The sequence below is a fragment of the Rhizobium sp. CBN3 genome (assembly GCF_030518245.1).
Classification (GTDB): domain Bacteria; phylum Pseudomonadota; class Alphaproteobacteria; order Rhizobiales; family Rhizobiaceae; genus Rhizobium; species Rhizobium aethiopicum_A.
Window position 1 is genome coordinate 168,185 of sequence record NZ_JAULSE010000009.1, and the last position, 54,927, is coordinate 223,111.

Sequence of the window (54,927 nt, forward strand, 5' to 3'; positions counted from 1 at the left end):
AACCGCTACCGCTCCTATCGGGCTTACGACAACACCTTCCAGCCTTATAACGGCCCGCGCCAGCAGTGCTATTCACCTTATTGATGGCGGCGCTCGCTTGCCCTTCACCCTAACCTTCTCCCGGAAACGGGAGAGGGGACCGGCCAAACGTGGGGAGCGGAGCGATAGCGGTGGCATGAAGGAGCCCGTGAACCCATTTCATAGTCGGCTGCGAACTCAGTGAACGACGGTAATCACCGGAATGCCGGCTTCCTTGGCAGCACTGATCAGCGCTTCTCGCGCGTCCTCAGCCGGAAGGTCCCCGTGGATGGCATCTCGGCAAGCCTTCACCGCGGTCAGATATTCTTCGCCGTCGTCGAGTGGCCAGCAAGCCGTTAGCAGCTGCGCCGCATCCCAAAGGCTCGCGACAAGTTTGTATTTTTCCGGCCCGTCCACAACGAGCATCAGAGGGCTGAATTCTCCAGGTGTGTGCCACTTCATGACATTAGGCCTTCCCACGGTGAACATATTAGTAACCGTGCAAGAACCGTTCCGGGCGGGGTGGTGGCATGAACTCCGCGCATCGATCGCTGAGATTGCCCGCCATCGCCGAGGCCAGAAATTAGATGGCCGAAGCGTCGCAATGCTGACGGTGGCCGCGTCCCGCATGATGCGATAGGCGCAACGCCGCGCCATCCGCTGCGTCGGCGGCGAATTTGGCAAGAACGTTAACCCACACTCCGTCATCCCAGGGCTTGACCAGGTCAAGCCCTGGGATGACGGAGCGTCGGGTGAGCTCTGTGGCAAGTACCGCGACGTTTGATGGAATAGGAGCGCGCTCGCACTCCGAGAGTCACGCCGGAGCTTTCACCCTCAAAGAATATCCACCCGCCGCAGCAGCCACCAGGCGAAGGCGATCGAGGCGATGATCAGAATGACGGCGTATTCCGTGCCGTAATCGCCGACGGCGAAGGGAAGGTTGGCGGTGTTCATGCCGAAGAAACCCGTCACCAGCGTCGGCGGCAGCAGGAAGGCGGTCATGATCGACAGCAGATAGAGATGGCGGTTGGTCTCGGAGGATTGTTTCGAATCGATTTCTTCGTGCAGCAGGCGGGCCCGGTCCTGCAGGGCGTAGACATCGTGGTCGACCGTTTCCAGCCGGCTCGTCAGCCGCCGGGCCACATCGTCGAAGCCGAAGGGCATTTCATCGTCATCGGCCGCCGCCGCTCGGCGCATCAGCGCCAGCACCGTGCGCAGATGCCGGTGCAGCCGCACCACGGTTTGCCGGACCGGCGCCAGCCGCCGGCGCTCGTCGCGCGGGGCGTTGTCGTAGACGATATCCTCGATCTGGTTCAGCTCCTCGGTAAGCTCGATGACGATCGCGATCAGTGTGCGCTGGAATTCGATCACCAGCAGCTCGAAGAGATCGACCGGCCGCGAGAATTTGCCCGGATTCTTCTCGATTAGCGTGCGCGCCCGTTCGACGCTGCGCAGCGGCTGCAGCCTTGTGGTGACGATGAAGCGGTCCGACATGGCGAAATGCAGCCAGCCGAGATTGTTGGTGTCCTGGTCGAAATCACGCTGGCAATCGACGAGCGTGCCGTAGAGCATCTGCTCGTCGACGGTCAGCGCCGCGTGCGTGTCATGCGTCGTCAATGCCGATTTCGCCTCCTCCGTCAGCCCGTCGAGCGTCTCGAGCAGGGCCCGCACACGGGCGTCGACGAGGTTGAGATGCAGCCAGTAGAAACAGTTCTCGGCGGTCAGATCCGCCACCGTCGCGGTGTTGGTCAGCCGCACCGCCGTTTTTTCGTCCGGCGAGAAACGATAGGCCCAGACGAAACCGGGTATGTTGACGGGCAATGTATCCATTGGTCGCCGATCCTTTGCGAGGGCGATATGTTGTCTTCAGTTCTCCATGCCGTCCATGGGCGCCGCTGTGCAAGAAGAAAGCGCCATGCCGGGGTGGAATTATCGCATCGGGGCACATGAATCAAAATTGACGTTTACGTAAAAATCAACTAGCCCTTTCCGGGGAGGGCTTTGCATGAGGTGCAGACACCCGACGGAGGAGGAAGCATGTACAAGGCGCCCGTTGAGGAAATCGCGTTCACATTGAAGCATGTAGCCGGCATGGGCGAGGCGATGTCGAACGGTCTTTTCGGCGATCTCGGCGAGGATCTCGTCGACGCCATCCTGGCCGAGGCGGGACGTTTTGCCACAGAGGAAGTGGCACCTCTCGCCGAGATCGGCGACCGTCAGGGCGCCCGCCTCGTCGATGGCGAGGTGCGGCTGCCGGATGGCTGGCGTGATCTCTACCGCAACTGGATCGCCGGCGGCTGGAACGGCCTGACGGCGCCGGAGGCTTTCGGCGGCCAGGCGCTGCCCGACATGCTGAATGTCGCGGCGCTCGAAATGTGGAATTCCGGGTCCATGGCTTTCGCGCTGGCGCCAACGCTGACCATGGGCGCGATCGAAGCGGTCAGCACTCATGGCAGCGCGGCACTCAAGGAGAAATATCTGCAAAAGATGGTGTCGGGCGAATGGACCGGCACCATGAACCTGACGGAACCGCATGCCGGATCCGATCTCGGCGTCCTGAAAGCCCGCGCCGAACGCAGGCCCGACGGCAGCTATCGCATATCCGGTCAGAAGATCTTCATCACCTGGGGCGAACATGACGCCGCCGACAACATCATCCATCTGGTGCTGGCGCGGCTGCCGGATGCGCCGGCCGGCACGCGCGGCATTTCGCTCTTCCTGGTGCCGAAATTCCTGGTGAACGACGACGGCTCGCTTGGCCCCCGCAACGATCTCTTCTGCCACTCGCTGGAGCACAAGCTCGGCATCCATGGTTCGCCGACCTGCACGATGATCTATGGCGACGGCCGGTTCGGTGACGAAAAGGGGGCGATCGGCTGGCTGGTCGGTGAGGAGAACAAGGGGCTCGCCTGCATGTTCACGATGATGAACAATGCCCGTCTGGCGGTCGGCATGCAGGGTGTGGCCATATGCGAGGCCGCCACCCAGAAGGCGCTCGCCTATGCCGGCGAGCGCACGCAGGGCAAGGCCCCTGGCTCGACCGGCGCCGCCATGAGCCCGATCGTTGAACATCCTGATGTCGCCCGCATGCTTCTGACCATGAAGGCGCTGACCCAGGGCTCGCGCGCCATCTCCTATGCCTGCGCCCACGCGATCGACATGTCCCGCCGGGCAGGTGATGGCCGCCATTGGCAGGAGCGCGCCGCCCTTTTGACGCCGATCGCCAAGTCCTTTTCGACCGATGCCGGCGTCGAGGTCGCCTCGCTCGGCATCCAGGTGCATGGCGGCATGGGTTTCATCGAGGAGACGGGGGCGGCCCGGTATCTCCGCGATGCCCGTATCGCGCCGATCTACGAGGGCACCAACGGCATCCAGGCGATCGACCTCGTCACCCGCAAGCTGCCGCTTTCCGGCGGCGATCAGGTGAAAGGTTTTATCGTCGAATTGCAGGAGATCGCCGACGGCGTCCGCCGCTCCAATCTCGACGGTTTCGGCGAAACGGCCGCGCGGCTCGATGCAGCCATCGCCGACCTTGAACAGGCGACGAGCTGGCTGCTGAAGGCGCTGGCGGACGACAGGGCTGGTGAAGCGCTCGCCGGCGCTACACCCTATCAGCGCCTGTTCGGGCTGGTGCTCACCGGCTGTTATCTTGCCAAGGGTGGCTTGGCCGAGAGCGGCGACGGCAAAGCCGAGGGCCGCATCGCGCTCTGCCGCTTCGCCGCCGAAAACCTGCTTGCCGAGACCGCAGCCCTGCGCGACCGGGTCGTCAACGGCGCGGCAAGCCTTGCCGCCGCCCGCATTCTGCTTGTCTGAGGAAACCTCCATGACCGATCACATCATCGTCGAACAGCCTTCCGCCCATCCGGGCGTCCAGCTCATCCGCTTCAACCGGCCGGAGAAGAAGAATGCTTTTACGCGGGCGATGTACCGCACCATGACCGAAGCGCTGAATGCCGCCAATGCGAACGCGAATATCAGGGTGACGGTGTTCCTCGGCACCGAGGGCAGCTTTTCGGCCGGCAACGACATCGGCGATTTTCTGGCCGTTGCCATGGGCGGCGGCATGGGAGAGGAACTGATCGATTTTCTCTACGCGCTCGTCAGAGCCGAAAAACCGCTGGTCTCCGGGGTAGACGGCCTGGCGATCGGCATCGGCACGACGCTCAACCTGCATTGCGACCTGACGATCGCCTCCGACCGCAGCCAGTTCCGCACGCCCTTCGTCGATCTGGCGCTGGTGCCGGAAGCGGCGTCCAGCCTCATCGGTCCGCGCGTCATGGGCCACCAGCGAGCTTTTGCCATGTTCGCGGCCGGAGAGGCCTTTAGCGCCGAGGACGCAAGGGAAGCCGGTCTTGTCTGGAAGGTGACGACGCCGGAAGAGGTTGAAAGACAGGCACTGGCGGCTGCCGCAAAGCTTGCCGCCAAGCCGCCCGAGGCGCTGCGTATTGCGCGCGATCTTATCCGCGGCCCGCGCGAGGAAATCATCGCCCGCATCGACGAAGAGGCTCGCCATTTCTCCGCCCGGCTGAAAAGTGCAGAGGCGCGGGCCGCCTTCGAAGCTTTCATGCGCCGCTGAGGCGAATATGGCGGCGCTATTTCTCCAGCGTCGCCACCACCTCGACATGCGAGGTCCACAGGAACTGGTCGATTGGCGTCACGCCGGTGATGCGGTAGCCGCCCTCGACGAGGATGGCGAGATCGCGCGCCAGCGTCAGCGGATTGCAGCTGACGGCCGCGATCTTTTTGACCGCCGAACGGGCGAGCTCCTTGCACTGGAACTCCGCGCCGGCGCGTGGCGGATCGAAGACGACGGCGTCATAGGGCTTGAATTCCTGCGTCATCAGCGGACGGCGGAAGAGATCGCGCTTCTCGATCGTCACCGGCTTCAGCCCCTGGGTTTTGCGGGCGGCCTGGTCAAGGGCGGCGAGCGCATTTGCCTCGGCTTCGACGGCATGGACGCGGCCGATCCGCGCCAGCCTGAGTGAAAACGTGCCGGCGCCGGCAAAGAGATCGGCGATCCGCTTGGCCTTGCCGGCATGGGCAAGCACCAGCTCCGCCATCGCCTCTTCGGCCGGCTTGGTTGCCTGGGCAAAGCCGCCGGACGGCGGCGAAACCGAGACACCGCCGAAATCGAGGAGCGGCTTCGACGGCTCGACCAGGATTTCGCCATTCACCGTCACGCGGGCGATGCCGCGCAAGGCCAGCACGGTCTCGATCGCCTTGCGCCGCTGCGGATCGGAGAGCTTCTTGATCTCGTCGACCGCCAGATCGAGGCCGGAGAGCGTTTCGAGCACGGCGATCCGGAAGGCTTCGGCACTGGTCGCCAGCGATGCGGCGATCGCCTTGATCGCCGGCAGCCGGGCGACGATGCCCGGCGACGAGATCGGACATTCCTCGATGGCGACGATATGGTGGCTTTCGGCTTGGTTGAAACCGATCACCATGTCCTTCTCGGTCTTGCGCGCCGCAAACACCACGCGCCGGCGCTCACCCGGGTGAGCCGGGACGATCTCGCCGACGTCAGGCGTCAAGCCCTTGGACTTCAGCGCATCGATGACCAGCTGGCGCTTGAAGGCGCGATAAGGACCATCGGCCAGGTGCTGCAGCGTGCAGCCGCCGCAGGTGCCGTTGACGCCGTCCGGGCCGAAATGCCGGCAGGGCGGCTCCTGACGGTCGCGTGAAGGCGCTGCGATCGACATGATCGTGCCATGGCTTTTGACGCGGGCGATCGCCACTGTTTCCCCGGGCAGGGAAAAGGGCACGTAGACAGGCCCGCCAGCGTCGCTTGCAATGCCGTCGCCCAGGGCGCCGAGTTTCTCGATCGTGACGGTTTCGGTGCTCACGCTTTCAATCCTGCCAGAAGATATTCCCGATTGCCGTCGCCGCCTGATATCGGGGAGGGAATGAGGCCGAGGCTTTTCCAGCCCATGTCCTCGGTGAACCAGCGCTCCAGCTCGGATGCGACGGCCGGAGCAGACGAGGGATCCTTCAAAAGCCCGCCCTTGCCGATCGCCTCGCGCCCGGCCTCGAACTGCGGCTTGACCAGGAGCACGGCGAAGGCACCCGGCGCGGCGAGATCGAGCGCCGGAGCCAGCGCCAGCTTCAGCGAGATGAACGAGACATCGGAGACGATGAAGGTGGCGGGCTCGCCGATATCGTCGGCGCTGAGACTGCGGGCGTTGACGCCCTCCCGGTTCGTCACCCGCGGATCGGCCGAGATCCGCGGATGCATCTGCCCATGGCCGACATCGATTGCCGTGACATGCGCAGCACCCCGCTGCAGCAGCACCTCGGTGAAGCCGCCGGTGGAAGCGCCGATATCGAGACAGTGATGGCCGGCCGGATCGAGGCGGAAATGGTCGAGAGCGGCGGTGAGTTTCAGTGCGGCGCGCGAGACGTAAGCCTGTGCCGGATCATCGATCTCGATCTCGGCATCGTCGCCGAAGAGCGCGCCGGCCTTTGTGACGAGCTGGCCGCCGATCCTGACCGTGCCGCGCTGCACGGCGTCGCGCGCCCGCGAGCGGCTGGCAAAGAGGCCGCGGGAGACGAGAAGCTGATCGAGGCGTTGGCTGTTTTGATCGGACATCGGCTGTGAATGACCGGCAAAGCCGTCGGTTGCAAGCATTTTATTCCCAGCGGATTGCAGGGCAATTCCTGAGATGCGCAATTTAAGCAAATTTAAAGTCTGCCCGCATAGGGTCGGTACGATTGCAGCGGTTGGTCCGAACCGCTTGGCGCCATGAAGGCGCAGGCGTCTTTCGCCGATCATGTTTCCGATTCCAAGTCTCTGCGGTTGCGCCTTGCGCGCGGCCGTCTCTCGCCGCGTCGACTGTCGCCAGGAGAACTCACCAATGTCTGCTAAAAACATATCCTTGAACGGGAAGCTTGCGGCCACGTTCGCAGCCCTCATTCTGATCTTCGTGTCCGTTTCGGCTTTCGTCTATTCGAAGGCGACTGCGTCGGCGGCCGCCTCCGCCGAGCAGGAAAAATCGGAGCTGCTCGTCAATCAGATCGACGATGCGCTGCAGGCCATGCTCGAGCAGGCGGTCAACCTGCGCGGCTTCATCCTCTTCCGCAGCGACAGCACCTATGGCGATGTCTTCGCCAACCGCGAGCGCATGCTGAAGGCGATCGCCGCCGCCAAGCAGACGGCATCAGGCGAGCCGCAGCTGGTCGAGATGATCGACGGCATGCAGAAGGCCGCCGACCTCTATTTCCATGAACTTGCCGAACCGCAGACCAAGGCGCGCAAGGAAACCGACATGCCGATCGAAGAGGTCGTCAAGATCGGCGTCAACGCCACCAAGGGTCAGCTCGACGGTTTCCGCCAGGCGTCCGCCAAGATCAAGGCCACCGCCCGCGAAAAGTCGAACGCGCTTGCCGCGATCCGCGCCGATGCCAACAGCGATCTGGCGACGACACTGCTTGCTGGTGGTATTGTCGCCTCGCTTGCCGCCGCCCTTCTCGCCTGGCTGATGTCGCGCACCATCGTCCGCCCGGTCGTTGGCATGACCGCCGCCATGGATCGTCTCGCCGGCGGTCAGAACGACATCGAGGTCCCGGCTGTCGAACGCGGCGACGAAATCGGCCGCATGGCCCAGTCGGTTCTGGTCTTCAAGCAGGCGGCGATCGAGAAGCTGCGCCTTGCCGGTGAAACCGACCGCATGCGTGATGAGGCCGAGCGCCAGCGCCAGGCAAGCGATGAGCAGAAGGCGCGCGAAGAAGGCGAGCTCCGCTACGCCGTCGACGCTTTGGCCGGTGGCCTTGCCGGCCTTGCCGTCGGTGATGTCGCCGCCCGCATCCAGGCGCCCTTCGCGCCGCAATATGACAGCCTGCGCAACGACTTCAACCATGCCGTGGAAAAGCTGCAGGCGGCACTCCAGTCGGTCGGCCGCAACGCCTCGGCGATCAATGCCGGCGCCGGCGAGATCCGCTCGGCCGCCGACGATCTTGCCCATCGCACCGAGCAGCAGGCCGCCGCCGTCGAAGAAACCGCCGCAGCCCTCGAGCAGGTGACGACGACGGTGCGCGATAGCGCCAAGCGCGCCGAGGATGTCGGCAATCTCGTCGAGCGCACCCGCCTCGGCGCCGAAAAATCCGGCGATGTCGTCCGCAGGGCGGTCTCGGCCATGCAGCAGATCGAAAAGTCCTCGGGCGAAATCTCCAACATCATCGGTGTCATCGACGATATCGCCTTCCAGACCAACCTCTTGGCGCTGAATGCCGGCGTCGAGGCGGCACGCGCCGGTGAGGCCGGCAAGGGTTTTGCCGTCGTCGCCCAGGAAGTGCGCGAACTGGCGCAGCGTTCCGCCAAGGCTGCGAAGGAAATCAAGGACCTGATCACCAATTCCGGCACGCATGTCCAGACCGGCGTGTCGCTGGTCGGCGAAACCGGCAAGGCGCTGGAGGCGATCGTCGCCGAGGTGCAGGAGATCAACCGCAACGTCAACGCGATCGTCACCGCCACGCGTGAACAGTCGATCGGCCTGCAGGAGATCAACACCGCCGTCAACAACATGGATCAGGGCACGCAGCAGAATGCCGCCATGGTCGAGCAGCAGACCGCCGCAAGCCACGCGCTCGCCCAGGAAGCCAGCGCCTTGGACGAGTTGCTGCGCCAGTTCAAGCTCGGAACCGAGCTTGCCGCTCCGGCCCAGAAGACTTCAGCCGCAACGCCCGCCTCCCGCCCCGTCGCCTCACCGGCCCGCGCCCTCGCCAGCAAGGTCAGCAAGGCCTTTGGCGGCAAACAGGCAAGTGCGGCGGCTGCGGTTCAGGAGGATTGGACGGAGTTCTGAGAGCGGCGCTTTCGGAGACAGGCTAAAGGAAGAAGGCGGCGCAGTGGTGCCGCCTTTTTTCAATGATGAGATGGTCATGGTGCGGCCCGCGGCCCCCTCATCCGCCTGCCGGCACCTTCTCCCCGAGGGGAGAAGAGATTCGCGGTGACGTGTCGATTCCCTCTTCTCCCCAGCGGGGAGAAGGTGCCCGTAGGGCGGATGAGGGGGCCACACGGCACACCCCCACAATTCACCTACCCCGCAACGCCAACCGCAACCCCACGCCCGAGCGCCCGGAACACCGTCGAAACAATCCCTACGCGATCGAGCCCCGCATGGGCATTCATCGCTTCGGGCCTGGCCTGTTCCATCCAGATATCCGGCATGACAAGCGAGCGGATCTTCAGCCCGTTGTCGAGCAGGCCTTCGCTCGAAAGGTACTGCATCACCTGGCTGCCGAAGCCGCCGACCGAGCCTTCTTCGACGGTGATCAGCATCTCGTGGTGGCGGGCAAGCTGGCGGATCAGCTCGTGGTCCAGCGGCTTGGCGAAGCGCGCATCGGCGACCGTCGTCGACAGGCCGGCAGCCTCGAGATCCTCGCTGGCAAGCAGACAGTCGGCCAGCCGGGTGCCGAAGGAGAGCAGCGCCACCTTGGTGCCTTCCTTGACGATGCGGCCCTTGCCGATCTGCAGGATTTCGCCGCGTGCCGGCATGTCGACGCCGACACCTTCGCCGCGGGGATAGCGGAAGGAGATCGGGCCGGCATCATACGCGGCTGCCGTGCGCACCATGTGCTTGAGTTCGGCCTCATCGGCCGCCGCCATCACCACGAAGCCGGGCAAGGTGGCGAGGAAGGCGGTGTCGAAGGAGCCGGCATGGGTCGGCCCGTCGGCGCCGACGAAGCCGGCGCGGTCGATCGGGAAACGCACCGGCAGGCCCTGGATCGCCACATCGTGCACGACCTGGTCATAGGCGCGCTGCAGGAAGGTGGAATAGAGGGCGGCGAATGGCTTATAGCCTTCCGCAGCCAGGCCGGCGGCGAAGGTCACGGCATGCTGCTCGGCAATGCCGACGTCGAAACAGCGCGACGGAAAGGCTTCGGCGAGCTTGTCGAGGCCGGTGCCGTTCGGCATGGCGGCGGTGATGCCGACGATTTTGTCGTCGAGAGCGGCTTCCTGCACCAGCGCTTCGGCAAAGACGCTGGTATAGCTCGGCGCATTCGGTTTGACCCGTGCCTGGGCGCCGGTGATGACGTCGAACTTGTTGACGCCGTGATATTTGTCGGCCGCGGCTTCCGCCGGCGGATAGCCCTTGCCCTTCTGGGTGACGACATGGATCAGCACCGGGCCCCGGCCATTGTCGCGCACATTGCGCAGGACGGGCAGCAGGTGGTCGAAGGAATGGCCGTCGATCGGCCCGATATGATAGAAGCCCATCTCCTCGAACATCGTGCCGCCGGTGACGTAACCGCGGGCATGCTCGACGGCGCGGGTGATCGCCCGATCGATGTTCTTGCCGAGATAGGCCGTCAGTTTTTTGCCGAAGTCGCGGAAGCCCATATAGGTGCGGCCGGAGGCGAGGCGGGCGAGATAGGCGCTCATCGCCCCTGTCGGCGGCGCGATCGACATGTCGTTGTCGTTGAGGATGACGATGAGGCGGGCATCGAGGGCGCCGGCATTGTTCAGCGCCTCATAGGCCATGCCGGCCGACATCGCCCCGTCGCCGATGACGGCGATGACGCGGCGATCGGTCTTCTCGAGATCGGCGGCGATCGCCATGCCGAGGCCGGCCGAGATCGAGGTCGAGGAATGCGCCGCCCCGAAGGGATCATATTCGCTTTCGGCCCGACGGGTGAAGCCGGACAGCCCGTTTTCCTGGCGCAGCGTGCGGATCCGGTCGCGCCGGCCGGTGAGGATCTTGTGCGGATAGCACTGGTGGCCGACATCGAAGATCAGCCGGTCGTTGGGCGTATCGAAGACGCTGTGGATGGCGATCGTCAGCTCGACCACGCCGAGGCCGGCGCCGAGATGACCGCCGGTGCGCGACACCGCATCGATCATTTCGTCCCGGACCTCGCGGGCAAGCTGCGGCAGCTCGCGATCCTCGAGCTTGCGCAGGTCGGCGGGATAGACGACCTGGTCGAGCAGGGGGGTCTTCGGCAGTTGTGTCACGGGCGGGCGCTCTTTCTTGCTTTTCCTCGTTTCGCTTTATTCGATTAGATCGGGGCAAAACAAGTGCATTTCAGGAACCGAAGGTTTTCACCTTAGAGCATGGCGGAAAAAAGTGTGAGCGGTTTCGGAAGATATCACTTTCTATTTCTGTGAGTTGCATTTGCCTGATTTACCTCGCCGATCGGAGCGCGGAAAGCCGGCGAGCAGCTTGAATATGACACGGGATGGTAGCACTGTTGCCGTGCTCACTGGGGAGACGGGTCATGGGAACGATTGTTGCAGCGCATGCCTATGTGAACAACGAGGTCGCCTATGTGGCCTGGGAGATCGATGCCAAGATCGAGGGATGCCTCGGGTTCGAAGTCGTCCGCGTCTATCTCGACGAGCAGGGAAACGTAGCGAAAAAGCTTGATGGCAGCGAGGACCGTGTGACCTGCGCCGCCTGGGTCGCCTTCAAGGGGCAGCGCAACCCCCACTGGCTGCCGCAAACCACCTCGCTCTGGCCGGTGCAGAAGCTCTCCTGGCGCGATCTGACGCTGCGCAAGCGGCGCAACGAAATGAGACGACGGCCGGACGAGGTCCGCGTGCGCTATGAAATCCGCCCGCTCGGCGACCTGAAGCCGGGCATGCAGGCCGCGCCCGATCCGACGCCTCAGATGGTCGAGATCAACAAGCGGGACGAAAAAGGCAAGCCGATCGAGAAGAACGGCAGCTTTGAGAAAATCGCGGTCAAGGCCTATGAAGGGCCGCCGCGGCCGCTCGGCTATCTCGGGCCGGCCGTCGCCTCCAATCCGGTCCATGTGACGCGCAAGCGCGGCCAGTTCGAGTCCAGCTTCACCAACGGCATTCTCGCCGCGCAATGGCTGCGAAACGTTCTGCTGGAAGATGGTGTGAAGCAGCCGAACGAGCTGATCGACATGATCTCCAATCCGGAAAACGGCATCCGAAAATATCTTGCCGGCGATGTTATCCCGATGCTCAGGGACTTCATGAATGCGCCCGGCCGCTTCCTGGTCGCCCTCTATGAGCTGGAGGACCTGGAACTGCTCGACCTGTTGCTTGCCAACAAGGACAAGCTGCGCATCATCCTCGCCAATACGGGAAAGGTCGGAGATGATTGGGATGTGCGCAATGCCCACGCACGCACGGCGCTGATCGAGGCCGGTGTCGAGATTCACCACCGCATGTTCAACAATTCGAGCCAGATCGGCCACAACAAATTCGTCGTCCACATCCCGCCGGATGGTGGCGATCGCAGCGTCTTCACCGGCAGCACCAACTGGACGGCGACGGGCCTTGCCGGCCAGTCTAACAATGCGCTGATCGTCAGGAACGATGCGGTCGCCGCGGCCTATGTTTCTTATTGGGAGCGGATGCTGGAAGACAATGCGACGCTGGAAGCGCCTGTCGAATTCGACGACGGCATGCCCGACAACCAGCAGAGCAAGGCGTTCCGGCATTCGAACGAAACGCCTTCGCTCATCCCGACCGGCAATGGCGCTTCGATCGAAGCATGGTTTTCGCCGAACATGCAGAGCCGCAAGAAGGGCAAGGCGACGCCACCCGACTTGCGTGAAGTCTACCGGCTGATGCGCCGCGCCGAGCACGCCGTGCTGTTCCTCGCCTTCTATCCCGGCCAGTCGGGCAGGGATTGCATCGTCGGCGAGGCGATCGACATAGGCCTCAAGGATCAGAAGCTGATCGTGACCGGTGCCGTTTCAAGCCCGCAGGCCATGCCCAATTACGTCGCCGGCAAGAAGAACGATCCCGATGACGAGGACGACGATGTCGACGCCGTCTCGCCGCATACGTTCGACGAGGCCAATGTCTCGATCGTCCGCGCCTCGCGCATCGACGACCGCCAGCTGCTGGCGGATTTCGGCGCCGAGGAACTGACGGCCAAGAAGGTCGGCGCCATCATTCACGACAAGGTGCTGGTGATCGATCCCTTGTCGGACGACTGCGTCGTCGTCCTCGGCAGCCACAATCTCGGCTTCAAGGCCTCTTACGCCAATGACGAGAACATGCTGATCGTCAAAGGCAACCGCGCGCTTGCCGAAGCCTATGCGGTGCATATCCTCGACGTCTACGATCACTACCGCTTCCGTGCGGTCGAGGCGGAGCTGAAGCGCCAGGGCAAGAAGGGCTGGTCGGGTTTTCTCAACGTCGACGACAGCTGGCAGGACGGCTATGTCAACCGCACGAAGGGAGCGCTGACGCGCTATTTCGCGGCGGGTTGATTGTCGCAAGTTGCCGGCGGCGCATCGCCGCCGTCAGCCCTCCGGCAGAGGTACGAATTCCTCCTCGTCACCCGGCACGATATCGAAGCGGCCGCTGCGCCATTCCTCCTTGGCCTTCTCGATCCGCTCCTTCGAGGAGGAGACGAAATTCCACCAGATATAGCGTTTCGAATTCAGCGCCGCGCCGCCGAAGAGCATCAGATGACAGCCGTCGCCGCCGGCTTCCAGCGTGATCGCATCGCCCGGCCGGAAGACCAGCAGCTGATCGGCGGCGAAGCGATCGCCTGCGATGACGACCTCGCCCGACAGCACGTAGACGGCGCGCTCCTCGTGACCGGCGCCGAAGGGAAAGCGAGCGCCGGGCTGCAGGTTGAGATCGACATAAAGCGTGTCGGAGAACGTGCCGACCGGCGATGTCATGCCTTCGAACGAACCGATGACGACCCGGCCGCGCACCCCTGATGTCTCGATCAGCGGCATGTCGGTCTTTTCCGTATGGGCGAAGGAGGGATCGATCTCCTCCTTGTCGTCGGGCAGCGCCAGCCAGGTCTGCAGCCCGGACATCAGCAACGGATGGCCGCGCAGATTGTCCGGCGTACGCTCGGAATGCACGATGCCGCGGCCCGCGGTCATCAGGTTGATGTCGCCCGGACGGATGACCTTTTCCGTGCCGAGGCTGTCGCGATGGCGGATCTCGCCGTCGAACAGATAGGTGACGGTGGAAAGACCGATATGCGGATGCGGCTTGACGTCGAGCGCCTCGTTGGGCTTCAGGATCGCCGGTCCCATGCGGTCGAAGAAGATGAACGGCCCGACCAGCCGCCGCTGCCGCGTCGGCAGCGCGCGCCGCACCTGGAAGCCGCCGATATCGCTGCTGCGCGGAATGATCAGGTTCTCGATCGCATCGCAGGCGAAGGCATCGCCGGGCAGGGGATCTTTACCGGGAAAGAAGGACATGAGGGATCTCCGCTTGCAGGGACATCGACCACAGATAGTCCCTGCAGCGCCGCGCGTCCAACAGGATGTGCCGAAGAGGCTCCATGATGTCAGATCGCGGTGAAGCCGTTATCGACGAAGAGATGAGCGCCATTGACGAAGCTCGATTCATCGCTGGCGAGATAAAGGGCGGCCCGCGCCACGTCTTCCGGTTCGCCGATCCGTCCCTGCTGCGCGGCGATCGCGGCATCCGAAACATCGACGCCGAGCGCCTGCAGGTCGGCGACCTCGCGCAGCCCGTGCGGCGTGCGGATGAAACCGGGGCAGACGGCGTTGCAGCGGATGTTGCGGTCGCGGAACTCCACCGCGATGGCGCGGGCAAACATGTGCACCGCGCCCTTGGTGGTGTCGTAGAGCACTTCCATCGGGGTGGCGGCGACCGCCGAGATCGACGAGGTGCAGACGATCGATCCGCCGCCGGCGGCGATCATCTTCGGCAGCACGGCCTTGGTCATCAGGAACATCGAACGCACATTGACGGCGTGCAGCCAGTCCCATTCCTGAAGCGTCGTCTCCAGGAAAGGCTTGATGACGATGGTGCCGGCATGGTTGAAGAGCACGGTAACCGCGCCGTAGCGTTCCTCGACGCCGGCGACGGCAGCATTGACGGCGGCTTCGTCCGAGACATCGGCCGTCCAGCAGTCGGCCTCGCCGCCGGTATCACGGATCTGCTTCACGGTCTCGGCGGCGGCGTGGCCATTGCGGTCGATGATCGCCACGCGCGCGCCTTCGGCCGCAAACAGCGTCGAGGCAGCACCCCCCATGCCGGTCGCGCCGCCCGAGATGATGGCGACCTTGCCCTTCAATCTGTCCGTCATTGTTTGTCCCCTGATGGTTCCGGAAGGGGATCATAGATCGACCCAAAGCCGATCGCCAAGCGTCTTCAAATGCAGCGTTCGGCAGGCTCAGACGCCGTCGAGCGGCTCGACGCCCTGCGGCTTGCCGGCGCGGTCGAGCCTGATCTTCTCGATGCGGTTCTCGGCCGCCGAAAGCAGCGTCTCGCAATGTTTCTTCAGCGCTTCGCCGCGCTCATAGATCTCGATGGATTCATCCAGCGCCACGTCGCCGCGTTCCAGCCGGGCGACGATGCTTTCGAGTTCGGCGACCGCCTTTTCGAAGGAAAGACCGGACACTTCCGGCTTGGCGCTGTCAGTCATTCTCAACCCTTCATCATTCTCAGAATATGCATGCCCGCCGATTCGGCCAGCCCTTCGAGATCATAGCCGCCTTCGAGCAGGCTGACGACCCGGTTCTTCGCGTGCCGGTCCGCCAGTTCGAGGACGCGGCCGGTCGCCCAGTCGAAATCCTCGCCGGTCAGGTTGATCTGCGCCAGCGGATCGCGGTGATGCGCGTCGAAGCCGGCAGAGATGATGATCAGGTCCGGCCGAAAATCGTCGAGCGCCGGCAGCACCCGCGATTTGAACGCCTCGCGGAAATGGTCGCTGCCGACATTCGGCGAAAGCGGCGCATTGACGATGGTATTGTGCTTGCCCTTCTCCTCCTTGGCGCCGGTGCCGGGGTAGAGCGGCATCTGATGCGTCGAGCAGAACAGCACCGAGGGATCGTCCCAGAAGATATCCTGGGTGCCGTTGCCGTGATGCACGTCCCAATCGACGATGGCGACACGTTCGGCGCCATGCCTCTTCTGCGCATGACGAGCGGCAATCGCCGCATTGTTGAAGAAACAGAAGCCCATCGCCGTCATCTTCTCGGCATGGTGTCCGGGCGGACGCGCGGCGACGAAGACATTGTCGGCCTGGCCGGAAAAGACGTCGTCCACGGCCGCCATTGCCCCGCCGATGCCGGTCAGCGCCGCCTGCAGGCTTTTGACGCTGGCATAGGTGTCGGCTTCGAGCTGGTTGATCCGATCCTCTTCCTCAGGAATCTCCCGCATGACGGCGGCAAGATGCTCCTCCGGATGCGCCAGCAGCACCGCATCCTCGCTCGCCTCAGGCGCCTGCCGGCGCTGCAGCCGTTCGAAATTCGGATGTTCCAGCGCGACATTGATGGCGCGGATCCGGTCCGATCGCTCGGGGTGGCCGGCGGGCGTCACATGTTCCAGGAAGATCGGGTGTTCATAAAGACGGGTGCTCATGGAGACACTCTATCGGCCGCTTGCGTCATGTTCCACAGCAGATGGGGCATTGCCCGCCGATTTCAACAAGTGCTCCCGCGGCGGTTTCGCACGCTCTGGGATGCGAACCGTTCAGCCCAATGTTTGCACCGGTCGCATCGTCGCACCGGCACGCCTTCAAGAACCTGCAAGCCAGGCTCTAACGCTTTGAATCAAATCTGTTTCGGTCCAATGAATTATGCAGTAAAGTCTGTTTGGGGGAATGTTGTAAGGCAGTATTGTTGATGAGTGAGTCAAAGCGTCCTGGGGTGACGGAAATACGCGTGCCGTTTCGCGATGTCGATATGAACGGCAAGATGTTCCTGGCCTCCTATATTTCTTATGCTGAATCCGTCATTGCCAGCTTCTGGTCGGCGCGGCCCGACGTCGACGACGAACCGCTCTATAGCGCCAGCAAGATCTCCTGCATGCTTCACCGCCCGCTGCACCATGACGAGCCGGCAATCTTCACCGCCGCCATCGACAAGATCGGCGTGCGCTCCATCGGCTTTTTGGTTTCGATCGACACGGGGGAGGAGCGCGCCGCCGAGGTCGAGATCATCTGGCAGGCCCGCAACAGAGAGGACGAGCAGCCGGCCTCCCTGCCGGAGGAAACGCGCGACTGGCTCTATGGGTTTCTAGATTAGGGCCCTGCCGTCCCATCATCTCGACGCCATGCTTGCAACCAGATCGCTGAACCTCTCGCCCTGAATGCCGACATGCGTTCGCAGCAGGCGGCGGGCCTCGTCACCGTTTCCGGCAAAGATCGCGTCGACGATGGCGCAATGTTCCGAGAAGGAGGTCAACAGGCGATTGCGCACACGCAGCTGGAGACGGCGGTATGGCCGCAGGCGTCGATGCAGTTGAACGCATTGCTCCTCGAGGAAATCGCTGCGGCTCGCCGCGTAGATCGCCTTATGGAATTCCTCATTGTCGTAATAATAGGCATCGCTGTCGCCGGCGCCGGCCGATTGTTCGCAGCGGCTGTGGGTGGCGGTGATCGCTTCCCGGGAGGTGTTGTCCAGCCGGCGTGCCGCGAGCGACCCGGCAAGGCCCTCGAGCTCGGCCATGACCTCGAACATCTCGTAGATCCGGTGCGGTCCCGGATCGATCACGACCGCACCCCGGCGCGGACGGATTTCGATCAGCCCGATGGCGTCAAGCTGCATCAGCGCTTCGCGCACTGGCGTTCGCGATACGCCGAACCGATTGGCAAGCACCGTTTCGTCAAGCCGTTCGCCAGGGGCGAATTCGTAGGAAAGTATTGCATTTTCAATCTCATCCCGAAGCCACCGGCCGACATTCTCGGACATCTCTCTTGTATCCTTCATACATAAACGTCATTCTTGTATACACGAATGTTGACGTCGTGTACGAAAGATGACACTCTACATACTACCGGCGAAGCCGGGCGATGGGAAGCAGATGGTCTGAATGGCCACACATGCGGCTGGTCTTCGGAAGAGAGGAGAATGGCATGCCCGAGGCGTCTTTCTTCACCGACATGCTGCAAAGCATCACGGATCACGGTCGCCAGCTTTTGTTTTCCGGCTCACGCAACACGCAGGCCGCCGCCAAAGCCGATCTCCAGACCCTCTGTGAAATGCTGCTGTCGAGCCGGGGCGAAGCATCCGGCATGGCCCTTGCGGCCGAGATACTTGATCGCTGGGAGGCCCTCGACAGCGAGGGCGCGCAGACATTCCTCCAGATGCTTCACGAAAAATTCGGGCCTGATGCGAGCAAGCTCGACCAGGCGATTGAACGCTACCGCACCGACAAGAGTTCGGCCGCCGTTATTGCGCTCCACCAGGCAGCCGAGCCGCGGCGGCAGGAGCTTCTGCGCCGGTTGAATCACGCGCCGAACGGCACCGCCACGCTCGTTCGCATGCGCCAGCAGCTGCTTGCTTCCAAAGACCGATCAGAAGCCTATGACGCGCTTGATGCCGACTTCACGCATCTGTTCGGCTCCTGGTTCAATCGCGGCTTCCTGACGCTGCGACCCATCGACTGGTCGACGCCGGCAAACATCCTGGAGAAGATCATCAAATACGAGGCCGTGCATGAGATCGCCAGCTGGGAGGAGTTGCGCCGTCGTTTGGCGCCGGCCGACCGTCGATGCTTTGCCTTTTTCCACCCGCGACTGGCCGACGAGCCGCTCGTCTTCGTTGAGGTGGCGCTTACCCGAACCGTGCCGAAGGCGATCGCCGATGTGCTCGATGAGGGCAGGGAGCAGATCAATGCCGACGAGGCGACGACGGCTGTCTTCTATTCGATCTCCAACTGCCAGGATGGCTTGCGCGGCATCTCCTTCGGCAATTTCCTGATCAAGCAGGTCGTGGAAGACCTGCGCCGGGACCTGCCCGGCCTGAAGAATTTCGTCACACTGTCGCCGGTCCCGGGCTTTGCCCGTTGGCTTGCCAAGGTGCGCGCCGCGGCAGACGGCCTGGTTCTATCCGAAGCGGCCCTGAAAACGCTGGCCTTGCTCGACGATCCGAACTGGGCCGGCAAGGAGAACGGCGCGGCCGAAGTGGAGCTCGTATTGCTGCCGCTTGCGGCGCGCTACTTCCTGACCGAGCGGACGCCGGAGGGCCGTCCCGTCGATCCCGTTGCCCGCTTCCATCTCGGCAATGGCGCGCGGCTTGAACGATTGAATTTCCTCGGCGACCGCTCGCCCAAGGCTATCCAGCAGGCGCACGGTCTGATGGTCAATTACCTCTACAAGCTCGACGACATCGTCGCCAACCACGAGGCGCTGGCGCAGCGCGGCGAAGTGATCGCCTCGCCCGCCGTCAAAAACCTGCTCAGCCAGAGCGATGACGGCCGCCGCGGCGGCCATGGCCAGCAGGGCTCTCGAGCATTCGTACAACTGATGAATTCCACGCTTGGAGGAGGGCGAAAGTGAGCAACCATCTTTTCGACGCCATGCGGGCCGCCGCGCCCGGCGACGCAGCGTTCATCCGGATCGATAGCACCCGCATATGGACCTATGACGACGCCTTCGCTCTTTCCGGCCGCATCGCCGGCGCGATGGACACGCTCGGCATCCGCCCCGGCGACCGGGTTGCGGTGCAGGTCGAAAAAAGCGTCGAGGCGCTCATCCTCTATCTCGCCTGTCTTCGCAGCGGTGCCGTCTACCTGCCGCTCAACACCGCCTATACGCTAGCCGAGCTCGACTATTTCATCGGTGATGCGGAGCCGCGTCTGGTGGTCGTCGCCCCGGCCGCCCGGGAAGGCGTGGAGACCATCGCCAAACGCCACGGCGCGATCGTCGAAACCCTCGACGCCGACTGCAGTGGCTCTTTGCTCGATCTTGCGCGCGACGAGCCGGCCGACTTTGTCGATGCCTCGCGCGCCGCCGATGATCTGGCCGCGATCCTCTACACCTCGGGAACAACGGGCCGTTCGAAGGGAGCGATGCTCACCCATGGAAATCTGCTCTCCAACGCCCTGACCCTGCGGGACTACTGGCGCGTCACATCAGATGACCGGCTGATTCATGCCCTGCCGATCTTCCACACGCACGGGCTCTTCGTCGCCACCAACGTCACGCTGCTCGCCGGCGCCTCGATGTTCCTGCTGCCGAAGTTCGACGCCGATGAGGTCGTTTCGCTGATGCCGCAGGCAACGATGCTGATGGGCGTGCCGACCTTCTACGTGCGTCTCCTGCAAAGCCCGCGCTTCGACAAGCAGGCGGCGGCCAACATTCGCCTGTTCATCTCAGGCTCGGCGCCGCTGCTGGCGGAGACGCATACCGCGTTCCAGGCGCGGACAGGCCACGCGATTCTCGAGCGCTACGGCATGACCGAAACCAATATGAACACGTCGAACCCCTATGACGGAAAGAGGATTGCCGGGACGGTGGGCTTGCCGCTGCCTGACGTGACGGTGCGGGTGACCGATCCCGCCACCGGACAGGTGCTGCCGCCTGAAGAAACCGGCATGATCGAAATCAAGGGGCCGAACGTCTTCAAGGGCTATTGGCGCATGCCGGAGAAAACCGCGGCCGAATTCACCGCCGACGGCTTCTTCATCAGCGGCGATCTCGGCAAGATTGATCGGGACGGCTATGTCCACATCGTCGGCCGCGGCAAGGATCTGGTGATTTCGGGCGGCTACAACATCTATCCGAAAGAGGTCGAGAGCGAGATCGACCAGATCGACGGTGTCGTCGAAAGCGCTGTGATCGGCGTGCCGCATCCCGATTTCGGAGAAGGCGTAACCGCCGTCGTCGTGTGCAAGCCTGGCGCCGTCCTGGATGAAAAGAGCATCGTCAGCGCTCTTCAGAACCGCCTCGCGCGCTACAAACAACCTAAACGCATCATCTTCGCCGAAGACCTGCCGCGCAACACGATGGGCAAGGTTCAGAAGAACATCCTGCGGCAGCAATACGCCGATCTTTACACCAGGACGTAAGGCGACCGCCCTCTGGGAGGAGGGCGCGCCGGCATCCGCATCAAACTTGAACGCAACAGCTACGGCGCTGGAGGGAGGGGAATCATGGGTATTGAAATACTGGCCATAGGCCTGCTGGTCGCGATGTTCATCATTGCGACGATCCAGCCGATCAACATGGGCGCGCTTGCTTTTGCCGGCGCCTTCCTTCTCGGCTCCATGACCATCGGCATGAAGACCGGTGATATTTTTGCCGGCTTCCCGAGCGATCTGTTCCTGACGCTGGTCGCCGTCACCTACCTCTTCGCCATCGCGCAGATCAACGGCACCATCGACTGGCTGGTCGAATGCGCCGTGCGCCTGGTGCGTGGACGCATCGGCCTGATCCCATGGGTGATGTTCCTCGTCGCCGCCGTCATCACCGGTTTCGGCGCGCTTGGGCCGGCCGCAGTGGCCATTCTCGCCCCCGTGGCCTTGAGCTTTGCCATTCAGTACCGCATTCACCCGGTGATGATGGGTCTCATGGTGATCCACGGCGCCCAGGCAGGCGGCTTTTCACCGATCAGCATCTATGGCGGCATCACCAACCAGATCGTCGCGAAGGCCGGCCTGCCTTTCGCTCCGACGTCGTTGTTTCTCTCGAGCTTTTTCTTCAACCTGGCGATATCAGTGCTGGTGTTCTTCGCCTTCGGCGGCGCAAAGGTCATGAAGCACGCGCCGGCAACATCACCTGGCCCCTTGCCCGAACTGCATCCCGAGGGCGTGTCGGCCTCGATCAGGGGCCACGGCGGCACGCCGGCCAAGCCGATCCGGGAGCATGCCTACGGCACGGCGGCCGATACGGCGGCGACGCTGCGTCTGAACAATGAAAGAATCACCACCCTGATCGGCCTGACGGCGCTCGGCATCGGCGCCCTGGTTTTCAAGTTCAATGTCGGCCTCGTCGCCATGACCGTGGCCGTCGCGCTGGCGCTGCTGTCGCCGAAAACCCAGAAGGCGGCGATCGACAAGGTCAGCTGGTCGACCGTGCTTTTGATTGCCGGCATCATCACCTATGTCGGCGTCATGGAAAAAGCCGGTACGGTCGATTACGTCGCGCACGGCATATCCAGTCTCGGCATGCCGATGCTGGTGGCGCTGCTGCTTTGCTTCACCGGCGCCATCGTCTCGGCCTTTGCATCCTCGACCGCACTGCTCGGCGCCATCATCCCGCTTGCCGTTCCGTTCCTGCTGCAAGGACATGTCAGCGCCGTCGGCGTGGTCGCGGCGATCGCCATCTCGACGACGATCGTCGATACCAGCCCCTTCTCCACCAATGGTGCACTTGTCGTCGCCAATGCGCCGGATGAGAGGCGCGAGCAGGTGCTGCAGCAGTTGCTGATCTACAGCGCGCTGATTGCTCTCATCGGTCCCATCGTCGCCTGGCTGGTCTTCGTCGTGCCGGGACTGGTGTGACGACGACGGGCCGCCGAGCCCATCGCTTCCGCCGCAGGCCATCGCCTGCGGCCATTCCCCTAAGTGGCGATTGCCGGCCTCGGTTGACGTGGCCGAGGCTGTCATAAAAATTTCATATCGAGCCTATTGCGAGGATCGCGAAATTAATCCACTATTTTTATCAGGAACAAGATTTCCTGAAGCAAACGAAAAGGACACTGATTGGATTCATATCTTCTGACGACCATGCTCGTTGCAGGTCTTCTGGCCTTTGCCCTGTCCGCGGCAAAAGAAGGAACAACCGCCCAGACCACCGCAAACACCAGGCGCAGTGCGGACTCAGGCGGCGATGCTGGTGTTGAGTTCGAGGCCTCTGATGACGGAGGTTGCGAAGGCGGCGATGGAGGTGGCGGGGACGGTGGCGGAGGAGACGGTGGAGGAGGAGACTAGATCAAACGGAAATCGATAGAATGCCCGACCGCCTCAAGGCGGTTTTTTGTTGCCCGAACAACGCTCCGTGCCAGGCCGGAATCTCAGACGCGCGCGGGATTGCAGAACTGATCTGACGGGCTGATAGACGAGCGGATCCAACACGCAATTCAATTTTGGGGTCGTCGCAGGAAACTCGCGCCCTATCTCAGTCGGGTCGGCGCTGGGGCGAAGGTGTTGGAGACAATCAATATGGCAAAATCTGCGGCTGGAAGCCCGTATATTTACGGGATCGACGCACTGCGATTTGTATGCGCGCTCATGGTGACGGTATTTCATCTTGGATTTGCTTCCTGGGCTTCGCCCTTATATCTCAGGCCCTATGCAATGCCGGCGATCGAGAACATCGCTCAGCCCGGATGGGTTGGCGTCGAATTGTTCTTCGTCATATCGGGCTTCGTCATCGTCAACTCCGCCGCTTCCGCCAGCGCCATGTCCTTTCTCAAAGGGCGCATTCTGCGGCTATATCCGGCGGTATGGATCTGCGCATCGCTGACGCTGATCATCATCGCGACGCAAGACGTCAACAGGCGCGTCCTCTGGAATTATCTGCGCTCGATCACGCTCTATCCCGGCGGGCCCTGGATAGACGGCCAATATTGGACCTTGGCATGCGAGATCTGTTTCTATGCCATCGTCTTCATCATGTGCGCGACGCGGCAAAAGACGAGGATGCCTGCCCTGGCGCTCGGCCTGTCGTTGGCCAGCACAGCGTTCATTGCGCTGTTATACGCCTTTCCCGATGCAGCCATCCCGGCCATATTCACAGAGACCGCCTGGCGGCCCATTCCCTTCTATTATGGCTGCCAATTCGCTATCGGCATCTACATATGGCTGCTGTCTCAGGGTCGGATGAACCGCATTTCCTGGCTGGGCTTCCTCTGCGCCCTGGCGACGGGGACTGTTCAGATCTACATGGCAGGCGAGAACACCAGCGACCGTACGCTCGCCGCTGCGGGCCATGCCTTCTCGTCGTTTCCGGCAATCGTCATCTGGGCGGCGGGGCTGGCCTCGATCGTTGCAAGCGTCGGCTACAGCAAGCGGATCAGTCACCTGCCGGCCTCCTTCCTTCAATCGGTGAAGACCCTCGGCTCGATGACCTACCCGCTCTATCTCCTGCATTTCGCCATCGGCGTCCAGCTTCTCGACTGGTTGACTGCTCTGGGATTGGCGCCGCTCCCGGCGCTGGTTCTCGCCGTCGCGATCGTCTGCGCAATGTCGCTTGTGGTGTGCAAATTGGGAGAGCCGCCGATCCGCAAGGTCCTGCGAGGGTTCCTCGACCGGCTTGGGCAGCGCGCTGCCGGATTTCAGGCGAAGGAGTCTCGGGCTTAGGGGGAAATCGAGGAGAAGGTAGGCTGGACGAGCAATGACGTCCGATTTCCCGTCTCGGTTCTTGCCTTGAAGTTTACCCCACTCTCCGTCCTGCTCGGGCTTGACCGGAGCATCCATGTGGCCTCTTGCAGCACGGGGAATGGATTCCGGGCTCAAGGCCTGGAATGACGGAGGTTGAGGAGAGCGAGCGGCAGGGGACCCCCGCCCAAGGCCCCTGCCGCAGAGCTCACTCCACCCTTGCTCCTGCTCAGGGTTGACACGCGCATTCACGCGACTTCCTTCAACGCAGAATGGCCGCCTTCGCGCGGAAGGCGGCCATTGCGGCATGTTCAGCAAGTATCGGCCGTTACGCGGCTCAAGCGCGCGCCGGCAGCAGGGGATAGCCGACCATGACGGCGCGGCCGAGGAGGGCAGCGACGACGGCCTTGATCACGTCGCCCGGAATGAAGGCCATCGAGCCGACAAAGGCTTTCGTAAAGCCGAGGCCTGCGACGGTCGCGAGATAGGTGATGCCAAAGGCGTAGAGCACGACGATGCCGCCGATCATGGCGGCGAGGAAGAAGCTCACCGTCTGCACCAGGCCGGATTGCCCATGGTTGACCAGGCGCTCGCTGAGATAGCCGGTGACGAAGGCGGCGAAGATCCAGCCGACGAGGAAGCCAGCTGTCGGCGAGGCGAAGATTGCAAGGCCGCCGCGGCCGCCGGAAAGCACCGGCAGGCCGATCGCGACGAGCAGCAGCACGATCAGCACGGCGATCGCGCCGCGCCGGGCGCCGAGCACGACGCCGGCCATCATGACGCCGAGCGACTGGGCGGTGATCGGCACCGGAATGAAGCCGAGCGAGATCGGCGGCAGCAGGCCGAGCGCCACGATGATCGCGGCAAAGAGGGCGGTAAGGACGAGGTCGCGGGTGCTCATCATGAACTCCGTATTAAAAAATCGTTAACTTCCATGCCGCCGAATGCGGCGCGCGTCAATCGCCGCGGCGACATTATCCGCGTCCTTCAGCGTCAGAATGATCAGCGGCGCAAGCAGGCTTGTCGGCCGGACCTTCAGCCCACGCGCCCTGTGCGCCTCGCGGATCGCCTGGTAACGGTTGACGATCTCAGGCACGAAGCGCAGCACCAGTCCGAGAGCAAGGCCGATATCGTCGGCCTGAACCCGGCCGGTGCGTTCGAGCGGGCGGGCAAGCGCCGTCACCTCGTCGATGAACTCGGTAATGCTCGTCGTCGCCGTCACGCTGGCGGCGAGAAGCATCAGCGCCGTCAACCGTAGCACGGGCACGAGCGCCGCCTGCCAGGGATTGAAGATGAAGTTGAAGAGGGCGACGACCGCAATCGTCAGGAAGATCGGCCGCAGCCGTCGCAACGCCTCGCCGAGCGGCAGGCCGACCGTGCCGTAGAGCACCGCCGCCACCAGCACGGCGCCCGAGAGCAGGAGGAGATTGTGGCCGATGAACAGCAGGATGGCGAAGGCCGTCAGCGACAGGAGCTTTGCCCGTGGCGAAAGCCGGTGCATCGGGCTGTTGCCTTCGACGTAGAGTGTCTGCATCAGGCGGCGATCTCCCGATAGCGGGCGACCGCTTCGGCCGCAGGCGCATCGGCGGCAAGCCGCCCTTCGTGAAACACGAGCACCCGATCGAAACCGGCAATCAGCTCAAGGTCGTGGGTGATGACGATGGCGCTTTCCGGCAGTCCGGCGATGATCCTCTCGACCAGCGCCCGGTTTTTGAGGTCGAGCTGGTTGGTCGGCTCGTCAAGGATGAGAATGCCCGGGCCGGTCGCCAGCACCGAGCAGAGCGCCGCCAGCTGGAGCTCGCCGCCGGAAAGCTCGTGCGCCCGGCGATCGGCCAGCGCCTCGGCGCCGAAGCGGGCCAGCACGCCTTGGACCCTTGCCTCGATCTCAGCCTTGCTGAAGCCGCGCCGCTTCAGCCCGAAGGCGATGTCGTCCTTGACGATCGGCAGGATGATCTGGTTCTGCGGCGACTGGAAGATGAAGCCGACATCGGCGCCAACAGTCTTCTCGTCGGCCGTGTCGCGGCCGTTGACCATGACGCGGCCAGTAGTCGGCTTGGTCAGCCCGTTGATCAGCCGCGCAAAGGTGGTCTTGCCCGAACCGTTCAGCCCGATGACGCCGATGCGTTTGCCGCTGATGCCAAGCGTCAGCGGCTCCAGCGCCACCCGCGCCCCGAAACTGACACCCGCGCTTTCGAATTGAATGTTCAAAGCAGTCCCTCGTATCCGGCGACGCTGGAAAGCGCCATCAATGGGCAGATCTGCGAGACCAGCCCCTCATCCGGCTGCCGCCACCTTCTCCCCGCTTGCGGGGCGAAGGGGCCATGCGGCGACCTCTCGGTTCCCCACCAGCCTCTCGCAGGGCAGGTCCCCTCTCCCCGTCAGAACGGGGAGAGGGTTAGGGTGAGGGGCAGCCGCGCCGCAGACGCAGCCATTGGCGCCAACCTGATAGCAGTGCTTCTACAAAGAGCAAATCGCGCTGTCGATATCGGGTGGCTAGGAAGATTTTCCGCGTTATGATACGGCCATGACGAATCTGCTTTCCAATTCCGATGCCCGCCGCGTCTTTCTTGCCAAGCAGGGTCTCAGCGCCCCACCGAACCGCGCCTTGACCAAGGCCGGCCTGCTGCAGTTGATCCACGATCTCGGCTTCGTCCAGGTGGACAGCATCCAGACGGTGGAGCGGGCGCATCATCAGATCCTGTTTTCCCGCAACCAGACCTATCGGCGCGAGCATCTGAAGGCGCTGCTCGAAAAGGAGCGCGCGCTGTTCGAGCACTGGACGCACGACGCCTCCATTCTGCCCAGCGCCTTCTTCGTCTATTGGAAGCACAAGTTCCGCCACCAGGAGAAAGTCCTCGTCGAGCGCTGGCGCAAGTGGCGCGGCGAGGGTTTCGAGGCGGCTTTCGAGGAGACCTATGAACGTGTGCGGCGCGACGGCGCGATGCTGGCGCGCGACGTCAAGGCCGATGGCCATGTGTCCGGCGGCTGGTGGAACTGGCATCCGAACAAAACGGCGCTCGAATATTTCTGGCACACCGGCAAGTTCGCCATCGCCGGCCGGTCGAATTTCCAGAAGATCTATGATCTGACCGAGCGTGTCATCCCGGCCGAATTCCGCGAGCCGGAGGTGAGCCGCGAAGACTTCGTCGACTGGGCCTGCCGCAGCGCGCTTGCCCGCCTCGGTTTTGCCACCCACGGCGAGATCGCAGCCTTCTGGAACCTGGTCTCGCCGGACGAGGCCAAGACCTGGGTATCAGCCCATCGCGGCGAACTGACCGAAGTGCTGATCGAGCCGGCGCTCGGGGCCAAGGCACGGCCATCCTGGGCCTTTGCCGACTTTCTCTCGACGCTCGACAGCCATCCCGATGCTCCGCCCCGCATCCGCGTGCTCAGCCCCTTCGACCCGATGATCCGCGACCGCAACCGCACCGAACGCCTGTTCGGCTTCTTCTACCGCATCGAGGTTTTCGTGCCCGAGCCGAAGCGCGAATATGGCTATTACGTCTTCCCGCTGCTCGAAGGCGACAGGCTGATCGGCCGCATCGACATGAAGGCCGACCGGAAGAAATCGACGCTCGATGTCAGGCGGCTCTGGCTGGAGCCGGGCGTGAAGCCTTCTGCCGGGCGGCTGGAGCGGCTGGAGGCGGAACTGGAGCGGGTGGCGCGGTTTGCGGGGGTGGAGAAGGTGGTGCTTTTGGAGGGGTGGAGAGGGTAACACCTTCGCGGCAGGCGCAGCGTTCTCCGCGAAAACCCCTCCCCAACCCCTCCCCACAAGGGGGAGGGGCTGCTGCGTGGCGCCCCGTCGAGTTTCATTCCTGACGACGCCAACATGTGGAAGCGCATTTCGGCGGCAGGACCCGGCAGCGGGTTAGTCCCTCCCCCTTGTGGGGAGGGGTTGGGGAGGGGTCTTTCTCTTGCCATCGCTGGCTACACTCAGCAGATCTCCGTCTTGCTGATTTTGATCCCAAACCCTTCCAGCCCGACATAATGCCTTTCACGGCTGGTGAGCAGCTTGATCGAGCTGACGCCGAGGTCCTTGAGGATCTGGGCGCCGAGGCCGATTTCCAGCCATTCGCTCTCGCGCGTCTGCGCCTCGGTATGGGCTTCGCGGCCCTGGTTGCGGGCCTTGCGGCCGTTGTCGTAGTGGCCGACGCCGACGGAGCCTTCGCGCAGATAGACGATGACGCCGCGCCCTTCCGCAGCGATCTTCTCCATGTAGAAATCGACCGGGCTCTTCTTGCCGAAAAGATCCTCGGCAACATTTTCCGGATGCAGGCGCACCGGAATGTCGACGCCGTCGCGGATGTCGCCGAAGACGACAGCGAGATGCTGCATCGGGTCCCAGGGCAGGGCATAGGTGTGGGCCTTGGCCTTGCCGAACGGCGTGTCGATGTCGAAGCTCGCGCCGTGCTCGACCAGCGTTTCCTTGCGCTGGCGATAAGCGATGAGGTCGGCGACGGAGACGAGCTTCAGCCCGTGCTTCTCGGCGAAATCGACAACCTGCGGCCCGCGGGTGACGGTGCCGTCGTCATTGACCAGTTCGGAGATGACGCCGATCGGCGGCAGGCCGGCGAGCCGGCAGAGATCGACGGCCGCTTCCGTATGGCCCGAGCGCATCAGCACGCCGCCTTCGCGCGATACCAGCGGGAAGATATGGCCGGGACGGACGAAATCGGCGGCCCCGACATTCGGATTGGCGAGGTTGCGCACCGTCAACGTCCGGTCGTCGGCCGAGATGCCGGTCGTCGTACCGTGCTTGAAATCCACCGAGACGGTGAAGGCGGTCGTGTGGGCCGAATCGTTTTCCGCCACCATCGCGTTGAGGTTGAGGCGCTTGGCCTCTTCCTTCGGCATGGGTGCGCAGACGATGCCTGAGGTGTGGCGCACGATGAAGGCCATCTTCTCCGGCGTGGTGTGGACGGCGGCGACGATCAAATCGCCCTCGTTCTCGCGGTCATTGTCGTCCATGACGACGACGATTTCGCCGGCCTCGAAGGCCCTGATGGCGTCGACGACGCGCTTCTGATCGTAAGACATGGACGCTCCTATTTCAGACGGCCTGTCTGGCCGCGGTCGCGAAGATAATGATCGGCAATGGCGCAGGCGACCATCGCCTCGCCGATCGGCACGGCGCGAATGCCGACGCAGGGGTCGTGCCGGCCCTTGGTGCGCACGTCGACATTCTTGCCATCGGCGTCGATCGATTGGCGTTCGGTCAGGATCGACGAGGTCGGCTTAACGGCGAAACGCGCCACGATCGGCTGTCCGGTCGAGATCCCGCCGAGAATACCGCCGGCATTGTTGGAAAGGAAGATCGGCGTTCCGTCATTGCCCATGCGCATCTCGTCGGCATTGTCTTCGCCTGAGGTTTCGGCGGCGGCAAAACCATTGCCGATCTCCACACCCTTGACGGCATTGATCGACATCAGCAGCGAGGCGATATCCTGGTCGAGCTTCGAATAGATCGGCGCGCCGAGGCCGGCGGGCACGCCTTCGGCGATAACTTCGACGACCGCGCCGATCGAGGAGCCCGCCTTGCGGATGCCATCGAGATATTCCTCCCAGACCGGCACGATCGCCGCGTCGGGAGAAAAGAACGGGTTCTGCCCGACCTGGTCCCAGTCCCAGTTGCTGCGGTCGATCTTGTGCTTGCCGATCTGCACCAGCGCGCCGCGCACGGTGACATCCGGCACGACGAGGCGGGCGATGCCACCGGCGGCAACCCGGGCTGCGGTCTCGCGCGCCGAGGAGCGGCCGCCGCCGCGATAGTCGCGAATGCCGTATTTGAGGTCGTAGGTATAATCGGCATGGCCGGGGCGATATTGCCGGGCGATCTCGCCATAATCCTTGGAGCGCTGGTCGGTGTTCTCGATCAGCATTGAGATCGGCGTGCCTGTCGTCGTCATCGTCTCGCCGTCGGCATCGAGCATGACGCCGGACAGCACCTTCACGAGATCATCCTCGCGCCGCTGCGTGACGAAGCGGGACTGGCCGGGCTTGCGCTTGTCGAGCCAGACCTGCAGGTCGGCAAGCGTAAAGCGCAGGCCGGGAGGGCAGCCGTCGACGACGCAGCCGAGCGCCGGACCATGGCTTTCGCCCCAGGTGGTTACGCGGAAGAGGTGACCGAATGTATTGTGCGACATGTGTTCCCACGGCGGCGCCTGAGCGCCGGTCGCCGCCGGCCGCGCCATTGCTTGAAAAGGCGCGACACTCATAGGCCAAAAAAACCGCCGAGGCAAAAGCCTTTCTTTGCGTCAAACCGGCAGCTGCGGAAATGCTGTTTCCGTCCGGTGCAACGGGAGAGCCGTCACCAAGCCCGAAGGAAAAGGCGTGGTTAACGCAGCGTCTTGATTATGTTTAAAATGCCATTCATCAATTGGGCGGGAAAAGCCATCCTTACGGGCAATTTTCGCCATATTCAGGAGATTATCTGTGGCCAGTGTTCTCGTGCAGCGTTTCAAGAGGATTGTTGCCATGCGTTTCGTCGTCGCCACGCTTTTGGCCACAGCTAGTTTCCTGTCGCCGATGAGCGGTTTTGCCGAGAGCGCCGATGTCGAGGCGACGATCAAGAAGGTCGACACGGCCAATCTCGTGCTGACGCTCGACGACGGCAAGACCTATCAGGCGCCTGAGGAATTCAATTTCGACGGCCTCGAAGCCGGCGTGAAGGTCATCGTCTTCTACACCGAGGTCGACGGCAAGCGCGTCATCAACGATCTCGATATTGTTAAGTAGGCAGACTTCAAGAGCCCACGAGAGCTCAGCGGGGAACCGAGAGTTCGCGGCTTGTCCCTTCTCCCCGCAGGCGGGGGTCCGAAGGACGGGTCGAGACCCGTGACTCGACCCCGGTCGGTGCCGGCAGACGGATGAGGGGCAAGGCAAACCCAGCCTTACAGCCAAACGATCGTCCGCTCGCTCGTATCGATCCTGACGATCCGGTCCTGTGGAATGCCGCCTTCGGCGGCGGTGCTCTTCGGCAGGTCGGCAATCGCCTGGAACAGCGTGCGGATGACGCCGCCATGGGTGACACAGACGGTCGGACGCTCGACCGATTGCAGCCATGCGCCGGTGCGCCAGGAGAGGATTTCGTAGCTCTCCGCATCGTCGCCGGGCGGGATGAAATCCCATTTTGAGGCATTGCGCTCCGCCACCCGCTCGGCCTGCGTCGCCTTCAGCTCCTTGAGCGTCGAGCCCTCCCAGTCGCCGAAGGAAATCTCCACCAGTCTCGGATCGGTGCGATAGGCAAGCGGCGGCAGGCCCATGGCGGCGCGCATGATTTCCATCGTTGCGCGCGTGCGTCCGAGCGGGCTTGCGACGAAATCGAATTCGCCGACCGTCTCGCCGAGAATCTCGGCCAGTGCGATGCCGTTCTGCCGGGCCTGTTCCAGGCCGATGGCATTCATCGGCACGTCTTTCTGGCCCTGCAGGCGGCGCTCGGCATTCCAGTCGGTTTGACCGTGTCTGATCACGTAGATGAGCACGGTCTCGACTCCGGGGGACTTAGTCCTTGACGACCGAGATGTCCGGCGCGTCGACCGCTTTCATGCCGATGACATGATAGCCGCTATCGGCGTGGTGCACTTCGCCGGTGACCGAACGCGACAGGTCGGACAGCAGATAGAGGCCGACATCGCCGACTTCCTCGATGGTGACGGTGCGGCGCAGCGGGGCGTTATATTCGTTCCACTTCAGGATATAACGGAAATCGCCGATGCCGGAGGCGGCGAGCGTCTTGATCGGCCCGGCCGAAACGGCGTTGACGCGGATGTTCTGCGGTCCGAGGTCGACGGCGAGATATTTGACGCTCGCTTCGAGCGCGGCCTTGGCGACGCCCATGACATTATAATTCGGCATTACCTTTTCGGCGCCGTAATAGGTCAGCGTCAGCATTGAGCCGCCTTCCGTCATCAGCTTCTCGGCGCGGCGTGCGACCGAGGTGAAGGAGTAGACGGAAATCTGCATCGTCTTGGTGAAATTGTCCGGCGATGTGTCGATGTAGCGGCCGGTCAGCTCGTCCTTGTCGGAAAAGCCGATGGCGTGCACGAGGAAATCGATCTTGCCCCACAGCTTTTCGACATTTTCGAAAACCGCGTCGATAGTGGATTCGTCGGCGACATCGCAGTGACCGACGAGCGTCGCGTCGATTTCGGCTGCAAGCGGCTCGACCCGTTTCTTCAGCGCATCGCCTTGATAGGTGAGCGCAACTTCTCCGCCCTGCGCATGAATGGCCTTGGCAATACCCCACGCAATCGAACGATTGTTGGCGACACCCATGATGACGCCGCGTTTGCCTGCCATGAGGCCGGATGCTTGAGCCATATTTTGCTCCCTAGGATTCTGATCGATCCTGCCTATGGCATAGGCCGTTAATCGGTTCAAGCTTGGCCTGGATCATCAACTGTTAGGGATCGTAACAAAGGGTGCGAATGTCATAAAAATTTCACAGGAACAGGCCTTCGCGCATGCTCCGCATGAGATCGGTGATCTTGTCGTCGGGTTTTTCCCACAGGATGATGCGCAATTCGACGACGAGATCGCCTCTGCTGCCGTCTTCCCGCGGCAACCCCTGACCGGGAATCGCGATCGTCTTGTCCGAGCCCGACCATGCGGGAACGGTGATGTTCAAGGGCCCGGCCGGGCCGTCGATACGGGCCTCGGTGCCGAGCACGGCATTTTCGATGCTGATCGGCAGCACGGCGTGCAGGTCGAAACCATCGACGGTGAAGCGCGGATCGGGGGCGATGCGGATATTGACGACGGCATCGCCGCGCTGCATGCCCGGCAGCTTGAAGCCCTGTCCCTTGAGCCGGAGCTCATGACCATCCGTGGTGCCGGCCGGCAGCGCGAAGCCGATTTCGCGGCCCTCCGGCAGAGATGCGGTGATCCAGCCGCTCTTCAGCACGTCGTCGATCGTGACCGTCGCCGTCGTCACCTCGTCGGGCGCTTTCTCGAGGCCGGTATCCTTGGCGCCGGTGAAACGGCGCACCAGCGATGTCAGAATGCTGAGCGGCAGCGACAGGTTGGTGCCGGCATTATTTGACGTCTCGCCGGGTTCCTCGTCGGCTTCGGCGGCCTCGCCATCCATGCGCTTGCCCGCTTCGGCCTGTGTCTGGCCCTGTGTTTGCTGATTCTGGGCCTGCTGGTTCGGGGCCTGCTGGGCGCGGCCTTGCGCCTGGCCGCCCGCCGCAGCGCGCGCCTGCGCGCCGAAAATGCGCTCCACCATCTCCTCGGCGCCTTCGCCGGCGCCGGCCTGTTGTCGCTGGCCGTCGGCCGCGGCCTTCTGGGCAGCCCGGGCAAGCTCTTCCATCACCCGCTCGGCATTGGCCTGTGCCGCCTTGGCGCGAGCCGCCGCCTCACGCGCGGCCTGGCGCTGCTGCATGATCGTCTGTTCCTGCTTCTTGGCTTCCGCCATCCGCACGGCATTGTCGAACAGGCTGCGTTTGCGCGGATCTCTCAGCGTTTCGTAGGCGCGGCCGATCTCGGCGAACCGGGCCGTCGCCGTCGGATCGCCCTGATTGTGATCGGGATGGGCTGCTTTGGCCATGTTGCGCCAGGCCGCCTTGATCTCGTCCGCCGCCGCGTCGCGCTTGACGCCCAGAATTTTGTAAGGATCGCGCATGTCAAAACCGCCGGTGTTGCGATGCGGGCGCCTGTCCTTGCCCGGCATCCCCGCCCAATATCGAAGTCCAATATCAACATGTGAGGTGCCACCGGCCGCAAAGGCAGGGAGAGCCACTCTCGACACCGATCGTGCGGCCGAGTTGCTAATCACTTCTTATTTCTGGGGAGGGATGGGGAGTGTTTTGGCGTAAATGGTTAGCTCTTTGCTAAGCATTCACGACAAAGCCGGCCGCCGTTAACCTGTCACGCGCCGAATCGGTTCTGGCAGATCAAATTTCCCGCCGGAAATTAACTTTCCCGCCGGAACTAGCTTTCCGGCTGGAAGCTCAGCAGCTGCCAATTGCCGCCGCCGACGAGGCAGGTCTTGCCGTAGAATTTGGCGATGCCGACATAGGAATGCCGCGTCGTGCGGAACTGCCGGCAGACCTGGCCCGATTCGTTGTTTTCGACGATCGTATCGATGACGCCGGCGCTGCCGGTCGATGCATTCGCCCAGGGAAGCGGCTGGCCTTCGAGCTTGTGCACATCGGCCGAAGTCACGGCATTGCGCACTGTCATCTCGTCCGAGAGGGTGTCGGTGCTCGGCGGCGTCTGCGGCACGGTGCCGGTGGCCACCGACCGGTCGACCTTGGCTTCGCTCAAGAAATCCATCCCGCCGGCAAGGCAGCCGGAAAGCGACAGCATTGCGGCGCCGACAACCAGGAAGACGCTGCTGCGTTGCCGCAGGCCCTTTGTATGGCGATATGACTTTGCTATGACTTCCACCCTGCGTCCTGTCCAGTTATCAAAAGCTGGGCGAGTTTTGAATAATCCGGGGCATTTGAACCAATATGTCGGCAAACGAGTTAACAAGCGGTGACTTTACCGAAAGTGGCGAGCCCTTCAAGCTCTTTGCCGAATGGCTGAAGGAAGCGGAGGCCTCCGAACCGAACGATCCCAATGCCGTGGCGCTGGCAACGGTCGATGAGCATGGTCTTCCCAATGTCCGCATGGTGCTCCTGAAGGGATTCGACGATGACGGTTTTGTCTTCTACACCAATTTCGAGAGCCAGAAAGGTCGCGAAATCTTGGGGCAGAAGAAAGCGGCCATGTGTTTCCACTGGAAAAGCCTGCGCCGCCAGGTGCGGCTGCGCGGGCCCGTCGAGATCGTGAGCGACGCCGAAGCCGACGCCTATTTCAAGACGCGGGCGCGCGGCAGCCGCATCGGCGCTTGGGCCTCCAAACAATCGCGTCCGCTCGAAAGCCGATTCGCGCTGGAGAAGGCGGTGGCCGAATACACCGCCCGCTACGCGATTGGCGAGATACCCCGGCCTCCCTATTGGTCGGGCTTCCGCATCCGCCCGACCTCGATCGAATTCTGGAAGGATCAGAATTTCCGCCTGCATGACCGCATCGAATTCCGCCGCCCGTCCCCAGTCGGGGCCTGGGAAAAGGTGCGGATGTATCCTTAACTTACCCTCTACCGGCCCATCAGTTTCAGCGGAATGCCGGAGGCAAGCGCCGCGACGTAGCGCCGCCTCTGGTAGTAGCCGTTCAGCGACATGCGCGGGAGATAGCCGGTCTTGTCCGCCGCCGGCAGTCCCGGCTGAGTCGTGACCGCGACCGAAAAGCCCAGCCGGCTGGCAATCGCCGCCTCGCGGCCGGTCGCCGCTTCCGGCGTGCCGTAGGGATAGGCGATCGCGGCGGGACGGACGCCGGTCAGCGCCTCGACGTAATCGGCCGAAGCCTCCATCTCGATCCGCGCTTCGGCCTCCGAGAGCCGGGCAAGGGCGCGATGGCTGATCGTATGGGCGCCGAGCGCTGCAAGCGGACGTCGGGCGAGCCGCTGCAATTGCGCCGGTCCCATCACCAGATCGCGCACGATATCGGTCGGCTCGATGCCTTTTTCCCGGGCCAGCATATCGAGGGTCGCCACGGCGCGCGCCTCGTCGTAGCGGTGGATATAACGGGCGAAACGGTCGAAGGCCTCCCATTGTTGCCGCGGCCCGTCGAGCGCCAGCCGCTCGCTGCCGCGGCCGAAATCGAAGCGGATTTCTTTTGTCTGGCGCAACAGGACGGCGAGCGTTTCCCACCAGATGCTGTGGGAACCTTCGGCAAAACCCTTGGTGACGAACACCGTGAAAGGCGCCCGATGCCGCTCGAACACCGGCAGTGCATGTTCCATGTTGTTGATGTAGCCGTCGTCGAGGGTAAAGGCCGCAAACGGCTTGCCGCCCTCGGGCTCGGCCAACAGCGCCGGCAGCTGGTCGAGCCGCACGAAGCGATAGCCGTCGCGCGTCAGCCGCCGCAGCGCCGCATCGAGAAAGTGCGGGGTGATTTCGAGATGCGCATTCGGCGCAAAGGCTTGGGGCTCGTGCGGGCGGACATGATGCAGCGTGAAGACGACTCCGCGCCCGCGCGCCTGCCGCATCAGGCCGGCCGCAGCGATCAGCCAGGATGCCTCGAGCCCGGCGCCGATCGCCGCCCGTTTTGCCAGTCGCTTCAATTGCCCCGTCATGCGCCGCTCATTGCCTCTTACGCCAAACTAGCAACCGCAGTTTAAGCCTTACTGAATCCCGATTTCGCACAGCTTCTTTCGTTTTTTGTTAACCAAGACGATGAAAAGGCTAGAAAAATGGTAGGCGTTGCCGCAAAGTCGCGCCAAACTTGCGGCTTCTGTCACATTACGACACATGGCCGGCCCGATCGAGAGCCAGCGCATCAGGGGGATTCCATGAGAAAGCTATTGGAGGCTGTTTTGACCGTAACGCTGGCCGTTTCGGCGCCGCTTGCGGCTCTTGCGGGCAGCGCCTCGCTGATCCTCGATGCCCGGACCGGCAAGGTGCTGGCGTCCGAAAACGCCGATACGCTGAACCATCCGGCCTCGCTGACGAAGATGATGACGCTCTATCTCACCTTCGAGGCGCTGAAACGCGGCAAGATCGCCTGGGATACGCCGATCAAAATGTCGAAATACGCTGCCGCGCGGCCGCCGACCAAGCTCGGCGTCAAGGCGGGCGGCACCATCACCGTGCGCGAGGCGGTGTACGGCATGATCGTCAAATCCGCCAATGACGCCGCTGCCGCCATGGCCGAGAAGCTCGGCGGCTCGGAGAGTGGTTTCGCCCGGATGATGACGGCCAAAGCCCGCCAGCTCGGCATGAGCCGTACCGTCTTCGTCAACGCATCGGGCCTGCCGAACAGCAGCCAGGTGACGACTGCGCGCGACATGTCGACGCTCGGCGTGGCGCTGATGAAGAACTATCCCAATGAATACCGTCTGTTTTCGATGGCGAGCTTCAATTTCCGCGGCAAGACCGTGCGCGGCCACAACAACCTCATGTACCGCTACCAGGGCATGGACGGCATCAAGACCGGTTATACCAACGCCTCGGGCTTCAATCTCGTCAGCGCCGTCAAGGACGGCAACCGACGCGTCGTCGGCGTCGTGCTCGGCGGCCGCACCGCCCGCAGCCGCGACGCCAGGATGGAAGCGCTGCTCGACCGCTATCTCGGCCGCGCCTCGTCATCCGGCGGCGCCAGGCTGATGGCAAGCGTCGGCGCCAGGGAGCCGGTCGAAGTCGCGTCCGCCGCCGATGCATCCGACGTTCCGGTGCCGGCGAACGCGCCGCGCCCTGACGAAGATCTCGCAGCGAAGACCCTGGCTTATGCCGATGACGCCGTCGTGCCGCTGGAGCGTCCTGTCGCGATGGACGAGATCCTGAATGCCGGCAAGAGCGGCAAGGCTTCGGCCGGGAAAGCCGATGGAACCTGGCAGATCCAGATTTCGGCGGCACCGAGTGCCGATGCGGCGCGGGCGCTTCTTGCCCAGGCACAGTCGGAAGGCGGCGCGCCGCTGGTCTCCGCCTCGCCCTATACCGAGGCTGTCGGACAGGGGGCGAACAGGATCTATCGCGCCCGCTTCGTCGGTTTCGCCAGCAGGGACGCCGCCGTCTCCGCCTGCGATGCGCTGAAACAGCGTTCCTATGATTGCATGCTGCTGCCCGATCACAGCTAATCGCGGTCGCCATATTCCAATCTGGACAAGCAGCGGGAATCAGCGTCTTCTCCATAAACAAAAGGAGAACATTGATGCTGCGCCGTCTCGCCGACCAGTTCGAAGCCGCTTCCTCTGCCCATGTCGCCGCCAATGGCATCGAGCGAGATGCCGACTCGTTCCTGTTGAAACTGCAGGAGGAAATGGGAGAGCTCACCCAGGCCTGGAACCGGCTGACCGGTCGGGGCCGTGCGAAGGGCCGCTCTCCTGAGGATAGCAGGCGCGATCTGGCAGACGAGACTGCCGACCTGCTCGGTCACCTCATGCTGTTTGCTCACCGCAACGACATCGACCTCGCCGCGGCGATCGAGCGGAAGTGGCGGTTTCAGCCGCGCTGGTAAGAAATCGGGAGCGACATCAGAAGATTTTGCTCAAGCCGGTCACCAGCCAGAAGGAAAGCGCCGATATTATCGCCGCGGCCGGCAGGGTGATGATCCAAGCAATCACGATGTTGCCGGCAAGCCCCCATCTGACGGCGGACACGCGCCGGGCGGCGCCGACGCCGATGATTGCGCCGGTAATCGTATGGGTGGTTGAAACGGGGATGCCGAGCCAGGTGGCGCCGAACAGCGTCAAGGCGCCGCCCGTTTCGGCGCAGAATCCTTGCATCGGGTTCAGCCTGGTGATCTTCGAGCCCATCGTATGGACGATGCGCCAGCCGCCGAACAAGGTGCCGAGCGCCATCGCCGCCTGGCAGGAAATCACCACCCAGAGCGGCACGTGGAAGTTGCCGCCGAGATAGCCCTGCGAGTAAAGAAGCACGGCGATGATGCCCATGGTCTTCTGGGCGTCATTGCCGCCATGGCCGAGTGAATAGAGCGACGCCGACACGAACTGCAGGAAACGGAAGGATCGGTCGACGGCAAACGGCGTCTGCCGGATGAAGATCCAGGTCACCGCCAGTATGAGGAACAGTGCCAGGAGAAAACCGATCATCGGCGACATGACGATGGCGGCGGCGGTCTTGAGAAGACCGCTCCAGACGATCGAGCTCAACCCCGTTTTGGCAAGGCCCGCACCGACCAGCCCGCCGACCAGGGCATGGGATGAACTGGAGGGAATGCCGAAGATCCAGGTCACGACATTCCAGACGATGGCGCCGATCAGGGCCGCGAAAATCACCTGCGGTGTGACGATCGCCGGATCGATGATGCCGGTCCCGAGCGTCTCGGCCACATGCAGCCCGAAGAACAGGAAGGCGATGAAATTGAAGAATGCCGCCCAGAAGACCGCATATTGCGGCCTCAGGACACGTGTCGAGACGATTGTTGCGATCGAATTGGCCGCATCATGCAGGCCATTGAGAAAATCGAACAGCAGCGCGACGCCGATCAGGCCGACAAGAAGCGGAAGAGCGAGGGCGGCGTCCATCAGACATTCTCGATCACGATGCCGCTGATTTCGTTGGCGACGTCCTCGAAACGGTCGACCACCTTCTCCAGCTCGCCGTAGATCTCGCTGCCGATCATATAGGCCATCGCATTGCCGGCGCCGTGCCGACGAAACAGATCCTTGAGTCCCTGCTCGTGCAACTCGTCGGAGCGCCCTTCCACCCGCGTGACCTGCTCGACGATGGCAGAAAGCCGCGGCGCATTGGCGCTCATGCGATCAAGCAACGGAATGGCCTCGGAGATGAGATTGGCAGCTTCCACAACCGTCTTGCCCATCTCCTGCATCCCCGGATCGAAGCTGGTCTGCTCGAAGAGCCGGATGGTCTTGACGGTCTTGTGCATCATGTCGATCGCATCATCCATGGATTGGATGAGATCCTTGATGTCTCCACGATCGAAAGGTGTGATGAAGCTCCGCCGGACGGCCTGCATGACTTCGCGCGTTATATCGTCGGCCTGATCTTCCAACCGCACGATCGTTTCGCATTGATGCTCGATCTCTACTCCCGACAGCAACCTGTCCAGAGCCTGTGCGGCGTCGACGATCCTTCTGGAATGTTGTTCGAAAAGGACGAAGAACCGGTCTTCGCGCGGCATCAACTTTCGAAACCAACCCAGCATGAACACCTCGTGATCTTTGGTCTGCGCTATAGGCGACAAGCCGTCCTAAACCGTATCCCATTGAAGTGATAGGGGTGAATTTCAGTTTATGACAGATTTGTGACAGCGCCGCCCTTGAAGTAGAGATATAGTTGAGGAACATTGGCGGCGCCCAAACCTTGTTCAGCGTCCCAAGCTTCTTTTCACGATTGATCTATCGCTCAGGAGATTACCATGGCTTCCGCCACTAATGATGGCCGGCCCGCGGCGGCTGAAGCCAATGCCGAAGAAAGCTAGATCCTATCTCGGCCGGCTGGCAGGCGCGACCGATCAGCTCTTGAGGGGGGAAGCAATCGAGCAGTTTGCTGCGATCTGTTATCGAAAAGTCGGCGACAACTTGGTTGAGGTTCTCCTGATCACATCGCGCGACAGCGGCCGCTGGGTCATTCCCAAGGGCTGGCCTATTGCGAAGCTCGCACCCCACCAGGTTGCCGAGCGCGAGGCTTGGGAAGAGGGCGGGGTGAAGGGTAAGGCCAGGAAGCGCCCCTTTGGCTTCTACACCTATATCAAGACGCTGGCCAACGGTGAACGCGTTCCTTCCGTCGTTCAGGTCCATCTCTTGCAAGCCGAAAAAATAGACGAGAAGTTTCCGGAGGAAAAACAACGAAACAGCCGATGGCTCCCGCCGTTCGAAGCCGCTGCTTTCGTCCGCGAGCCCGAACTGAGAAGCTTGCTGGGCAAGGTTGAAAGAACGGTGGCGAAACTGCCGAAAGCCTAAGACCGAAACCCGCCGAAGGTTTTCGGAACGACATTCTCTTTCGTCAGGCGACCTTATAGCGGTAGAACTTGCTGTCCACTGCCATCAGCGGGAAGGCCCGGGGCAGGGCGCTCTTGGCGATCTCGACAAAGCCGTTCTTCTCGTAGAAGCGATGGGAGGCGACGAATTTGTCCGTCGTGCCGAGGAAGATATCGGTTAGGCCGGCATCTCTGGCGTGATCGAACAGACGCTGGAGAAGCCGCGCCGCCACGCCGTGTTCGCGGCCGCGAACCTCGGTGGCGACGAACATTTTGCGCAGCGCCGCCTGATTGTTGCCGATGTCCTTCAGCCCAAGCGTGCCGACGATCGCGCCGTCCTTGACAGCGACCCAGAACTGCCCTTTGCCGGACTGGTAGAAATCCGGGATGACCCTGAGATCCGGCTGCGCATCGGCTGTGATGTCGATGCCGAACTCCTCGCGCTGGATCGGCAGGATCACCGACAGCACGTCATCAGCGTCGCCGGCGGCAAAGGCTCTGATTTCGATCTCCGCCATCGGTTTCCTCCCCGCCTCAGGTCTGCGTGCCGCCGACGGTGACCTGATCCATGCGCAGATGCGGCTGGCCGACGCCGACCGGAACCCATTGACCGGCCTTGCCGCAATTGCCGATGCCGGTATCGAGCTTCATGTCGTTGCCGATCATCGACACCCGCTTCATCGCGTCCGGGCCGTTGCCGATCAGCATCGCGCCCTTGATCGGCGCGCCGAGCTTGCCGTTCTCGATCAGATAGGCCTCGGTGCAGCCGAAGACGAATTTGCCGGAGGTGATATCGACCTGGCCACCGCCGAAGGAAACGGCATAGATGCCCTTCTTCACCGAGGCGATGATTTCCTCAGGCGTCTTGTCGCCGCCGAGCATATAGGTGTTGGTCATGCGCGGCATCGGCACATGCGCATAGCCCTGGCGGCGGCCGTTGCCGGTGGGCGCCATGCCCATCAACCGGGCATTCTGCCGGTCCTGCATGTAGCCGACGAGCTTGCCGTTCTCGATCAGCACGTTGTAGCCGGACGGCGTGCCTTCGTCGTCGATGGTGATCGAGCCGCGGCGGTTGTCTATCGTGCCGTCATCGACGACGGTAACGCCTGGCGCGGCGACGATCTGGCCGAGAAGACCTGCAAAGGCCGATGTCTTCTTGCGGTTGAAATCGCCTTCCAGCCCGTGGCCGACCGCCTCGTGCAGCATCACCCCCGGCCAGCCGGAGCCGAGAACGACGTCCATCGTGCCGGCCGGCGCATCGATCGCTTCCAGATTGACCAGCGCCTGGCGCAGCGCCTCGTCGGCGCCATATTGCCAGCTGCCCTCGGCAATGAAATCGCCGAAGCCGATGCGCCCGCCGCTGCCATAGGAGCCGCTTTCCTGCCGCTCGCCGTCGCCGACCACGACGGAAATGTTGATGCGCGTCATCGGCCGAATGTCGCGGACACGATGGCCGTCGGCGCGCAGGATGTCGACGACCTGCCAGCTCGCCGCGACCGAGGCGGTTACCTGCCGCACCTTGTCGTCCTTGCCTCTGAGATAGGCGTCGATATCCTGCAGGACCTTGACCTTCTCCTCGAAACTCGGCTGGCCGATCGGGTTCTGGTCGCCGTAGAATTTCTTGTTGGTGCCCTGGGGAGCGGCGGCATAGGTGCCGGAATAGCCGCGCGTCACCGCGCCGACCGCATCGGCCGCCCGCTTCAGCGCCGCCACTGAGAGATCGCCGGCATGGGCATAACCCACGGCTTCGCCGGCAACGGCGCGGAGCCCGAAACCCTGTTCCGTATTGAAGCTGCCGCCCTTCAGCCGGCCATTGTCGAAGGTCAGTGCCTCGGCCTGGGCATGCTCGATGAACAGCTCGCCGTCATCGGCGCCGGCGAGCGCCTGGGCGACAAGACCACGCATTATGGCTTCGTCGGCATCGAAAAGCGTCAGGAGATCGGTGGTCATGGTTTGGCTCCAATGGGCATGCGGTCGGGAATGCGCTTGCGCCTTAGATAGGGCTCCTGATGATAAAGAGTGAAGCCCTGCGGTGGAATTATTCTTTGCCTGTAGGATAATCTCCAAGAGACGGATGCCCCCAGAGAGTGGGACGAGGAAGCGCGCGGCATATCTCTTCTCCCCTCGGGGAGAAGGTGCCGGCAGGCGGATGAGGGGGCCACACGGCGCAACCTTCACGAAATCCTATTCGCCGGTGCGCACGGGCGCTATTGGAAAGACCTGCGTCGCCGGCCCCCTCATCCGCCCTACGGGCACCTTCTCCCCGCTGGGGAGAAGGGGGAATCGAGACGTCGCGGTCTGGCCAAATGATGGGGGGCGAGGCCGGCGCCCTCAAGGCAGAGCGTCGAAACCTTCGGCGAAGCCCTTGAGGTCGACGGGGATGCCAATGCCTTCCTCAGGCGTCTGGAAGACGATGAAGGTTGCCTGGGCGCCGCTGCGGAAGGTTTTGAGCAGTTCGTCCTCGAGCACGACTTCGGCATAACAGCCGTCGGCGAAGCAGCGGACGAAGTAGGCGCGGCCGATATCCTTGCCGTCGACATTGAGACCGAGGCCGTTTGGCAGGAGCACGCCGAGCGGCGCCAGCACGCGCAGGATCTTCGATTTGCGGTCGGCCGTCTTCAAGACGACGACGGAAAGCCCGACTTCGGGCCGGTCCTCGGCGATGACGTTCTGCATCAGCGCGCATTGTTCCGTCGCCGCCCCGGCCGGCTTGTCGCAGACAACCGACCAGGCGCCGTGATTGGATTTCACCGTGCCGGGCGCCTGAGGCTGCGTCTGGCCGGGCGTCACCTGGATATTGGGGTTGGCAGCCGGGGGCTGCTGCGCCGGGGCAGGGGCGGCCGGTGCTGGTGTGGTGGGTTGGGCCGGGGAAGGGGCGGGTTGCTGTGCGAAGACGGGTGTCGTCGCTGCGGCCGCGATGCTGGCAGTCACGAGAAGCGACCGCGCGAGGGAACGGAAACCCATGGAAACCTCTGGATATCGAATCATTGCGGCTATTGTTGAAGCTGCCCACCGGAAATGAAAAGCCCCACCCCGTGAAAACCGGGGGACTGCGGCAGAAATTGGACCTTTGTCAAATAATGTACGGTGGGCGGATCGGCCGGAAAGGGCATTTTTCATATGCCGATGAAAAACTTGGGATGTTTTGCCGTTCGGCCTGCCTGTGCTTTAAGCAAAAATGCCGCATAGACAATTGCTCCTGCCTGTTGCGGCAAATGCCAAACTGTGGTTTGAAGCGCTGAAGATGGCAAGGATTCTGCGTTCGATTTAGCAGGTCAAGCGCTCGAGGGAGATAATAAGGTGATGAAGAAGGCTTATGCAGCTCTGACCGCGCTGGTCTGTCTGCTTTTTGCTTCCGGCACATATGCCGACCAGCCGACGCCGTGGCAGGCGACGCTGCAGCCGGCGGCGACGCCGATTATGCGGGAAATTCATTGGTTCGAACAATATACCCTGTGGTTTATCGTTCCGATCACGCTCTTCGTCCTGATCCTGCTCATCGTCGTCTGCTTCAAGTTCCGCGCCAGCGCCAATCCGGTTCCGTCGCGCACGAGCCACAATACGCTGATCGAGGTCATCTGGACCGTGGGGCCGGTCCTGGTGCTGCTCTTCCTCGCTATTCCCTCGTTCAATCTTCTGACGGCGCAGCTGACGCTGCCCGAAAATCCCGACGTGACGATCAAGGCGACCGCCACCCAGTGGCAGTGGAATTATGAATATGAAGGTTCGGGCGACAGCCCGCTCGCCTTCGATTCCTACCTGTTGAAGGATCAGGATCGCGCGGCCGCCGGCAAGGAAGACAAGTCGGTCTATCCCAGACTGCTCGCCGTCGACAACGAGCTGGTGCTGCCCGTCAACAAGACGGTGCGCGTTCTCGTGACGTCTGCGCCGACCGACGTCATCCATGCTTTCGCCATGCCGTCCTTCGGCATCAAGATCGACGCCGTGCCGGGCCGCCTGAATGAGACCTGGTTCAGGGCCGAGCGCGAAGGCCTGTTCTATGGCCAGTGTTCCGAGCTCTGCGGCAAGGACCATGCGTTCATGCCGATCGCCATCCGCGTCGTCTCCGAGGACAAGTACAAGCAGTGGCTGACCGCAGCCGCCAGCGACCTGCCCGGCGCCTACAAGACACTCATGGCCGCAACCGATGGTCCCGCAAAGACCGTCGACGTTGCCGAAGCACAGTAATTAAAGGGGATCGGGACAATGGCTGGACCTTCCGCTCACGACGATCATTCTCATGATCACGCTCACGATCACACGCATGATGATCACCATGATCACGGGCACAAGCCGAGCTTTGTCAATCGCTGGCTGTTCTCGACCAACCACAAGGACATCGGCACGCTCTACCTGATCTTCGCGATCATCGCCGGCATCATCGGCGGCGCGCTGTCCGTGGCCATGCGCATGGAGCTGCAGGAGCCGGGCATCCAGATCTTCCACGGCCTGGCCTCGATGGTCTACGGCTATGAGGGCGATGCCGCCATCGACGGCGCCAAGCAGATGTTCAACATGTTCACCACGGCGCACGCGCTGATCATGATCTTCTTCATGGTCATGCCGGCGATGATCGGCGGTTTCGCCAACTGGATGGTGCCGATCATGATCGGCGCCCCGGACATGGCTTTCCCGCGCCTGAACAACATCTCCTTCTGGCTGATCGTTCCGGCCTTCGCGCTGCTCCTGCTGTCGATGTTCGTCGAAGGCCCGGCTGGCGCCTACGGCACCGGCGGCGGCTGGACGATGTATCCGCCGCTCGCGACCAGCGGTACGCCCGGACCGGCGGTCGACCTGGCGATCTTCGCGCTCCACATTGCCGGCGCCTCGTCGATCCTCGGTGCGATCAACTTCATCACCACGATCCTCAACATGCGCGCCCCGGGCATGACGCTGCACAAGATGCCGCTGTTTGCCTGGTCGGTGCTGATCACCGCCTTCCTGCTGCTGCTGTCGCTGCCGGTTCTGGCAGGCGGCATCACCATGCTGCTGACCGACCGCAACTTCGGCACCTCCTTCTTCTCTCCGGAAGGCGGCGGCGACCCGATCCTCTACCAGCACCTGTTCTGGTTCTTCGGTCACCCCGAGGTCTACATCCTCATCCTGCCGGGCTTCGGCATGATCAGCCACATCATCTCGACATTCTCGAAAAAGCCGATCTTCGGTTATCTCGGCATGGCCTACGCCATGGTCGCGATCGGCGCCGTCGGCTTTGTCGTCTGGGCCCACCACATGTACACGGTCGGTCTGTCGCTCGATGCTCAGCGCTACTTCGTCTTCGCCACGATGGTCATCGCCGTTCCGACGGGCGTGAAGATCTTCTCCTGGATCGCAACGATGTGGGGCGGCTCGATCTCGTTCCGCACGCCGATGCTCTGGGCGATCGGCTTCATCTTCCTGTTCACGGTCGGCGGCGTCACCGGCGTTCAGCTCGCCAATGCTGGTCTTGACCGTTCGCTGCATGACACCTATTACGTCGTGGCCCACTTCCACTACGTTCTGTCGCTCGGCGCCGTCTTTGCGATCTTCGCCGGCTGGTATTACTGGTTCCCGAAGATGACCGGCTACATGTACAACGAGTTTGTCGGCAAGCTGCATTTCTGGGTCATGTTCATCGGCGTCAACCTGGTGTTCTTCCCGCAGCACTTCCTCGGCCTCGCCGGCATGCCGCGCCGCTACATCGATTATCCGGATGCCTTTGCCGGCTGGAACTATGTTTCCTCCATCGGCTCCTACATCTCGGCCTTCGGTGTGCTGATCTTCCTCTTCGGTGTCTTCGAAGCCTTCGCCAAGAAGCGCATCGCCGGCGAAAATCCGTGGGGCGAGGGTGCGACGACGCTGGAATGGCAGCTGCCTTCGCCGCCGCCCTATCACCAGTGGGAACAGCTGCCGCGCATCAAGTAAAGCGTGCGTAAAACCGGACGCCGCATTCGAAACGGCGTCCGGCGTAAGGAAATTCAGGACGGAATGATGACGGTTATCGACAATCACGAGGCGCTTGCAGAGGACGGCGAAATGTCGGAAGCGAGCGCGCGCGATTATTTCGAGCTCTTGAAGCCGCGGGTCATGTCGCTCGTGGTCTTCACCGCCTTTGCCGGCCTGGTGCTGGCGCCGGGCCACATCAATCCTGTTCTCGGCCTGATCGCCATCCTTTGCATCGCCGTCGGCGCCGGCGCCTCGGGCGCGCTCAACATGTGGTACGACGCCGATATCGACGCCGTCATGAGCCGCACGGCCAAACGTCCGATCCCGGCCGGCCGCGTCGCGCCGTCGGAAGCGCTTGCCTTCGGCCTGGTGCTGTCGGGCTTTTCGGTCGTCATTCTCGGCCTTGCCGTCAACTGGCTCTCGGCCGGCATCCTCGCCTTCACCATCTTCTTCTACGCCGTCATCTACACCATGTGGCTGAAGCGCTCGACACCGCAGAACATCGTTATCGGCGGTGCTGCCGGCGCCTTCCCGCCGATGATCGGCTGGGCCTGTGTGACGAATTCGGTGACGATCGAGAGCACCGTTCTCTTTCTGATCATCTTCCTGTGGACGCCGGCGCATTTCTGGGCGCTTGCTCTGTTCAAGATGCGCGATTATGAAGCCGTCGGCGTGCCGATGCTGCCGAACGTCGCCGGCGAGCGGGTGACCAAGCATCAGATCGTCGCCTATGCGGTGCTGACCGCCGTCTGCGCGGTGCTGCCGTCCGTCCTCGGTTTCGCAAGCTTCGGCTACGGCCTCATCGCCGCCGCCCTCGGCGCGATCTTCATCACCTGTTCCATCGCCGTCTGGCGGATGCCCGACGGCGATCTGAAGATGATCCCGGCCAAGAAGCTCTTCGCCTTCTCGATCTTCTACCTCTTCGCCGTGTTTTCAGCCCTGATGATCGACCGGCTGGCTTCGGTCTTGGTTTCGCACGCTGGAGGTTGGTACTGATGGATCTGGTCAAGCTCACCGAAAAGCAGATGAAGTCGCGCCGCAACCGCAACATCGCCCTCGGGCTGGTGCTGGCCGGTCTTGTCGTCCTCTTCTATGCGATCACGATCGTCAAGATCGGCGGGGGAATGGCCGGATGAGCGAAAGAGCCGCCGCACCAAGGAAGCAGGGCCGCAACAACGGCGCCGTCGTGTTGATGTGCCTGAGCTTCGTCTTCGGCATGGGCGCGATGAGCTATGCCGCCGTGCCGCTCTACCGCATCTTCTGCCAGGTAACCGGTTATAACGGCACGACCCAGCGCGTCGAGCAGATGTCGAGCGTCGTCCTCGACCGCAAGATGCGCGTCACCTTCGACGCCAATGTCGCCCCCGGCCTGCAATGGGATTTCAAGCCCGTCGAGCGCGAGGTCAATCCGCGAATCGGTGAAACCATCCAGGTCAATTTCGTCGCCGAGAACCGGTCGAACGAAACCCAGCGCGGCCAGGCGGTGTTCAACGTCACGCCGGGCGAAGCGGGCGTCTATTTCAACAAGGTGCAGTGCTTCTGCTTTACGGAAACGGACCTGAAGCCGGGCGAGAAGCTGGAAATGCCGGTCGTGTTCTATATCGACCCTGAAATCGTCAAGGCGGTGGAATCGAAGGATATCCACACGGTGACGCTGTCATATACGTTCTACCCGAAAGAGGGTCAGAAGCCTGTCGCTTCGAATGAGGGTGGAGCGGTGAAGATTGAAAAGAAACTTTGATCAAGGCTCGTTTCCGGCTAAGCCGGGAGCGAAGTGAGGAAGACATCCGGGGATAGCCACATGGCCGATGCGCATCAGAAGAACCACGACTACCACATCATCGATCCGAGCCCATGGCCGATTCTCGCCTCGCTCGGCGCCTTCATCATGGCGATCGGCGGCGTCTGCTATATGCGTTACCTGAACGGCGGCTCCTTCAAGGTCGCCGGCGCCGAACTCGCCAATCCCTGGCTCTTCTTTATCGGCCTCGTGCTGGTTCTCTACGTTATGTACGGCTGGTGGGCCGATACGGTGAAGGAAGCCCATGAGGGCTCTCACACCCGCGTCGTCTCGCTGCACCTGCGTTACGGCATGATCATGTTCATCGCTTCGGAAGTGATGTTCTTCGTCGCCTGGTTCTGGGCCTATTTCGACGCCAGCCTATTTCCGAACGAGGCGATCCAGGCCTCGCGCTTGGCCTATACCGGCGGCGTCTGGCCGCCGAAGGGCATCGAAGTCCTCGATCCTTGGCACCTGCCGATCTACAACACCGTCATCCTGCTGCTCTCGGGCACGACGGTCACCTGGGCGCACCATGCACTGCTGCACAACGACCGCAAGGGCCTCATTCAGGGCCTGACGCTGACCGTGCTGCTCGGCATCCTGTTCTCCAGCGTGCAGGCCTACGAATATGCCCACGCCCCGTTCGACTTCAAGAATTCGATCTACGGCGCGACTTTCTTCATGGCGACCGGCTTCCACGGTTTCCACGTCCTCGTCGGCACGATCTTCCTGCTGGTCTGCCTGCTGCGCGCGCTGCGCGGCGATTTCACCCCGAAGCAGCATTTCGGCTTCGAGGCGGCCGCCTGGTACTGGCACTTCGTCGACGTCGTCTGGCTGTTCCTCTTCTTCTGCATCTACGTCTGGGGCGGCTGGGGCGCTCCGGTCGCCGCGGGCTGATCGGGAGCGATGTTCAAGCGAAAGGCGGGCCTCGGGTCCGCCTTTTCTATTTTCGGCTCCACGCACCGTGATCGCAGGGCTTGATCCACAGCGCGGCCCCTGACGTCCCGCTACGATTGAGTGAGAATCACCAAGGTCTCCGGCAATACTCCGTCATACTCCATCGCATCCGCCGCTTGCTTGGACTTCATAAATTCCTCCAGGCGGCCCATATCGGGAACGTCCATGACGAGGCCAACGCGGTTGGACGCCTGTGGATCGACAAACGTACGAATGTTTGTACAGCCGAGCGGCTCGAAGACCTCTTTGCGGCGCGGTGAAGTGAGCCAATGTTTGACGTCCTTGACGTCGTGGTAGGCCATTATGGTAGGCATAGCATCCTCCTCTCAAAGCCAAATGGAACACTACGCCGCGATTGATCACATTGATATTACCCGGATGGGCGGGGCGCATCGTCGTCGGCAAATGGCAAAGATGTCGATGGTCTCGTCGCTTTCGGCCCCAGCTTCGCACCTGGAAGCGATAATGGTGGCATTTGCCGACGAACTCGCCGTCGATGCTCGGGTCAAGTCGGTCAAGCCTGAGCCTAATGGAGTGGGACGTGCGATTGGTAAGAGGCGGACACTCATCCCATGCTTGGGCATCGACAAAGCATTTGCAGGATCCGGGAGAGATCAAGAATGCTCCATCCCTAGAATTCCCGAGTTCGCAGAGGAGTAGGCAATTTGCAGATCCCCGATCGTTTTCATATTGCCGAGACGGATGGATGGTTGGTGAACCATCGGATGAATTCCGCTCTTCCCGGCTATCTCATGATCAGCTCCAAGACGGATACGAACGATCTTTCCGATTTGTCCGAGGCCGCATTGAAGGAGCTTGGTCCGTTGCTGGCGACAGCTCAGGACCTACTGAAGCGGAAACTTGGAGCGCAGCGCGTTTATATCGGCCGATATGGACATTCTCCCGGCTATCCCATCCACTTTCATGTGATCCCGATCTACGAGTGGGTGGAAAAACTGTTCTGGAAAGACAGCCGATATCGCGTCCTTCAGAGTTTTGCCGACGGACCGGGAGAAACCCCGACGGACGGCGCCGAACTGACCCTGTTCGTCTGGCGCGAATTCTGCGAGCGCGCAGAGCCGCCGCCGGTTCAAGGCCGGTCCGTCTCGGAGACCATTGAATTATTGCGAAGGGCGATGCGATGATAGTCCGATAGGTCGAGCATCGAGGGGGCTCCATGGTTTTTTGGGCAGCGAGTTTGTTTGGATTGGCGATCGGCTACCTCATCGGTTCCACGCCCACGGGCTATCTTGCCGGGAAACTGCTTAGAGGCATCGATATTCGCGACCATGGCTCCGGATCTACCGGCGCAACGAACGTGTTGCGAACCCTGGGGAAATGGCCTGCGTCGGCGGTGCTTCTCGTCGATGTGCTGAAAGGCGCTGGAGCGATTCTCTTTGCCCGCTGGTTTTATCCGTGGATCCATAGAGTGCTGCACGACATGCCGTCGGCAGCGCTTGAGCTGAACGCCTGGCTGCCCTGGGCTGTTTGCCTTGCCGGACTTGCCGCATTGCTCGATCATAGCCGTTCGATCTGGCTGAATTTTAAAGGCGGCAAATCCGTCGCTACGGGGCTCGGCCTGTTGCTCGCAATATCCTGGCCGGTTGGTCTTGGCGCCCTTGCGGTTTTTGGCGTCGTGCTCGCCATCTTCAGGATTGTTTCGCTCGGGTCGATGCTGGCGGCTTTGACTGCAATCGCTCTCATCTGCAGCCTCGAGCAGCCTTTGCCCTATCGGTTGCTGGTGATTTCAGGCGGTGCTTATGTGATCATACGTCATCGCGCCAACATTCAGCGGCTGCTGTCAGGGCTGGAGCCGCGCCTGGGACAAGGCCGCGTGGGATCGAAAATAGCGTCGCAAAGTTAGAGCGGCGACTTGGGACCGTCGCCCGATCCGGCTGCGCCATCAGCGGCGGAATGAAGTTCCTTCATCATGAGCGGACTGCTTTGGTCAGCATCGACCATCGCCCAGCCCAGTTTATCATAAAAGGGCACCGCATCAGGCGCGGCATGGACCTCCAGGCGTTTGAGCCCATGCTCCGCCGATAGTCTCTCGACCTCGGACATCAAAATCCGCCCGAGCCCCTGCCTCTGGTAATCCGGCATTATGGCGACAAGTCTGACGACGCCGGTCTTATCGTTAGACAGATCGAGGCGGACTGTGCCAAGGGCGAGACCGTCTTTCCACAGCAGAAGCGGTATATTGCCGGGTTTATGCTCATCCGGATGCCGGTCATCGTAACCGTCGAGGCCGCGGAGTTCACATAATACGTGCCGCCTTATGGCATGATAAGCCTGCCACTCCTCGCTCTCTTTGACCTGCCGAAGTTCAATGGCCATCGTGATCGATCCTCTCTGAGACACCGGCCATCACCGCCCGCCGGCGATCCGCTCGAAAGCTGAAGGGTCTGGTATGCCGAGGTCGAGCTGGTGGCGGATTGCTTCGGCGCATTCGAGCGCCGTCAGCACCGAGGTATCGACCTCCATGTCGTAGATGCCGGGGCGATGAACCTCGTCCTGCCAGCGCTGCACCGGTTCGGGGACCGGCACGTCTTCGGAGGCTCTTGCATAGAGTGTCTCGCGCCCCTCCTGCTTGATCTCGCGCCGTTGCATGATCGTCTCGATCGGACAGCGCACGCCGACGAACAGCACTGGAAAGCCTTGCAGGCGCCGGGCGCAATCGCCGAGAATGCCGAGCGGCTGCGAGTAGCTGTCGTGATGGCCGAGATCGGCGACCACGTTGAGCCCCAATCCGGCATGGATGGCGATCGATTCGTAAAGGGCTGCGTAGAGGAACGGCACGAGTTCCTCGAGATCCGGGCGCTCGCCGCCCGGCCTCAGGCCGATGCCGGGCAGGTAACGTTTCGGTGTCATATCGTTATAGCTGTCGACCCCGAGGTTGATCCACGGCCCCTCGAATTCGTCCTGAATTGCGCGCGCAATGCTGGATTTGCCGCTTCTCGGCGCGCCGTTCAGGATGATGATCTGTCCGCTATGGCTGTCATTGGTCATCAGTCTTCTTCTTCTGTTTGGCGCGAATCGGTGATGCCGGACTGCGCGGGCATTTCCATTCGGGATGCGAATACTTTATGGGAGAGTTAAGGCAGCATCGAAAATGCCGCGGCTGCAAGTGTGGTCGCGCAAAGGAACAGCATGAGCGAAGACAGCGCGCAATTTCCCCCTCTCGATCCGGTGAAAACCGGTATCAAAGGCTGCTGCCCGCGCTGCGGCCATGGCAAGCTGTTCGATGGTCTGCTCGGCCTGAAGCCGCGTTGCGCCTCCTGCGGCCTCGATTATTCCTTCGCCGATTCCGGTGACGGGCCTGCGGTCTTCGTCATCCTCATCGTCGGCTTCATCATCATCGGCATGGTGCTGTGGCTGCAGGTCAATTACGGGCCGCCGATCTGGGTGCATATACTCATCTTCGGGCCACTGACGATCATCTTGTCGCTCCTGACGCTGCGCTGGTTCAAGGGCATCCTGATTGCCATGCAGTACCGCCACAATGCCCGCGAAGGACGTCTGAGTGACTGACGTCGATCACGCCGTGCCGCGCCGCCGGATGCCTGTTATAACCGGCATTCTGGTGCTGACTGTCCTTGCCATCCTGCTCTCGCTCGGCACCTGGCAGCTGCAGCGCCTCCACTGGAAGCAAGGCCTGCTCGCCGATATCGCCGCGCGCCAGGCTGCCGCGCCCGTGCCGCTCGCTGAGATCGAGGCGATGGCGGCTTCGGGCGGTGATATCGAATATCGCAAGGTCACCGCCACCGGCCGCTACATCAACAACAAGGAGCGGCATTTCTTCGCCACCTGGCACGGCCAGACCGGCTTTTACGTCTACACCCCGCTTGAGCTTGCCGACGGCCGCGTCCTCTTCGTCAACCGCGGCTTCGTTCCCTATGAGAACAAGGAGCCGGAAATGCGCATGCAGGGCCAGCTGACCGATCAGCAGGCGGTCACGGGGCTGGCGCGCGCCAAACTTGCCGGCAAGCCCTCCTGGTTGGTGCCCGAGAACGACGTCGCCAAGAACATCTTCTACTGGAAGGATCTCGACGTCATGGCCGAGAGCGTCGGGCTTGAGAAGGCGCGCGTGCTGCCGTTTTTCGTCGATGCCGATTCCACGTCCAATCCTGCCGGCCTGCCGATCGGCGGCGTCACGCAGGTCGACCTGCCGAACGATCATCTGCAATATGCCCTGACCTGGTACGGGCTTGCCGCCGTGCTCGTCGCCGTCGTGGCGATCTCCTGGTTCCGCAAGGAGGCTAAGGCGCCTCGGCAATAGTATCGCTTCAATTCCCGGCCATATTGGGCTAGAGGTCGCTTGTCCCACGCGCGGGACGCTGCTGTTGACGCTGGACGTTGCCAAGTTCTCCCCTCTCCTGTGCTTGTCACAGGAATCCAGTGCGCCCAAGTCATTGGGCGCGGAAGATGGACTTGGATGTCTGCAGTCATTCACGGCGCGGACTCGACGTGGCTGGATTCCTGTGACGGGCACAGGAATGAATGCATAACGGAACGGACATGAATATTGCGGCGAAACCTCCCTTGACGATCAGGCTCTGCGGCCCGCGCGGCTTCTGCGCCGGCGTCGACCGCGCCATCCAGATCGTCGTGCTGGCGCTCAAATCCTATGGCGCGCCGGTCTATGTGCGCCACGAGATCGTCCACAATCGTTATGTCGTCGAGGGGCTGGAGGCCAAGGGCGCCGTCTTCGTCGAGGAGCTGGATGAGATTCCGGCCGAGCATCGCGCCCAGCCGGTGGTCTTCTCCGCCCATGGCGTGCCGAAATCGGTGCCGGAGGATGCGGCGAGCCGCAACCTCTTCTATCTCGACGCCACCTGTCCGCTGGTCTCCAAGGTCCATAAGCAGGCGATGCGTCACAACCGCCTCGGCCGCCATGTCGTCCTCATCGGCCATGCCGGCCACCCGGAAGTGATCGGCACGATGGGGCAATTGCCGGAAGGTTCGGTTTCGCTGATCGAGACCATCGAGGATGCCGACGCCTACGCCCCCGCCGATCCGGACAATCTCGGCTATGTCACCCAGACGACGCTGTCGGTCGACGATACGGCCGGTGTCATCGCCCGCCTGCAGGAGCGCTTTCCCAAGCTGACGGCGCCGGCGGCGGATTCGATCTGTTATGCGACGACCAACCGCCAGGAAGTGGTGAAGCAGGCAGCCCCGGGCTGCGATCTCTTCGTCATCGTCGGCGCGCCGAACTCGTCCAATTCCAAGCGCCTGGTCGAAGTGGCGCTGAGGGCAGGCGCGAAGAAGTCGATCCTGGTGCAGCGCGCCGCCGAGCTCGATTGGGACGAGATCGGCGCGATTTCGACACTCGGCCTTTCCGCCGGCGCCTCCGCGCCCGAAGTCATCGTCAACGAGATCATCGAAGCCTTCCGCGCCCGCTTCGAAGCCCGCGTCGAGCTGGCCGAAACGGTGCAGGAAACCGAAAACTTCCTGGTCAATCGCGAATTGCGCAGCATCGAGCTGACGGCTGCCGACATGGCCTTCGTCAACGGCTAGGCCGCCACTGCGTCCCGGTCATCACCACCCACAATACAGAGACGAGACCTCCCTTGGCAGTCTATACCGATATCGCCGAAGACGATCTGAAATGGTTCCTGACGGAATATGATGCAGGCACGCTGCTCTCCTATAAGGGCATCGCCGAAGGCGTCGAAAACTCCAATTTCCTGCTGCATACCTCGAAGGCGCCGCTGATCCTGACGCTTTATGAGAAGCGCGTGGAAAAGAGCGACCTGCCGTTCTTCCTCGGTCTGATGCAGCATCTCTCGGCCCGCGGCCTTTCCTGCCCGCTGCCGTTGCCGCGCCGCGACGGCGCGCT

At 62.5% G+C, this 54,927-nt stretch carries 57 protein-coding genes (2 of these 57 only partly in view); 28 read left to right on the forward strand and 29 right to left on the reverse strand.

What is annotated here, in order from left to right; genetic code table 11:
• Positions 1–84, forward strand: partial view of a BA14K family protein gene (locus QWJ46_RS15805; protein ID WP_302752045.1) — the 3' portion only. It extends 366 nt beyond the left edge of the window; the window shows 84 of its 450 coding nt (coding positions 367–450); its start codon lies beyond the left edge, outside the window; its stop codon occupies positions 82–84.
• A gap of 132 nt (positions 85–216) precedes the next feature.
• Here QWJ46_RS15805 and QWJ46_RS15810 read toward each other — a convergent pair whose 3' ends face one another.
• Together QWJ46_RS15810 and QWJ46_RS15815 are read right to left on the reverse strand one after the other, a co-directional pair.
• A complete protein-coding gene (locus QWJ46_RS15810) occupies positions 217–480 on the reverse strand; it encodes a DUF982 domain-containing protein (protein ID WP_064694035.1) in 264 nt (87 codons plus the stop codon).
• A gap of 372 nt (positions 481–852) precedes the next feature.
• Positions 853–1,848: a transporter gene (locus QWJ46_RS15815; protein WP_302752046.1), complete on the reverse strand. Its 996-nt coding sequence runs from the start codon at positions 1,846–1,848 to the stop codon at positions 853–855.
• Positions 1,849–2,055: 207 nt separating this feature from the next.
• Here QWJ46_RS15815 and QWJ46_RS15820 point away from each other — a divergent pair, with 207 nt between their 5' ends.
• A complete protein-coding gene (locus QWJ46_RS15820; RefSeq protein ID WP_302752047.1) occupies positions 2,056–3,831 on the forward strand; it encodes an acyl-CoA dehydrogenase in 1,776 nt (591 codons plus the stop codon).
• 10 nt (positions 3,832–3,841) lie between these two features.
• Positions 3,842–4,594 (forward strand): crotonase/enoyl-CoA hydratase family protein, encoded by a 753-nt coding sequence (locus QWJ46_RS15825; protein ID WP_184458239.1) that lies wholly within the window; start codon positions 3,842–3,844, stop codon positions 4,592–4,594.
• Between the two features lie 16 nt (positions 4,595–4,610).
• On the opposite strand, the gene QWJ46_RS15830 is transcribed toward QWJ46_RS15825, so the two are convergent.
• Together QWJ46_RS15830 and QWJ46_RS15835 are read right to left on the reverse strand one after the other, a co-directional pair.
• The gene (locus tag QWJ46_RS15830; RefSeq protein WP_302752048.1) at positions 4,611–5,861 is read right to left on the reverse strand and encodes a class I SAM-dependent RNA methyltransferase; all 1,251 of its coding nucleotides are present in this window, start codon (positions 5,859–5,861) and stop codon (positions 4,611–4,613) included.
• The gene (locus QWJ46_RS15835; RefSeq protein ID WP_302752099.1) at positions 5,858–6,604 is read right to left on the reverse strand and encodes a TlyA family RNA methyltransferase; all 747 of its coding nucleotides are present in this window, start codon (positions 6,602–6,604) and stop codon (positions 5,858–5,860) included. The genes QWJ46_RS15830 and QWJ46_RS15835 overlap by 4 nt, the downstream gene beginning before the upstream one ends.
• Positions 6,605–6,869: 265 nt before the next feature.
• Between QWJ46_RS15835 and QWJ46_RS15840 the strand changes: the two genes are divergently transcribed.
• Positions 6,870–8,813 (forward strand): methyl-accepting chemotaxis protein, encoded by a 1,944-nt coding sequence (locus tag QWJ46_RS15840; protein ID WP_302752049.1) that lies wholly within the window; start codon positions 6,870–6,872, stop codon positions 8,811–8,813.
• A gap of 233 nt (positions 8,814–9,046) precedes the next feature.
• Here QWJ46_RS15840 and dxs read toward each other — a convergent pair whose 3' ends face one another.
• Positions 9,047–10,963 (reverse strand): 1-deoxy-D-xylulose-5-phosphate synthase, encoded by a 1,917-nt coding sequence (gene dxs, locus QWJ46_RS15845; RefSeq protein ID WP_302752050.1) that lies wholly within the window; start codon positions 10,961–10,963, stop codon positions 9,047–9,049.
• A gap of 263 nt (positions 10,964–11,226) precedes the next feature.
• Here dxs and QWJ46_RS15850 point away from each other — a divergent pair, with 263 nt between their 5' ends.
• Complete coding sequence (locus tag QWJ46_RS15850; protein ID WP_302752051.1) at positions 11,227–13,203, forward strand: phospholipase D-like domain-containing protein; 1,977 nt, start codon at positions 11,227–11,229, stop codon at positions 13,201–13,203.
• 33 nt (positions 13,204–13,236) lie between these two features.
• Here QWJ46_RS15850 and QWJ46_RS15855 read toward each other — a convergent pair whose 3' ends face one another.
• From QWJ46_RS15855 to QWJ46_RS15870, 4 genes are all read right to left on the reverse strand, one after another.
• Positions 13,237–14,160 (reverse strand): pirin family protein, encoded by a 924-nt coding sequence (locus QWJ46_RS15855; protein ID WP_302752052.1) that lies wholly within the window; start codon positions 14,158–14,160, stop codon positions 13,237–13,239.
• A gap of 89 nt (positions 14,161–14,249) precedes the next feature.
• Positions 14,250–15,017, reverse strand: a complete 768-nt coding sequence (locus QWJ46_RS15860; RefSeq protein WP_302752053.1) for an SDR family NAD(P)-dependent oxidoreductase — start codon at positions 15,015–15,017, stop codon at positions 14,250–14,252.
• 87 nt (positions 15,018–15,104) lie between these two features.
• Positions 15,105–15,356: an exodeoxyribonuclease VII small subunit gene (locus tag QWJ46_RS15865; RefSeq protein ID WP_184458252.1), complete on the reverse strand. Its 252-nt coding sequence runs from the start codon at positions 15,354–15,356 to the stop codon at positions 15,105–15,107.
• 2 nt (positions 15,357–15,358) lie between these two features.
• Positions 15,359–16,294, reverse strand: coding sequence for a histone deacetylase family protein (locus QWJ46_RS15870; protein ID WP_302752054.1), 936 nt, complete (start codon positions 16,292–16,294; stop codon positions 15,359–15,361).
• Between the two features lie 263 nt (positions 16,295–16,557).
• On the opposite strand from QWJ46_RS15870, the gene QWJ46_RS15875 reads away from it, so the two are divergent.
• Positions 16,558–16,959, forward strand: a complete 402-nt coding sequence (locus QWJ46_RS15875) for a thioesterase family protein (RefSeq protein ID WP_085777184.1) — start codon at positions 16,558–16,560, stop codon at positions 16,957–16,959.
• Between the two features lie 15 nt (positions 16,960–16,974).
• Here the strand turns inward: QWJ46_RS15875 and QWJ46_RS15880 are convergent, their stop codons facing one another.
• Positions 16,975–17,625 carry a GntR family transcriptional regulator gene (locus tag QWJ46_RS15880; RefSeq protein ID WP_302752055.1) on the reverse strand — a complete coding sequence of 217 codons (651 nt, stop codon included), beginning with the start codon at positions 17,623–17,625 and terminating at the stop codon, positions 16,975–16,977.
• Positions 17,626–17,789: 164 nt separating this feature from the next.
• Here QWJ46_RS15880 and QWJ46_RS15885 point away from each other — a divergent pair, with 164 nt between their 5' ends.
• The 4 genes from QWJ46_RS15885 (at position 17,790) to QWJ46_RS15900 (ending at position 23,959) form a co-directional block, all read left to right on the forward strand.
• The gene (locus tag QWJ46_RS15885; RefSeq protein WP_302752056.1) at positions 17,790–19,214 is read left to right on the forward strand and encodes a malonyl-CoA decarboxylase; all 1,425 of its coding nucleotides are present in this window, start codon (positions 17,790–17,792) and stop codon (positions 19,212–19,214) included.
• Complete coding sequence (locus tag QWJ46_RS15890; protein WP_302752057.1) at positions 19,211–20,725, forward strand: malonyl-CoA synthase; 1,515 nt, start codon at positions 19,211–19,213, stop codon at positions 20,723–20,725. The genes QWJ46_RS15885 and QWJ46_RS15890 overlap by 4 nt, the downstream gene beginning before the upstream one ends.
• Before the next feature lie 84 nt (positions 20,726–20,809).
• On the forward strand, positions 20,810–22,159 hold the full coding sequence (locus QWJ46_RS15895; RefSeq protein WP_302752058.1) for an SLC13 family permease: 1,350 nt from the start codon (positions 20,810–20,812) through the stop codon (positions 22,157–22,159).
• A gap of 660 nt (positions 22,160–22,819) precedes the next feature.
• Positions 22,820–23,959, forward strand: coding sequence for an acyltransferase (locus tag QWJ46_RS15900; protein ID WP_302752059.1), 1,140 nt, complete (start codon positions 22,820–22,822; stop codon positions 23,957–23,959).
• Between the two features lie 355 nt (positions 23,960–24,314).
• On the opposite strand, the gene QWJ46_RS15905 is transcribed toward QWJ46_RS15900, so the two are convergent.
• From QWJ46_RS15905 to QWJ46_RS15915, 3 genes are read right to left on the reverse strand one after another with little or no spacing between them, the layout of a single operon-like run.
• The gene (locus QWJ46_RS15905) at positions 24,315–24,878 is read right to left on the reverse strand and encodes a biotin transporter BioY (RefSeq protein ID WP_285194679.1); all 564 of its coding nucleotides are present in this window, start codon (positions 24,876–24,878) and stop codon (positions 24,315–24,317) included.
• A 24-nt stretch (positions 24,879–24,902) separates the two neighbouring features.
• Entirely contained in the window at positions 24,903–25,511 is a 609-nt protein-coding gene (locus tag QWJ46_RS15910) for an energy-coupling factor transporter transmembrane protein EcfT (protein ID WP_302752060.1), read from the reverse strand.
• Positions 25,511–26,185: an energy-coupling factor ABC transporter ATP-binding protein gene (locus QWJ46_RS15915; RefSeq protein WP_302752061.1), complete on the reverse strand. Its 675-nt coding sequence runs from the start codon at positions 26,183–26,185 to the stop codon at positions 25,511–25,513. The genes QWJ46_RS15910 and QWJ46_RS15915 overlap by 1 nt, the downstream gene beginning before the upstream one ends.
• A 316-nt stretch (positions 26,186–26,501) precedes the next feature.
• Here QWJ46_RS15915 and QWJ46_RS15920 point away from each other — a divergent pair, with 316 nt between their 5' ends.
• Positions 26,502–27,692 carry a winged helix-turn-helix domain-containing protein gene (locus QWJ46_RS15920; RefSeq protein ID WP_302752062.1) on the forward strand — a complete coding sequence of 397 codons (1,191 nt, stop codon included), beginning with the start codon at positions 26,502–26,504 and terminating at the stop codon, positions 27,690–27,692.
• A 218-nt stretch (positions 27,693–27,910) separates the two neighbouring features.
• Here the strand turns inward: QWJ46_RS15920 and ribB are convergent, their stop codons facing one another.
• The 3 genes from ribB to QWJ46_RS15935 form a co-directional block, all read right to left on the reverse strand.
• Positions 27,911–29,014, reverse strand: coding sequence for a 3,4-dihydroxy-2-butanone-4-phosphate synthase (gene ribB / locus QWJ46_RS15925; protein WP_302752063.1), 1,104 nt, complete (start codon positions 29,012–29,014; stop codon positions 27,911–27,913).
• 8 nt (positions 29,015–29,022) lie between these two features.
• Entirely contained in the window at positions 29,023–30,120 is a 1,098-nt protein-coding gene (gene aroC, locus QWJ46_RS15930; protein ID WP_302752064.1) for a chorismate synthase, read from the reverse strand.
• 111 nt (positions 30,121–30,231) lie between these two features.
• On the reverse strand, positions 30,232–30,453 hold the full coding sequence (locus QWJ46_RS15935) for a hypothetical protein (protein ID WP_302752065.1): 222 nt from the start codon (positions 30,451–30,453) through the stop codon (positions 30,232–30,234).
• Here QWJ46_RS15935 and QWJ46_RS15940 point away from each other — a divergent pair.
• Positions 30,452–30,712, forward strand: coding sequence for a DUF1344 domain-containing protein (locus tag QWJ46_RS15940; RefSeq protein WP_003569889.1), 261 nt, complete (start codon positions 30,452–30,454; stop codon positions 30,710–30,712). The genes QWJ46_RS15935 and QWJ46_RS15940 overlap by 2 nt on opposite strands.
• Positions 30,713–30,867: 155 nt before the next feature.
• On the opposite strand, the gene QWJ46_RS15945 is transcribed toward QWJ46_RS15940, so the two are convergent.
• The 4 genes from QWJ46_RS15945 to QWJ46_RS15960 all read right to left on the reverse strand — a co-directional run bounded on the left by QWJ46_RS15945 (position 30,868) and on the right by QWJ46_RS15960 (position 34,363).
• Positions 30,868–31,458, reverse strand: coding sequence for a histidine phosphatase family protein (locus QWJ46_RS15945; protein ID WP_302752066.1), 591 nt, complete (start codon positions 31,456–31,458; stop codon positions 30,868–30,870).
• Positions 31,459–31,477: 19 nt separating this feature from the next.
• Positions 31,478–32,296 (reverse strand): enoyl-ACP reductase FabI, encoded by an 819-nt coding sequence (gene fabI / locus QWJ46_RS15950; protein WP_184458284.1) that lies wholly within the window; start codon positions 32,294–32,296, stop codon positions 31,478–31,480.
• A gap of 121 nt (positions 32,297–32,417) precedes the next feature.
• The gene (locus QWJ46_RS15955; protein WP_302752067.1) at positions 32,418–33,596 is read right to left on the reverse strand and encodes a DnaJ C-terminal domain-containing protein; all 1,179 of its coding nucleotides are present in this window, start codon (positions 33,594–33,596) and stop codon (positions 32,418–32,420) included.
• Positions 33,597–33,904: 308 nt separating this feature from the next.
• Positions 33,905–34,363 carry an RT0821/Lpp0805 family surface protein gene (locus QWJ46_RS15960; protein ID WP_064800911.1) on the reverse strand — a complete coding sequence of 153 codons (459 nt, stop codon included), beginning with the start codon at positions 34,361–34,363 and terminating at the stop codon, positions 33,905–33,907.
• Between the two features lie 65 nt (positions 34,364–34,428).
• Here QWJ46_RS15960 and pdxH point away from each other — a divergent pair, with 65 nt between their 5' ends.
• Positions 34,429–35,049 (forward strand): pyridoxamine 5'-phosphate oxidase, encoded by a 621-nt coding sequence (gene pdxH, locus QWJ46_RS15965; protein WP_064800912.1) that lies wholly within the window; start codon positions 34,429–34,431, stop codon positions 35,047–35,049.
• Between the two features lie 8 nt (positions 35,050–35,057).
• On the opposite strand, the gene QWJ46_RS15970 is transcribed toward pdxH, so the two are convergent.
• A complete protein-coding gene (locus tag QWJ46_RS15970) occupies positions 35,058–36,095 on the reverse strand; it encodes a polysaccharide deacetylase family protein (protein ID WP_302752068.1) in 1,038 nt (345 codons plus the stop codon).
• A gap of 216 nt (positions 36,096–36,311) precedes the next feature.
• On the opposite strand from QWJ46_RS15970, the gene QWJ46_RS15975 reads away from it, so the two are divergent.
• Together QWJ46_RS15975 and QWJ46_RS15980 are read left to right on the forward strand one after the other, a co-directional pair.
• Entirely contained in the window at positions 36,312–37,595 is a 1,284-nt protein-coding gene (locus tag QWJ46_RS15975) for a D-alanyl-D-alanine carboxypeptidase family protein (protein WP_302752069.1), read from the forward strand.
• A gap of 74 nt (positions 37,596–37,669) precedes the next feature.
• Positions 37,670–37,975, forward strand: a complete 306-nt coding sequence (locus QWJ46_RS15980; protein WP_302752070.1) for a pyrophosphatase — start codon at positions 37,670–37,672, stop codon at positions 37,973–37,975.
• 16 nt (positions 37,976–37,991) lie between these two features.
• Here QWJ46_RS15980 and QWJ46_RS15985 read toward each other — a convergent pair whose 3' ends face one another.
• Both QWJ46_RS15985 and QWJ46_RS15990 read right to left on the reverse strand, forming a co-directional pair.
• Complete coding sequence (locus tag QWJ46_RS15985) at positions 37,992–39,005, reverse strand: inorganic phosphate transporter (protein ID WP_302752071.1); 1,014 nt, start codon at positions 39,003–39,005, stop codon at positions 37,992–37,994.
• Positions 39,005–39,646, reverse strand: coding sequence for a DUF47 domain-containing protein (locus QWJ46_RS15990; protein ID WP_302752072.1), 642 nt, complete (start codon positions 39,644–39,646; stop codon positions 39,005–39,007). Before QWJ46_RS15990 ends, QWJ46_RS15985 begins: the two co-directional genes overlap by 1 nt.
• Before the next feature lie 259 nt (positions 39,647–39,905).
• Here QWJ46_RS15990 and QWJ46_RS15995 point away from each other — a divergent pair, with 259 nt between their 5' ends.
• The gene (locus tag QWJ46_RS15995; RefSeq protein ID WP_302752073.1) at positions 39,906–40,403 is read left to right on the forward strand and encodes an NUDIX hydrolase; all 498 of its coding nucleotides are present in this window, start codon (positions 39,906–39,908) and stop codon (positions 40,401–40,403) included.
• A gap of 43 nt (positions 40,404–40,446) precedes the next feature.
• On the opposite strand, the gene QWJ46_RS16000 is transcribed toward QWJ46_RS15995, so the two are convergent.
• From QWJ46_RS16000 to QWJ46_RS16010, 3 genes are all read right to left on the reverse strand, one after another.
• A complete protein-coding gene (locus QWJ46_RS16000; protein WP_302752074.1) occupies positions 40,447–40,938 on the reverse strand; it encodes a GNAT family N-acetyltransferase in 492 nt (163 codons plus the stop codon).
• Between the two features lie 16 nt (positions 40,939–40,954).
• On the reverse strand, positions 40,955–42,370 hold the full coding sequence (gene tldD / locus QWJ46_RS16005; RefSeq protein WP_302752075.1) for a metalloprotease TldD: 1,416 nt from the start codon (positions 42,368–42,370) through the stop codon (positions 40,955–40,957).
• 381 nt (positions 42,371–42,751) lie between these two features.
• Positions 42,752–43,408: an invasion associated locus B family protein gene (locus QWJ46_RS16010; RefSeq protein WP_210628929.1), complete on the reverse strand. Its 657-nt coding sequence runs from the start codon at positions 43,406–43,408 to the stop codon at positions 42,752–42,754.
• A gap of 315 nt (positions 43,409–43,723) precedes the next feature.
• Between QWJ46_RS16010 and coxB the strand changes: the two genes are divergently transcribed.
• The 6 genes from coxB (at position 43,724) to QWJ46_RS16040 (ending at position 49,025) form a co-directional block, all read left to right on the forward strand.
• A complete protein-coding gene (gene coxB / locus QWJ46_RS16015) occupies positions 43,724–44,608 on the forward strand; it encodes a cytochrome c oxidase subunit II (protein ID WP_302752100.1) in 885 nt (294 codons plus the stop codon).
• 18 nt (positions 44,609–44,626) lie between these two features.
• Positions 44,627–46,324: a cytochrome c oxidase subunit I gene (gene ctaD / locus QWJ46_RS16020; protein ID WP_302752076.1), complete on the forward strand. Its 1,698-nt coding sequence runs from the start codon at positions 44,627–44,629 to the stop codon at positions 46,322–46,324.
• A gap of 66 nt (positions 46,325–46,390) precedes the next feature.
• Complete coding sequence (locus QWJ46_RS16025; protein WP_302752101.1) at positions 46,391–47,341, forward strand: heme o synthase; 951 nt, start codon at positions 46,391–46,393, stop codon at positions 47,339–47,341.
• Positions 47,341–47,481, forward strand: coding sequence for a hypothetical protein (locus tag QWJ46_RS16030; RefSeq protein ID WP_004672998.1), 141 nt, complete (start codon positions 47,341–47,343; stop codon positions 47,479–47,481). The genes QWJ46_RS16025 and QWJ46_RS16030 overlap by 1 nt, the downstream gene beginning before the upstream one ends.
• The gene (locus QWJ46_RS16035) at positions 47,478–48,086 is read left to right on the forward strand and encodes a cytochrome c oxidase assembly protein (RefSeq protein WP_302752077.1); all 609 of its coding nucleotides are present in this window, start codon (positions 47,478–47,480) and stop codon (positions 48,084–48,086) included. The genes QWJ46_RS16030 and QWJ46_RS16035 overlap by 4 nt, the downstream gene beginning before the upstream one ends.
• A 60-nt stretch (positions 48,087–48,146) precedes the next feature.
• The gene (locus tag QWJ46_RS16040; protein ID WP_302752078.1) at positions 48,147–49,025 is read left to right on the forward strand and encodes a cytochrome c oxidase subunit 3; all 879 of its coding nucleotides are present in this window, start codon (positions 48,147–48,149) and stop codon (positions 49,023–49,025) included.
• A 110-nt stretch (positions 49,026–49,135) separates the two neighbouring features.
• Here QWJ46_RS16040 and QWJ46_RS16045 read toward each other — a convergent pair whose 3' ends face one another.
• Positions 49,136–49,399 carry a hypothetical protein gene (locus tag QWJ46_RS16045; RefSeq protein WP_302752079.1) on the reverse strand — a complete coding sequence of 88 codons (264 nt, stop codon included), beginning with the start codon at positions 49,397–49,399 and terminating at the stop codon, positions 49,136–49,138.
• 351 nt (positions 49,400–49,750) lie between these two features.
• On the opposite strand from QWJ46_RS16045, the gene QWJ46_RS16050 reads away from it, so the two are divergent.
• Positions 49,751–50,230, forward strand: coding sequence for an HIT family protein (locus QWJ46_RS16050; RefSeq protein ID WP_302752080.1), 480 nt, complete (start codon positions 49,751–49,753; stop codon positions 50,228–50,230).
• A 32-nt stretch (positions 50,231–50,262) separates the two neighbouring features.
• Positions 50,263–50,949: a glycerol-3-phosphate 1-O-acyltransferase PlsY gene (gene plsY, locus QWJ46_RS16055; protein WP_302752081.1), complete on the forward strand. Its 687-nt coding sequence runs from the start codon at positions 50,263–50,265 to the stop codon at positions 50,947–50,949.
• Here the strand turns inward: plsY and QWJ46_RS16060 are convergent.
• Both QWJ46_RS16060 and QWJ46_RS16065 read right to left on the reverse strand, forming a co-directional pair.
• A complete protein-coding gene (locus QWJ46_RS16060) occupies positions 50,946–51,422 on the reverse strand; it encodes a GNAT family N-acetyltransferase (RefSeq protein WP_302752082.1) in 477 nt (158 codons plus the stop codon). The genes plsY and QWJ46_RS16060 overlap by 4 nt on opposite strands.
• Before the next feature lie 30 nt (positions 51,423–51,452).
• A complete protein-coding gene (locus QWJ46_RS16065) occupies positions 51,453–52,094 on the reverse strand; it encodes a chloramphenicol phosphotransferase CPT family protein (protein WP_302752083.1) in 642 nt (213 codons plus the stop codon).
• Positions 52,095–52,235: 141 nt separating this feature from the next.
• Here QWJ46_RS16065 and QWJ46_RS16070 point away from each other — a divergent pair, with 141 nt between their 5' ends.
• The 4 genes from QWJ46_RS16070 to QWJ46_RS16085 form a co-directional block, all read left to right on the forward strand.
• Entirely contained in the window at positions 52,236–52,616 is a 381-nt protein-coding gene (locus tag QWJ46_RS16070) for a DUF983 domain-containing protein (RefSeq protein ID WP_302752084.1), read from the forward strand.
• Complete coding sequence (locus QWJ46_RS16075; RefSeq protein ID WP_302752085.1) at positions 52,609–53,364, forward strand: SURF1 family protein; 756 nt, start codon at positions 52,609–52,611, stop codon at positions 53,362–53,364. The genes QWJ46_RS16070 and QWJ46_RS16075 overlap by 8 nt, the downstream gene beginning before the upstream one ends.
• Positions 53,365–53,603: 239 nt before the next feature.
• The gene (gene ispH, locus QWJ46_RS16080; RefSeq protein WP_302752086.1) at positions 53,604–54,605 is read left to right on the forward strand and encodes a 4-hydroxy-3-methylbut-2-enyl diphosphate reductase; all 1,002 of its coding nucleotides are present in this window, start codon (positions 53,604–53,606) and stop codon (positions 54,603–54,605) included.
• A gap of 53 nt (positions 54,606–54,658) precedes the next feature.
• Positions 54,659–54,927, forward strand: partial view of a homoserine kinase gene (locus QWJ46_RS16085; RefSeq protein WP_302752087.1) — the 5' portion only. It continues 697 nt past the right edge of the window; the window shows 269 of its 966 coding nt (coding positions 1–269); the start codon lies at positions 54,659–54,661; the stop codon falls past the right edge of the window.

What these genes read in the sequence shown, in the direction of transcription:
- QWJ46_RS15810 (WP_064694035.1), bottom strand. Translation starts at nt 480, where the DNA reads ATGAAGTGGCACACACCTGGAGAATTCAGCCCTCTGATGCTCGTTGTG.
- QWJ46_RS15815 (WP_302752046.1), bottom strand. Translation starts at nt 1,848, where the DNA reads ATGGATACATTGCCCGTCAACATACCCGGTTTCGTCTGGGCCTATCGT.
- QWJ46_RS15820 (WP_302752047.1), top strand. Translation starts at nt 2,056, where the DNA reads ATGTACAAGGCGCCCGTTGAGGAAATCGCGTTCACATTGAAGCATGTA.
- QWJ46_RS15825 (WP_184458239.1), top strand. Translation starts at nt 3,842, where the DNA reads ATGACCGATCACATCATCGTCGAACAGCCTTCCGCCCATCCGGGCGTC.
- QWJ46_RS15835 (WP_302752099.1), bottom strand. Translation starts at nt 6,604, where the DNA reads ATGTCCGATCAAAACAGCCAACGCCTCGATCAGCTTCTCGTCTCCCGC.
- QWJ46_RS15840 (WP_302752049.1), top strand. Translation starts at nt 6,870, where the DNA reads ATGTCTGCTAAAAACATATCCTTGAACGGGAAGCTTGCGGCCACGTTC.
- QWJ46_RS15850 (WP_302752051.1), top strand. Translation starts at nt 11,227, where the DNA reads ATGGGAACGATTGTTGCAGCGCATGCCTATGTGAACAACGAGGTCGCC.
- QWJ46_RS15855 (WP_302752052.1), bottom strand. Translation starts at nt 14,160, where the DNA reads ATGTCCTTCTTTCCCGGTAAAGATCCCCTGCCCGGCGATGCCTTCGCC.
- QWJ46_RS15860 (WP_302752053.1), bottom strand. Translation starts at nt 15,017, where the DNA reads ATGACGGACAGATTGAAGGGCAAGGTCGCCATCATCTCGGGCGGCGCG.
- QWJ46_RS15865 (WP_184458252.1), bottom strand. Translation starts at nt 15,356, where the DNA reads ATGACTGACAGCGCCAAGCCGGAAGTGTCCGGTCTTTCCTTCGAAAAG.
- QWJ46_RS15870 (WP_302752054.1), bottom strand. Translation starts at nt 16,294, where the DNA reads ATGAGCACCCGTCTTTATGAACACCCGATCTTCCTGGAACATGTGACG.
- QWJ46_RS15875 (WP_085777184.1), top strand. Translation starts at nt 16,558, where the DNA reads ATGAGTGAGTCAAAGCGTCCTGGGGTGACGGAAATACGCGTGCCGTTT.
- QWJ46_RS15880 (WP_302752055.1), bottom strand. Translation starts at nt 17,625, where the DNA reads ATGTCCGAGAATGTCGGCCGGTGGCTTCGGGATGAGATTGAAAATGCA.
- QWJ46_RS15885 (WP_302752056.1), top strand. Translation starts at nt 17,790, where the DNA reads ATGCCCGAGGCGTCTTTCTTCACCGACATGCTGCAAAGCATCACGGAT.
- QWJ46_RS15895 (WP_302752058.1), top strand. Translation starts at nt 20,810, where the DNA reads ATGGGTATTGAAATACTGGCCATAGGCCTGCTGGTCGCGATGTTCATC.
- QWJ46_RS15900 (WP_302752059.1), top strand. Translation starts at nt 22,820, where the DNA reads ATGGCAAAATCTGCGGCTGGAAGCCCGTATATTTACGGGATCGACGCA.
- QWJ46_RS15905 (WP_285194679.1), bottom strand. Translation starts at nt 24,878, where the DNA reads ATGAGCACCCGCGACCTCGTCCTTACCGCCCTCTTTGCCGCGATCATC.
- QWJ46_RS15910 (WP_302752060.1), bottom strand. Translation starts at nt 25,511, where the DNA reads ATGCAGACACTCTACGTCGAAGGCAACAGCCCGATGCACCGGCTTTCG.
- QWJ46_RS15920 (WP_302752062.1), top strand. Translation starts at nt 26,502, where the DNA reads ATGACGAATCTGCTTTCCAATTCCGATGCCCGCCGCGTCTTTCTTGCC.
- ribB (WP_302752063.1), bottom strand. Translation starts at nt 29,014, where the DNA reads ATGTCTTACGATCAGAAGCGCGTCGTCGACGCCATCAGGGCCTTCGAG.
- aroC (WP_302752064.1), bottom strand. Translation starts at nt 30,120, where the DNA reads ATGTCGCACAATACATTCGGTCACCTCTTCCGCGTAACCACCTGGGGC.
- QWJ46_RS15940 (WP_003569889.1), top strand. Translation starts at nt 30,452, where the DNA reads ATGCGTTTCGTCGTCGCCACGCTTTTGGCCACAGCTAGTTTCCTGTCG.
- QWJ46_RS15935 (WP_302752065.1), bottom strand. Translation starts at nt 30,453, where the DNA reads ATGGCAACAATCCTCTTGAAACGCTGCACGAGAACACTGGCCACAGAT.
- fabI (WP_184458284.1), bottom strand. Translation starts at nt 32,296, where the DNA reads ATGGCTCAAGCATCCGGCCTCATGGCAGGCAAACGCGGCGTCATCATG.
- QWJ46_RS15955 (WP_302752067.1), bottom strand. Translation starts at nt 33,596, where the DNA reads ATGCGCGATCCTTACAAAATTCTGGGCGTCAAGCGCGACGCGGCGGCG.
- pdxH (WP_064800912.1), top strand. Translation starts at nt 34,429, where the DNA reads ATGTCGGCAAACGAGTTAACAAGCGGTGACTTTACCGAAAGTGGCGAG.
- QWJ46_RS15970 (WP_302752068.1), bottom strand. Translation starts at nt 36,095, where the DNA reads ATGACGGGGCAATTGAAGCGACTGGCAAAACGGGCGGCGATCGGCGCC.
- QWJ46_RS15975 (WP_302752069.1), top strand. Translation starts at nt 36,312, where the DNA reads ATGAGAAAGCTATTGGAGGCTGTTTTGACCGTAACGCTGGCCGTTTCG.
- QWJ46_RS15980 (WP_302752070.1), top strand. Translation starts at nt 37,670, where the DNA reads ATGCTGCGCCGTCTCGCCGACCAGTTCGAAGCCGCTTCCTCTGCCCAT.
- QWJ46_RS15985 (WP_302752071.1), bottom strand. Translation starts at nt 39,005, where the DNA reads ATGGACGCCGCCCTCGCTCTTCCGCTTCTTGTCGGCCTGATCGGCGTC.
- QWJ46_RS15990 (WP_302752072.1), bottom strand. Translation starts at nt 39,646, where the DNA reads ATGCTGGGTTGGTTTCGAAAGTTGATGCCGCGCGAAGACCGGTTCTTC.
- QWJ46_RS15995 (WP_302752073.1), top strand. Translation starts at nt 39,906, where the DNA reads ATGCCGAAGAAAGCTAGATCCTATCTCGGCCGGCTGGCAGGCGCGACC.
- QWJ46_RS16000 (WP_302752074.1), bottom strand. Translation starts at nt 40,938, where the DNA reads ATGGCGGAGATCGAAATCAGAGCCTTTGCCGCCGGCGACGCTGATGAC.
- tldD (WP_302752075.1), bottom strand. Translation starts at nt 42,370, where the DNA reads ATGACCACCGATCTCCTGACGCTTTTCGATGCCGACGAAGCCATAATG.
- QWJ46_RS16010 (WP_210628929.1), bottom strand. Translation starts at nt 43,408, where the DNA reads ATGATTCGATATCCAGAGGTTTCCATGGGTTTCCGTTCCCTCGCGCGG.
- coxB (WP_302752100.1), top strand. Translation starts at nt 43,724, where the DNA reads ATGAAGAAGGCTTATGCAGCTCTGACCGCGCTGGTCTGTCTGCTTTTT.
- ctaD (WP_302752076.1), top strand. Translation starts at nt 44,627, where the DNA reads ATGGCTGGACCTTCCGCTCACGACGATCATTCTCATGATCACGCTCAC.
- QWJ46_RS16025 (WP_302752101.1), top strand. Translation starts at nt 46,391, where the DNA reads ATGACGGTTATCGACAATCACGAGGCGCTTGCAGAGGACGGCGAAATG.
- QWJ46_RS16030 (WP_004672998.1), top strand. Translation starts at nt 47,341, where the DNA reads ATGGATCTGGTCAAGCTCACCGAAAAGCAGATGAAGTCGCGCCGCAAC.
- QWJ46_RS16035 (WP_302752077.1), top strand. Translation starts at nt 47,478, where the DNA reads ATGAGCGAAAGAGCCGCCGCACCAAGGAAGCAGGGCCGCAACAACGGC.
- QWJ46_RS16040 (WP_302752078.1), top strand. Translation starts at nt 48,147, where the DNA reads ATGGCCGATGCGCATCAGAAGAACCACGACTACCACATCATCGATCCG.
- QWJ46_RS16045 (WP_302752079.1), bottom strand. Translation starts at nt 49,399, where the DNA reads ATGCCTACCATAATGGCCTACCACGACGTCAAGGACGTCAAACATTGG.
- plsY (WP_302752081.1), top strand. Translation starts at nt 50,263, where the DNA reads ATGGTTTTTTGGGCAGCGAGTTTGTTTGGATTGGCGATCGGCTACCTC.
- QWJ46_RS16060 (WP_302752082.1), bottom strand. Translation starts at nt 51,422, where the DNA reads ATGGCCATTGAACTTCGGCAGGTCAAAGAGAGCGAGGAGTGGCAGGCT.
- QWJ46_RS16065 (WP_302752083.1), bottom strand. Translation starts at nt 52,094, where the DNA reads ATGACCAATGACAGCCATAGCGGACAGATCATCATCCTGAACGGCGCG.
- QWJ46_RS16070 (WP_302752084.1), top strand. Translation starts at nt 52,236, where the DNA reads ATGAGCGAAGACAGCGCGCAATTTCCCCCTCTCGATCCGGTGAAAACC.
- ispH (WP_302752086.1), top strand. Translation starts at nt 53,604, where the DNA reads ATGAATATTGCGGCGAAACCTCCCTTGACGATCAGGCTCTGCGGCCCG.